At 36.9% G+C, this 57,671-nt stretch carries 58 protein-coding genes (2 of these 58 running past the window's edge); 21 read left to right on the top strand and 37 right to left on the bottom strand.

Annotated elements, in window-relative coordinates; all coding sequences use genetic code 11:
* From OQ267_RS20350 to OQ267_RS20300, 10 genes are all read right to left on the bottom strand, one after another.
* A protein-coding gene (locus tag OQ267_RS20350) for a TonB-dependent receptor (RefSeq protein WP_265837791.1) crosses the window boundary here: on the bottom strand, positions 1 to 1,042 show its start. Its footprint begins 2,228 nt before the window's first position; only the first 1,042 of its 3,270 coding nucleotides appear in the window; its start codon is at positions 1,040 to 1,042; the stop codon falls past the left edge of the window.
* Between the two features lie 54 nt (positions 1,043 to 1,096).
* A complete protein-coding gene (locus OQ267_RS20345) occupies positions 1,097 to 2,059 on the bottom strand; it encodes an MBL fold metallo-hydrolase (RefSeq protein ID WP_265837790.1) in 963 nt (320 codons plus the stop codon).
* Positions 2,060 to 2,080: 21 nt separating this feature from the next.
* The gene (nagA, locus tag OQ267_RS20340; protein ID WP_265837788.1) at positions 2,081 to 3,166 is read right to left on the bottom strand and encodes an N-acetylglucosamine-6-phosphate deacetylase; all 1,086 of its coding nucleotides are present in this window, start codon (positions 3,164 to 3,166) and stop codon (positions 2,081 to 2,083) included.
* A 146-nt stretch (positions 3,167 to 3,312) separates the two neighbouring features.
* Positions 3,313 to 4,158, bottom strand: a complete 846-nt coding sequence (tsf, locus tag OQ267_RS20335; protein WP_088302448.1) for a translation elongation factor Ts — start codon at positions 4,156 to 4,158, stop codon at positions 3,313 to 3,315.
* A gap of 128 nt (positions 4,159 to 4,286) precedes the next feature.
* The gene (rpsB, locus tag OQ267_RS20330) at positions 4,287 to 5,120 is read right to left on the bottom strand and encodes a 30S ribosomal protein S2 (protein WP_029287679.1); all 834 of its coding nucleotides are present in this window, start codon (positions 5,118 to 5,120) and stop codon (positions 4,287 to 4,289) included.
* An 18-nt stretch (positions 5,121 to 5,138) separates the two neighbouring features.
* Positions 5,139 to 5,525, bottom strand: a complete 387-nt coding sequence (gene rpsI, locus OQ267_RS20325; RefSeq protein ID WP_055913282.1) for a 30S ribosomal protein S9 — start codon at positions 5,523 to 5,525, stop codon at positions 5,139 to 5,141.
* Positions 5,526 to 5,528: 3 nt separating this feature from the next.
* Entirely contained in the window at positions 5,529 to 5,972 is a 444-nt protein-coding gene (gene rplM / locus OQ267_RS20320; protein WP_029287677.1) for a 50S ribosomal protein L13, read from the bottom strand.
* 281 nt (positions 5,973 to 6,253) lie between these two features.
* Positions 6,254 to 7,804, bottom strand: coding sequence for an Rne/Rng family ribonuclease (locus OQ267_RS20315; RefSeq protein WP_088302449.1), 1,551 nt, complete (start codon positions 7,802 to 7,804; stop codon positions 6,254 to 6,256).
* A 283-nt stretch (positions 7,805 to 8,087) separates the two neighbouring features.
* Positions 8,088 to 8,966: a tetratricopeptide repeat protein gene (locus OQ267_RS20305; protein ID WP_265837786.1), complete on the bottom strand. Its 879-nt coding sequence runs from the start codon at positions 8,964 to 8,966 to the stop codon at positions 8,088 to 8,090.
* A 10-nt stretch (positions 8,967 to 8,976) separates the two neighbouring features.
* Positions 8,977 to 9,279, bottom strand: a complete 303-nt coding sequence (locus OQ267_RS20300; RefSeq protein ID WP_010601128.1) for an HU family DNA-binding protein — start codon at positions 9,277 to 9,279, stop codon at positions 8,977 to 8,979.
* A gap of 169 nt (positions 9,280 to 9,448) precedes the next feature.
* Between OQ267_RS20300 and mutY the strand changes: the two genes are divergently transcribed.
* Positions 9,449 to 10,498 carry an A/G-specific adenine glycosylase gene (gene mutY, locus OQ267_RS20295; protein WP_265837785.1) on the top strand — a complete coding sequence of 350 codons (1,050 nt, stop codon included), beginning with the start codon at positions 9,449 to 9,451 and terminating at the stop codon, positions 10,496 to 10,498.
* 58 nt (positions 10,499 to 10,556) lie between these two features.
* Positions 10,557 to 10,997 (top strand): single-stranded DNA-binding protein, encoded by a 441-nt coding sequence (locus OQ267_RS20290; protein ID WP_088302452.1) that lies wholly within the window; start codon positions 10,557 to 10,559, stop codon positions 10,995 to 10,997.
* Positions 10,998 to 11,170: 173 nt separating this feature from the next.
* Here OQ267_RS20290 and glmS read toward each other — a convergent pair whose 3' ends face one another.
* The 3 genes from glmS to OQ267_RS20275 all read right to left on the bottom strand — a co-directional run bounded on the left by glmS (position 11,171) and on the right by OQ267_RS20275 (position 15,355).
* Positions 11,171 to 13,009 carry a glutamine--fructose-6-phosphate transaminase (isomerizing) gene (glmS, locus tag OQ267_RS20285; RefSeq protein WP_265837784.1) on the bottom strand — a complete coding sequence of 613 codons (1,839 nt, stop codon included), beginning with the start codon at positions 13,007 to 13,009 and terminating at the stop codon, positions 11,171 to 11,173.
* Positions 13,010 to 13,132: 123 nt separating this feature from the next.
* Positions 13,133 to 14,509 (bottom strand): DUF4270 domain-containing protein, encoded by a 1,377-nt coding sequence (locus OQ267_RS20280; RefSeq protein WP_265837782.1) that lies wholly within the window; start codon positions 14,507 to 14,509, stop codon positions 13,133 to 13,135.
* Positions 14,510 to 14,530: 21 nt separating this feature from the next.
* On the bottom strand, positions 14,531 to 15,355 hold the full coding sequence (locus OQ267_RS20275; RefSeq protein WP_088302599.1) for a glycogen/starch synthase: 825 nt from the start codon (positions 15,353 to 15,355) through the stop codon (positions 14,531 to 14,533).
* Between the two features lie 149 nt (positions 15,356 to 15,504).
* On the opposite strand from OQ267_RS20275, the gene panC reads away from it, so the two are divergent.
* The 4 genes from panC (at position 15,505) to OQ267_RS20255 (ending at position 19,076) form a co-directional block, all read left to right on the top strand.
* Positions 15,505 to 16,350, top strand: a complete 846-nt coding sequence (panC, locus tag OQ267_RS20270) for a pantoate--beta-alanine ligase (protein ID WP_265837781.1) — start codon at positions 15,505 to 15,507, stop codon at positions 16,348 to 16,350.
* A 119-nt stretch (positions 16,351 to 16,469) separates the two neighbouring features.
* Positions 16,470 to 16,820: an aspartate 1-decarboxylase gene (gene panD, locus OQ267_RS20265; protein WP_088302456.1), complete on the top strand. Its 351-nt coding sequence runs from the start codon at positions 16,470 to 16,472 to the stop codon at positions 16,818 to 16,820.
* Positions 16,821 to 16,863: 43 nt separating this feature from the next.
* Entirely contained in the window at positions 16,864 to 17,814 is a 951-nt protein-coding gene (locus tag OQ267_RS20260) for a lysylphosphatidylglycerol synthase transmembrane domain-containing protein (protein WP_265837780.1), read from the top strand.
* 122 nt (positions 17,815 to 17,936) lie between these two features.
* Positions 17,937 to 19,076, top strand: coding sequence for an acyl-CoA dehydrogenase (locus OQ267_RS20255; RefSeq protein WP_265837778.1), 1,140 nt, complete (start codon positions 17,937 to 17,939; stop codon positions 19,074 to 19,076).
* Between the two features lie 202 nt (positions 19,077 to 19,278).
* Here the strand turns inward: OQ267_RS20255 and OQ267_RS20250 are convergent, their stop codons facing one another.
* Positions 19,279 to 19,623, bottom strand: a complete 345-nt coding sequence (locus tag OQ267_RS20250; RefSeq protein ID WP_088302459.1) for a phage holin family protein — start codon at positions 19,621 to 19,623, stop codon at positions 19,279 to 19,281.
* A gap of 17 nt (positions 19,624 to 19,640) precedes the next feature.
* Here OQ267_RS20250 and OQ267_RS20245 point away from each other — a divergent pair, with 17 nt between their 5' ends.
* The 4 genes from OQ267_RS20245 to infB all read left to right on the top strand — a co-directional run bounded on the left by OQ267_RS20245 (position 19,641) and on the right by infB (position 25,117).
* The gene (locus tag OQ267_RS20245) at positions 19,641 to 20,072 is read left to right on the top strand and encodes a hypothetical protein (RefSeq protein ID WP_265837776.1); all 432 of its coding nucleotides are present in this window, start codon (positions 19,641 to 19,643) and stop codon (positions 20,070 to 20,072) included.
* Between the two features lie 121 nt (positions 20,073 to 20,193).
* The gene (gene rimP / locus OQ267_RS20240) at positions 20,194 to 20,658 is read left to right on the top strand and encodes a ribosome assembly cofactor RimP (RefSeq protein ID WP_265837775.1); all 465 of its coding nucleotides are present in this window, start codon (positions 20,194 to 20,196) and stop codon (positions 20,656 to 20,658) included.
* A 64-nt stretch (positions 20,659 to 20,722) separates the two neighbouring features.
* Positions 20,723 to 21,967, top strand: coding sequence for a transcription termination factor NusA (gene nusA, locus OQ267_RS20235; RefSeq protein ID WP_088302462.1), 1,245 nt, complete (start codon positions 20,723 to 20,725; stop codon positions 21,965 to 21,967).
* 60 nt (positions 21,968 to 22,027) lie between these two features.
* The gene (gene infB, locus OQ267_RS20230) at positions 22,028 to 25,117 is read left to right on the top strand and encodes a translation initiation factor IF-2 (protein WP_265837772.1); all 3,090 of its coding nucleotides are present in this window, start codon (positions 22,028 to 22,030) and stop codon (positions 25,115 to 25,117) included.
* Between the two features lie 69 nt (positions 25,118 to 25,186).
* Here the strand turns inward: infB and OQ267_RS20225 are convergent, their stop codons facing one another.
* Complete coding sequence (locus OQ267_RS20225) at positions 25,187 to 25,402, bottom strand: helix-turn-helix transcriptional regulator (RefSeq protein WP_265837771.1); 216 nt, start codon at positions 25,400 to 25,402, stop codon at positions 25,187 to 25,189.
* Positions 25,403 to 25,961: 559 nt separating this feature from the next.
* Between OQ267_RS20225 and OQ267_RS20220 the strand changes: the two genes are divergently transcribed.
* Positions 25,962 to 27,050 carry an acyltransferase family protein gene (locus OQ267_RS20220; protein WP_265837770.1) on the top strand — a complete coding sequence of 363 codons (1,089 nt, stop codon included), beginning with the start codon at positions 25,962 to 25,964 and terminating at the stop codon, positions 27,048 to 27,050.
* Here OQ267_RS20220 and OQ267_RS20215 read toward each other — a convergent pair whose 3' ends face one another.
* Genes OQ267_RS20215 through OQ267_RS20205 form a run of 3 tightly spaced genes read right to left on the bottom strand, consistent with a single transcriptional unit; the run spans position 27,051 to position 29,442 of the window.
* Positions 27,051 to 27,863, bottom strand: a complete 813-nt coding sequence (locus OQ267_RS20215; RefSeq protein ID WP_265837769.1) for a DUF4422 domain-containing protein — start codon at positions 27,861 to 27,863, stop codon at positions 27,051 to 27,053.
* Positions 27,856 to 28,974 (bottom strand): UDP-galactopyranose mutase, encoded by a 1,119-nt coding sequence (gene glf, locus OQ267_RS20210; protein ID WP_265837767.1) that lies wholly within the window; start codon positions 28,972 to 28,974, stop codon positions 27,856 to 27,858. The genes OQ267_RS20215 and glf overlap by 8 nt, the downstream gene beginning before the upstream one ends.
* Before the next feature lie 42 nt (positions 28,975 to 29,016).
* Entirely contained in the window at positions 29,017 to 29,442 is a 426-nt protein-coding gene (locus OQ267_RS20205; protein WP_265837765.1) for a glycosyl transferase family 90, read from the bottom strand.
* A gap of 503 nt (positions 29,443 to 29,945) precedes the next feature.
* On the opposite strand from OQ267_RS20205, the gene OQ267_RS20200 reads away from it, so the two are divergent.
* On the top strand, positions 29,946 to 30,815 hold the full coding sequence (locus OQ267_RS20200) for a glycosyltransferase (protein WP_265837763.1): 870 nt from the start codon (positions 29,946 to 29,948) through the stop codon (positions 30,813 to 30,815).
* On the opposite strand, the gene OQ267_RS20195 is transcribed toward OQ267_RS20200, so the two are convergent.
* From OQ267_RS20195 to OQ267_RS20170, 6 genes are all read right to left on the bottom strand, one after another.
* The gene (locus OQ267_RS20195) at positions 30,812 to 31,618 is read right to left on the bottom strand and encodes a DUF5672 family protein (RefSeq protein ID WP_265837761.1); all 807 of its coding nucleotides are present in this window, start codon (positions 31,616 to 31,618) and stop codon (positions 30,812 to 30,814) included. The genes OQ267_RS20200 and OQ267_RS20195 overlap by 4 nt on opposite strands.
* 1 nt (position 31,619) lies before the next feature.
* A complete protein-coding gene (locus OQ267_RS20190; RefSeq protein WP_265837760.1) occupies positions 31,620 to 32,444 on the bottom strand; it encodes a glycosyltransferase family 2 protein in 825 nt (274 codons plus the stop codon).
* A 142-nt stretch (positions 32,445 to 32,586) separates the two neighbouring features.
* Positions 32,587 to 33,750, bottom strand: a complete 1,164-nt coding sequence (locus OQ267_RS20185) for a glycosyltransferase (RefSeq protein WP_265837758.1) — start codon at positions 33,748 to 33,750, stop codon at positions 32,587 to 32,589.
* A gap of 11 nt (positions 33,751 to 33,761) precedes the next feature.
* Complete coding sequence (locus OQ267_RS20180; RefSeq protein ID WP_265837757.1) at positions 33,762 to 35,591, bottom strand: ABC transporter ATP-binding protein; 1,830 nt, start codon at positions 35,589 to 35,591, stop codon at positions 33,762 to 33,764.
* 215 nt (positions 35,592 to 35,806) lie between these two features.
* The gene (locus OQ267_RS20175; protein ID WP_265837756.1) at positions 35,807 to 36,865 is read right to left on the bottom strand and encodes a glycosyltransferase family 4 protein; all 1,059 of its coding nucleotides are present in this window, start codon (positions 36,863 to 36,865) and stop codon (positions 35,807 to 35,809) included.
* A 59-nt stretch (positions 36,866 to 36,924) separates the two neighbouring features.
* Positions 36,925 to 37,803 (bottom strand): glycosyltransferase family 2 protein, encoded by an 879-nt coding sequence (locus OQ267_RS20170; protein WP_265837754.1) that lies wholly within the window; start codon positions 37,801 to 37,803, stop codon positions 36,925 to 36,927.
* Between the two features lie 154 nt (positions 37,804 to 37,957).
* Here OQ267_RS20170 and meaB point away from each other — a divergent pair, with 154 nt between their 5' ends.
* The 3 genes from meaB (at position 37,958) to OQ267_RS20155 (ending at position 40,086) form a co-directional block, all read left to right on the top strand.
* Positions 37,958 to 38,860 (top strand): methylmalonyl Co-A mutase-associated GTPase MeaB, encoded by a 903-nt coding sequence (meaB, locus tag OQ267_RS20165; RefSeq protein WP_265837751.1) that lies wholly within the window; start codon positions 37,958 to 37,960, stop codon positions 38,858 to 38,860.
* 225 nt (positions 38,861 to 39,085) lie between these two features.
* Complete coding sequence (locus OQ267_RS20160) at positions 39,086 to 39,589, top strand: hypothetical protein (RefSeq protein ID WP_265837749.1); 504 nt, start codon at positions 39,086 to 39,088, stop codon at positions 39,587 to 39,589.
* Between the two features lie 305 nt (positions 39,590 to 39,894).
* Complete coding sequence (locus OQ267_RS20155) at positions 39,895 to 40,086, top strand: cold-shock protein (RefSeq protein WP_010599638.1); 192 nt, start codon at positions 39,895 to 39,897, stop codon at positions 40,084 to 40,086.
* A gap of 124 nt (positions 40,087 to 40,210) precedes the next feature.
* Here the strand turns inward: OQ267_RS20155 and OQ267_RS22600 are convergent, their stop codons facing one another.
* Positions 40,211 to 40,381: a GxxExxY protein gene (locus tag OQ267_RS22600; RefSeq protein WP_416348674.1), complete on the bottom strand. Its 171-nt coding sequence runs from the start codon at positions 40,379 to 40,381 to the stop codon at positions 40,211 to 40,213.
* Between the two features lie 493 nt (positions 40,382 to 40,874).
* Here OQ267_RS22600 and OQ267_RS20150 point away from each other — a divergent pair, with 493 nt between their 5' ends.
* The 3 genes from OQ267_RS20150 (at position 40,875) to OQ267_RS20140 (ending at position 44,451) form a co-directional block, all read left to right on the top strand.
* Positions 40,875 to 41,588 (top strand): succinate dehydrogenase cytochrome b subunit, encoded by a 714-nt coding sequence (locus OQ267_RS20150; RefSeq protein WP_253249069.1) that lies wholly within the window; start codon positions 40,875 to 40,877, stop codon positions 41,586 to 41,588.
* 19 nt (positions 41,589 to 41,607) lie between these two features.
* Positions 41,608 to 43,587 carry a fumarate reductase/succinate dehydrogenase flavoprotein subunit gene (locus OQ267_RS20145; protein WP_088302479.1) on the top strand — a complete coding sequence of 660 codons (1,980 nt, stop codon included), beginning with the start codon at positions 41,608 to 41,610 and terminating at the stop codon, positions 43,585 to 43,587.
* A gap of 93 nt (positions 43,588 to 43,680) precedes the next feature.
* A complete protein-coding gene (locus OQ267_RS20140; RefSeq protein ID WP_265820152.1) occupies positions 43,681 to 44,451 on the top strand; it encodes a succinate dehydrogenase/fumarate reductase iron-sulfur subunit in 771 nt (256 codons plus the stop codon).
* Between the two features lie 282 nt (positions 44,452 to 44,733).
* On the opposite strand, the gene OQ267_RS20135 is transcribed toward OQ267_RS20140, so the two are convergent.
* From OQ267_RS20135 to OQ267_RS20110, 6 genes are all read right to left on the bottom strand, one after another.
* Complete coding sequence (locus OQ267_RS20135; protein WP_265837747.1) at positions 44,734 to 45,456, bottom strand: energy transducer TonB; 723 nt, start codon at positions 45,454 to 45,456, stop codon at positions 44,734 to 44,736.
* 207 nt (positions 45,457 to 45,663) lie between these two features.
* Positions 45,664 to 47,685, bottom strand: coding sequence for a M56 family metallopeptidase protein (locus OQ267_RS20130; protein ID WP_265837746.1), 2,022 nt, complete (start codon positions 47,683 to 47,685; stop codon positions 45,664 to 45,666).
* Positions 47,682 to 48,059, bottom strand: a complete 378-nt coding sequence (locus OQ267_RS20125; protein ID WP_088302600.1) for a BlaI/MecI/CopY family transcriptional regulator — start codon at positions 48,057 to 48,059, stop codon at positions 47,682 to 47,684. The genes OQ267_RS20130 and OQ267_RS20125 overlap by 4 nt, the downstream gene beginning before the upstream one ends.
* A gap of 111 nt (positions 48,060 to 48,170) precedes the next feature.
* A complete protein-coding gene (locus OQ267_RS20120; RefSeq protein WP_088302484.1) occupies positions 48,171 to 48,812 on the bottom strand; it encodes a response regulator transcription factor in 642 nt (213 codons plus the stop codon).
* 3 nt (positions 48,813 to 48,815) lie between these two features.
* The gene (locus OQ267_RS20115; protein ID WP_265820147.1) at positions 48,816 to 49,544 is read right to left on the bottom strand and encodes a sensor histidine kinase; all 729 of its coding nucleotides are present in this window, start codon (positions 49,542 to 49,544) and stop codon (positions 48,816 to 48,818) included.
* 692 nt (positions 49,545 to 50,236) lie between these two features.
* Positions 50,237 to 50,626, bottom strand: a complete 390-nt coding sequence (locus tag OQ267_RS20110; RefSeq protein WP_265820146.1) for a hypothetical protein — start codon at positions 50,624 to 50,626, stop codon at positions 50,237 to 50,239.
* A gap of 293 nt (positions 50,627 to 50,919) precedes the next feature.
* Between OQ267_RS20110 and OQ267_RS20105 the strand changes: the two genes are divergently transcribed.
* Positions 50,920 to 51,150 (top strand): response regulator transcription factor, encoded by a 231-nt coding sequence (locus OQ267_RS20105; protein ID WP_088302488.1) that lies wholly within the window; start codon positions 50,920 to 50,922, stop codon positions 51,148 to 51,150.
* A gap of 198 nt (positions 51,151 to 51,348) precedes the next feature.
* Here OQ267_RS20105 and OQ267_RS20100 read toward each other — a convergent pair whose 3' ends face one another.
* Genes OQ267_RS20100 through OQ267_RS20090 form a run of 3 tightly spaced genes read right to left on the bottom strand, consistent with a single transcriptional unit; the run spans position 51,349 to position 53,317 of the window.
* Positions 51,349 to 52,146, bottom strand: a complete 798-nt coding sequence (locus tag OQ267_RS20100) for an ABC transporter permease (protein WP_265837743.1) — start codon at positions 52,144 to 52,146, stop codon at positions 51,349 to 51,351.
* 1 nt (position 52,147) lies between these two features.
* Positions 52,148 to 53,056 carry an ABC transporter ATP-binding protein gene (locus OQ267_RS20095; protein WP_265837741.1) on the bottom strand — a complete coding sequence of 303 codons (909 nt, stop codon included), beginning with the start codon at positions 53,054 to 53,056 and terminating at the stop codon, positions 52,148 to 52,150.
* A gap of 3 nt (positions 53,057 to 53,059) precedes the next feature.
* Positions 53,060 to 53,317, bottom strand: coding sequence for a hypothetical protein (locus OQ267_RS20090; protein WP_088302491.1), 258 nt, complete (start codon positions 53,315 to 53,317; stop codon positions 53,060 to 53,062).
* A gap of 247 nt (positions 53,318 to 53,564) precedes the next feature.
* On the opposite strand from OQ267_RS20090, the gene OQ267_RS20085 reads away from it, so the two are divergent.
* Together OQ267_RS20085 and OQ267_RS20080 are read left to right on the top strand one after the other, a co-directional pair.
* The gene (locus tag OQ267_RS20085; protein ID WP_265837739.1) at positions 53,565 to 54,614 is read left to right on the top strand and encodes a sensor histidine kinase; all 1,050 of its coding nucleotides are present in this window, start codon (positions 53,565 to 53,567) and stop codon (positions 54,612 to 54,614) included.
* Between the two features lie 59 nt (positions 54,615 to 54,673).
* A complete protein-coding gene (locus OQ267_RS20080) occupies positions 54,674 to 55,423 on the top strand; it encodes a LytR/AlgR family response regulator transcription factor (protein ID WP_088302493.1) in 750 nt (249 codons plus the stop codon).
* An 85-nt stretch (positions 55,424 to 55,508) separates the two neighbouring features.
* Here the strand turns inward: OQ267_RS20080 and OQ267_RS20075 are convergent, their stop codons facing one another.
* The 3 genes from OQ267_RS20075 to OQ267_RS20065 all read right to left on the bottom strand — a co-directional run.
* Positions 55,509 to 56,252, bottom strand: coding sequence for a lysophospholipid acyltransferase family protein (locus OQ267_RS20075; RefSeq protein ID WP_088302494.1), 744 nt, complete (start codon positions 56,250 to 56,252; stop codon positions 55,509 to 55,511).
* A 33-nt stretch (positions 56,253 to 56,285) separates the two neighbouring features.
* A complete protein-coding gene (locus OQ267_RS20070) occupies positions 56,286 to 56,840 on the bottom strand; it encodes an NUDIX domain-containing protein (protein ID WP_088302495.1) in 555 nt (184 codons plus the stop codon).
* Positions 56,841 to 56,920: 80 nt separating this feature from the next.
* Positions 56,921 to 57,671, bottom strand: partial view of a TonB-dependent receptor domain-containing protein gene (locus OQ267_RS20065; protein WP_088302496.1) — the 3' portion only. The gene runs 1,739 nt beyond the window's last position; the window shows 751 of its 2,490 coding nt (coding positions 1,740–2,490); its start codon lies beyond the right edge, outside the window — the gene reads right to left on this strand; the stop codon is at positions 56,921 to 56,923.

Below are 57,671 nucleotides of genomic sequence, written 5' to 3'. Positions count from 1 at the left end.
CATCATAGCCCAATGTTTTTAAAAATGTACTTAATTTATCCAGGTCTTCTCCTTTAGCCTGCGAAATATTCGGACCAGTACTTCCATTTCTTGATGCAGTAAAGCCTGTTCCAGGATCTGATCTTCTTTCCAGTTCACCACTTGCAAAGAAAAATAATTTGTTTTTAATAATCGGGCCACCAAAAGTAAATCCATAACCCTTTAAATTGAAATTGGTTACCGGCACCTTAAGGTTTGCATAGTTGTAGTCACTTACCAGGTCCTGATTTCTGTAATAAGTATTTAATGAGCCTTGAAATTCATTGGTGCCACTTCTGGTTACAGCGTTTATAGCCGCACCCGTAAAACCACTTTGGCGAATATCATATGGGGCAATATTTACTGTAATCTCTTCGAATGCATCCATGTTAATGGGTTGAGAACCCGTCTGGCTGCCAATGGTGCCTTGTAAACCAAATGCATTATTAAATAATGCACCGTCAACTGTAAAATTATTGGCAAGATTGCTTCTTCCGGCAATACTCGGGCTACCGAATTGTAAAGAGAATTGTGGTGTAAGCTTAACAAAATCAGTGAAACTCCTATTTAAGGTGGGTAAATTTTGAATTGCTGTTCTGGAAATATTTTGTGAGGCACCTGTCCGGCCAGAATTGAAAATTTTACTCTGCTTGCCAGATACCATTACCTCAGATAGATTGTTTGCATCTTCACTTAAAGTGATGTCTAAGGTAGAACTTTGCCCAAGTGCTAATTTCTCTATACGTTGTACCTGGTTTTTAAAACCGATAAAAGAAACGGTAATAGAATAGGGGCCACCAATACGCATGGCAGGTAAATTATAACGACCATCAGATCGGGTAGATGTAGCATAGCGAGACCCAGAAGGTTCGTGAATGGCAATTACCGTAGCACCGCTTATCGGTCCTTTGGTATCTGCTACGGTACCATTTATAGATGCCGTTGTTTCATTTTGAGCTACTGCATCTATCTTTAAGAAAATTAAAAATATAAATGCAGTAAATAAAAGTAAGATTTTTTTCATGAATTTTTTTTCACAAAAGTACACTCACTTTCTGTATCAAATAGGTTACTTGTGTTAATATATTGTTAATAGCTCTCCTTGGTTAGGGAATATCAACTTAAATCCAGGCGCATTAAGTACCAGTAACTGTTGTTTTATTTTAAGCATATTTTTTACCGGAGGTTTCCTATGCGTAACAATAAAAGATACTTTTTCCAGGGCTTCTGGAGTTGATATCTTCTGCAGGTTTGCAAGCTCACTAAAGAAAAGCTGGGGTGTAAGGTGGCCAAATAATTGGTTTACAGGTTGCTCATTTGGAAAGGACACTTCCATAAATATTGCCTTCAGGTTGCCCGTATTGATAAGAGGAGCCACTTCTTGCCATAATTCTGAGAGCTTATCAGATTTTTCTATTTCATCTGCACCAGTATCACCAAGATATAAAACGTAGTTATCTTTTGCCTGAATTAAAAATGCGGTACTTTTATAAGGCTTACCATGGCTGAGTTCAAAAGCACGAACTTTCATTTCAGTTTCAGCAAGTGGGTAGCTAAATTTTTCCTCTAAAGTAGTATAAGTATATTTTTTAAGTTGAGGTTTTTCGCCTTCGTTTCCAAAATTTGCCCAGGCATCCCAGGTAAAGTATTTATCTCTGAGGATATTTAAAACAGATGATATTCCATAAATATTCTTTGCCGTATCCGCAGGAGAATTTATGATGAGTCCGGCAACATGATCTAAATGCGCATGCGATATTAAATAGCCTTTAATTTGTTTGCGTTGAATGTCTTCACTAATGCCCTTTAAAGTTTTTTTGTCTATGGCTTTCTGAATTCCCGCATTAATGGTTCCTGCATCCAGGCAAATAAAATTATTGCTGCCATTTGGAGCCAGCATGTAACATGATAAATTGCTTTCGTCATCGCCACCTTTTACACCTAGTGGGATGACCTTAAAGGTATAATCCTTTTTTTGAGCCCAGGAGTTGATGGAGACCACCATTAAGAGCATTAAAATCAGTTTGCTTTTTTTTAACATCGTTATTGGTTTGAATTGATTTTATTGTAACGCTCCTTTGAAGATTACATTCTTTAGATTTAAATTTACATCTAAAATAAGCAAGTCAGCCTGACATCCTGTTTTAATCTTTCCTGTAAAATTTTCTAAGCCTATTAATTTTGCAGGGTATTGGCTTGCCATTTTTATGGCATCAGCCAGGTTGATGCCACAATGATTGATACAGTTTTTAATGGCTTGTAACATGGTTAAGGATGAGCCTGAAAGTGTTCCGTCAGGCATTACAAATTTATCATCTTTTTTAATGTGTTGATAAGGGCCTGTTGTACAAGGGGTAACTGCATCAGTGATTAAAAACAATCTGTTGCCTGCGAGTTTATGTGCCAGCTTTACAACTTCAAAATCTACATGTTTACCATCAGCAATAATGCTGGCCATGGCCTGATGATGATTAAAGAAGGCCGTTGGAATACCTGGCTCCCGATGATGAATTGGCGTCATGGCATTAAAAAGGTGCGTAGTGGTTTGGATACCTTGGTTATATGCTTCAGTTGCTTCAGCAAAGTTAGCATTGCTGTGCCCTAATGAAACCACTACATCATGATCTAAAAGATATCGAATCACTTCGTCATCATGTATTTCAGGTGCAATCGTCATCATTTTAATCACGCCGTCTCCAAAATCCAGAAGTGCTTTTATTTCATCTAAAGTCGCTTTTCTTACGAATGCAGGTACATGTGCTCCCAGTCGTTTTGGATTTAAGAAAGGTCCTTCCAAATGTAAGCCCAATAAGTTTCTGGCCGATGAACGATATTCTTTTGCGGATGCGATGCAGGCATTAAAAACTTCCGGAGAATTGGTTGCCATGCAAGCCAGGAAACCTGTTGTACCCTTTTTAAGTAAATCGTCTTCTATAATTTTGAGCGATTCTACTGTAGGTTCTGCAGAAAACAGTTTTCCTCCTGCACCATAAATCTGAAGGTCAATCAATCCTGGAAAAACCCATTCATCTGCTAAGTCAGCGGTTGATTTTTCAATTGATGTAATTTTGCCGTGATGGATACTAATGCTTTGTTTTTCTTGTAAAACATCATCAGCATAAAATTTAGCATTTGGAATGTTTAGCATAACACAATGTTGAATCGCTAAGTTACTAAGTTCAATCTATTCTGAACCTAGTAAATATTTAAATATGATAGGGTTTGGATCATAAAGGGACAAAAAAAATCCGGTTAACTTTTCAGCTAACCGGATTTTTATATTATTTCAACTGCTTATGCACCTAATTGTACACGTTTGAAAGCCGATACTGTTAAACCTTTAGAAGTATTATCTAAGAATTTACGAACATCTACAGAACTGTCTTTAACAAACTCCTGGTTTAATAAAGTGCTGTCTTTGTAAAATTTGTTCAATTTACCGGCAGCAATTTTCTCAACCATTTCTTCTGGTTTGCCTTCCTGACGGATTACGTCTTTAGCAATTTCGATTTCACGTTGAATCGTAGCAGGATCAACACCATCTTTATCAACAGCAACAGGGTTCATCGCTGCAATTTGCATGGCAACATCTTTACCAGCTTCAGTAATATCTGCACCATTAGCGCCTTCAAATACCACTAAAACACCCATCTTACCATTAGAATGGATATAAGAAACGATTTTCTCACCAGATACATTTGCGTACTCCTGAATAACGATTTTCTCTCCGATTTTACCAGTGAGTTCAGTGATGGTTTCAGCAACTGTACGTCCATCTTCCAAAGTAATTGCTGATAATTCTTCAGCAGAAGCAGGATTGTTGGCAACTGCTGCAGCTAAAACAGCCTGAGCTAAATTACGGAAATCTTCAACTTTAGAAACTGGCTCAGTTTCACAAGCTAAAGCAACTAATTTACCATTTGTGCCATCTGCTGAAACATTGATTGATACCAAACCTTCAGAAGTTGCATTACCAGAACGAGCGGCAGATACTTTCTGACCTTTTTTACGCAATAAATCAACAGCTGCTTCGAAATCGCCATTAGCTTCTACTAAAGCTTTTTTGCAATCCATCATACCTGCACCAGTTTGTTGGCGCAATTTGTTTACATCAGCGGCAGTAATTTGTACTGTAGACATTTTATTTCCTTTTTAAAGTTTAAAATCTTGTGATAACAATTACAGGTTACAAGTTACAAGTGCTAAGTTAAACTCATGTTAAGCCAACTTAAAACCTGAAACCAGTAACCTGCAATTAAAAAATATTACTATTCTTCTGTTTTAGTTTCTTCTGATGAAGATGCTTCAACTTCAGCTTCAGCAGTTTTTTTACGTCTTGGTTCTTTAACCTCTGGCGCATCAGCTGCAGCTTTAGCCGCTACTGCTTCTTTTTCTGCTTCATCATCTTTCTCACGTTTACGTTCATCTAAACCTTCTTCAATTGCTTTAATGATTACATCAGTAATTAAAGAGATTGATTTAGTGGCATCATCATTCGCTGGAATAGGGAAATCGATGTTTGAAGGATCAGAGTTCGTATCAACCATCGCAAAAGTAGGGATGTTTAATTTTAACGCTTCAGTAACTGCGATGTGTTCTTTCTTAACATCAATTAAGAATAAAGCAGCAGGTAAACGGTTTAAATCAGCAATACCACCTAAAAGTGATTCTAATTTAATACGCTCACGTTGAATCATCAAACGCTCTTTCTTAGATAAGATGGAATAGGTACCGTCTTTAGTCATTTTATCGATGTTAGACATCTTTTTGATTGACTTACGAACAGTCGCAAAGTTGGTTAACATACCACCTAACCAACGCTCGGTTACGAAAGGCATATTTACTTTCTTAGCTTGTTCAGCTACGATTCCTTTTGCTTGTTTTTTTGTTGAAACAAATAAAACTTTACGTCCTGATTTTACGATTTGTTTAATCGCAGCCGCAGCTTCTTCAGTTTTAGTTAATGTTTTATTTAAATCTATAATGTGAATTCCATTACGCTCCATGAAAATGTAAGGAGCCATTTTTGGATTCCATTTACGGGTAAGGTGACCAAAGTGTACACCTGCATCCAATAAGTCTTGATAAGTTGTTCTTGCCATTGTCTTTGCCTCCTGTGATTAACGTTTACTGAATTGGAATTTCTTACGGGCTTTTGCACGTCCTGGTTTTTTACGCTCAACCATACGCATATCACGCGTCATTAGGCCTTTAGCACGTAATGCAGGTTTTTTCTCCGCATCTAGTTCAACAATCGCTTTAGCAATAGCTAAACGAACAGCTTCTGCTTGTCCTTTTACTCCACCACCCTGAACGTTTACAGTGATATCATAACGACCTGTAAGTTCAGAAACCTCTAAACTTTGGTTTACGATATATTGCAAAGGTAAAGTTGGGAAATATACTTTGTGATCTTTACCGTTAACGGTAATTGCGCCAGCACCATCTTTTAAGTAGATACGTGCAACAGCTGTTTTTCTTCTTCCTGAAGTGTTAGTAACTGACATTTCTTAAAGTTTAATGGTTTTTGGAGATTGAGCTGAATGTGGGTGGTTTTCACCTGCATACACAAAAAGGTTTGTGTATAATTTTTTGCCCAATTTAGTTTTCGGTAACATACCACGTACCGCTTTCTCGATTACACGTTGAGGGTGTTTCGCCATTAACTCTTTTGGAGAGATAAAACGTTGACCACCTGGATAACCAGTATAAGAAACATATTGCTTTTCGCTGAATTTGTTTCCTGTCAATTTAACCTTGTCTGCATTGATAACAATTACGTTATCTCCGCAATCTACGTGTGGGGTGTACTCAGGCTTGTTTTTACCACGGATGATCATAGCGATCTTCGATGACAAGCGCCCCAAAATCTCGCCTTGCGCATCAACAACAATCCACTGTTTGTTAACAGTTTTCGCATTGGCCGAGACAGTTTTGTAACTTAACGTATTCACTTGCTTGTATTTAATTTATTAAACAATTTATTATTCCCATTAAAATTGGGACTGCAAAGATAGGTAGAATACTTTTATTATCAAATAGTTGAATAGAAAAAAAATGAAAGTTATTGGTTTAAGATTGAAAGTTTAAAGGCATTTGCAAAATTACCTCTTTAAGATGCCATTGTTTATTGCAGATCAAAGTAATTTGACTAATCGGCGGTTCTGTTTTTATTCGGCTGTAAAAAACAAAAGCCCGAAGTTTAAATTCGGGCTTTAGCTACATGTACATGGTGTTACAATTTTATTTCTTCATCTTTTGATGAGATAAAATGGAACTCATTTAAATAGTATGATGATTGTGCTTTAACTTTAATCCACTGGCCATATTTAAAAAACCAGCGGCGTTGTAAGTTGAAGATTCCTTTAGTAATATAAGCTTCAATGTAAGGATGCACACTTAATGTTACACCTTTTTCATTTTGCTCACGTAAAATATAATTAAGGTTATTCTCAATATCATCCATTAAAACAATACTTGCTTTAATTTCTCCGGTTCCACCACAAGCCGGACATTTTTCTACCGTTACAATATTCATCTCCGGACGAACGCGTTGTCTGGTGATTTGTACCAAACCAAATTTGCTTGGAGGCAAAATAGTATGTTTGGCTCTATCCAACAACATCAGCTCACGCAAATAATCGAATAGCATTTTACGGTTTGTTGGCTTGTGCATATCAATGAAATCGATAACCACAATGCCGCCCATATCACGCAAGCGCAATTGACGGGCAATTTCTTTTGCCGCCTCTTTATTTACCTGTAAAGCGTTTTCCTCCTGGGTTTCTTTACTGGCCGTGCGGTTTCCACTATTCACGTCTATCACGTGGAGTGCTTCGGTATGCTCAACTACTAAATAAGCACCACCTGGTAAGTTTACTGTTTTTCCGAAAGCATTTTTGATTTGCTTTTCTATTCCAAAATGATCAAAGATGGGTTCTTTCTGTTTGTACAGTTTCACGATTTTTTCCATTTCGGGAGAAATATCATGAACATAAGAACGGATATCATCGAACAGCTCTGGCGTGCTCACGTAAACGTTTGTAAAATCAGGATTCAGAATATCACGTATTAACGTTGAAGATCTGTCCATTTCGCCCCAAACTCTTTTCGAAGGTTCGGTAGAAGGTACCTTTTTAATAAAGTTTTCCCATTTTGCAATCAGATCCAATAAATCTTTTTGCATTTCGGCAACTCCGCGGCCTTCAGAAACGGTTCTGATAATCACCCCAAAATTTTGAGGTTTAATACTTTCGATAATCTTCTTTAAACGATTACGTTCAGTATTACTTTTAATCTTTTTTGATACAGATATGGTATTGGAGAAGGGCACCAGTACCACATACCTGCCGGCAATCGAAATGTCGGAACTCAAACGCGGTCCTTTTGTAGAAATTGGTTCTTTTGCAATTTGTACAGGCAGGAGCATGTTTTTTGTCAGCACATCAGAAATTTTGCCTGCCTTGTTAATGTCGGCTTCCAGCTTTAAATGATCTAATAATGTGCCTGTAACCGAGCCATTACGCTTGATTTTAGTTAGCTTGATTAAAGATTGCACCTGAGGGCCCAGATCAAAATAATGCAAAAAAGCATCTTTTTCATAACCAACATCCACGAAAGCAGCATTCAGGCCAGGCATAATTTTTTTAATGCGGCCTAAATAAATATCGCCTACGGCGTAGTTATTATTGATTTGTTCTTTGTGAAGCTCAACAAGTTGTTTGTCTTCAATCAATGCTATGGTAACTCCGGCAGGAGTCGAATTGATAATTAATTCTTTTACCAACAGCTACAGATTTAAGGCTTTCGCCTATTAACAAATGGATAGTAAACGAGAAAAAAACTGATATAGCCAGATATCTACGGGATAAAAAAATCATATAAATACTTTAAACCTCACAGTTTTCACTATGAGGTTTATTAGGCTTAATCAAGATAAGAATCTATTTTTTCTTATGTCTGTTTTTTCTTAAACGTTTCTTACGTTTGTGGGTAGCCATTTTATGTCTTTTTCTTTTTTTACCGCTTGGCATAGTTTTAAGTTTTAAATGTTTTTATTAATCCGTTAATTAATTTTTATTCTTTAGCTCAGCTACCTTCTTATCGATAAATGATGATAAGGTTGGATTAGCTGCTAATTTTTTGCTTGCTAAATAAGCATCAACTGCTTCTTTGTTTTTGCCTAAATTTTCAAGGGCTGTCCCTAAATAAAAATAAGCTTCAGGAGTAGGTGCAGTTGCAATTACTGTATTAAAACGAGGAATTGCTTTGTCGAACTGGCCTGATTTTATAGAGAAGATGCCTAAATTCATATTGGCTTTTACATTTTTAGGTTCTTTAGCAACAACCTCAAGCAACATTGCAATACCTTGCATCGGTGCACCTAAGCCATTTACTATGGTTACGCCTAAACCTGTTTTGGCCTCAATATTTGAAGCGTCTTTCTCTAATACTTTTTTGTAAGATGTATTCGCTTTCTGCAATAATGCAGGTTGAGCTAAACTATCTTGCGTGCTTTCAAACGCTTTCATGAACTGATTACCTGCAGCTAACCATGCTTTTGATGATGGTTCTTGCTGGGCAATTATTTCTAAATAAAGCGCTGAAGGTGTAATTTGCTCTACATCGTCCCATTTCTGAGCCAGCTGCTTCGCCAATTCAACTTTTTCTGCTCCCTTAGCACCCTTATAACTATTTTCTAATGCTGTAATGTCTTTGGCCAAATTTTGATTCAAAACATTTTTAGCAGCGGTAGATGTTGTTTCAATACTAAGGATTGCAGATGATGGTTTAGATTCTGTTGCGGACATCTGTCCACTCGCAGGCATCTTGCCATTCTCTTCTGTTGGTTTAACCAATCCTTTAATGTCTCTTGTAAATAAAAAAGCAACAAGCAATAAAACTGCTCCGATAATGATGATTTGTTTTGATCTGATGCTGCTATTCATGTAATAAGACTTAGGCTTCTACGCTGATTTTTTTGGAGTTACTTTTAACTTTATCAACAAAAACTTTTGCAGGTTTAAAGCTAGGTACAAAATGTTCTGGGATAATTATTGCAGTGTTTTTAGAGATGTTTCTAGCAGTTTTTTGTGCTCTCTTTTTAACAACAAAGCTTCCGAAGCCTCTTACGTATACATTTTCACCGCCAATCATACTTGTTTTGATAACCTTGAAAAATGCCTCAACCGTTTCCTGTACATCAACCTTCTCAATTCCGGTTTTTGTTGATATTTCTGAAATAATATCTGCCTTAGTCATATTTACTTATTTTATATATATTGTGTTTTAATATTATAACTGTTTTGGGGTTGCAAAAGTATTGCTTTTTAATGAGATAGGGAAATAAAAGATGATTTTTTTATCAGTTAAGATATCAGCTGATTGCAAGATTTTTTTTTATCCGGTAATTACCCCGTAATTTGCACCAATGACATTCCAGACTGAACTGATAAATTGGTATCAAAATAATAAAAGGGATCTGCCCTGGAGGCACACCAAAGACGCTTATACCATATGGTTATCAGAGATTATTTTACAGCAGACCAGGGTTGAACAAGGGCTGCCATATTTCAACAGGTTTTTAGAAAATTTCCCTACCGTGACCGATTTTGCCTCGGCTACGGAAACAAAGGTGCTTAAGCTTTGGCAGGGTTTGGGCTACTATTCGCGTGGCAGAAATATGCACGCAACAGCTCAATTAGTTGTAAATAATCTTAATGGAATATTTCCGGATCGACATGATGAACTGATTAAGCTGAAAGGGATAGGTGAATATACTGCTGCTGCAATATCCTCTTTTTCTTCGGGTGAGGCTAGGGCTGTGGTAGATGGAAATGTGTTCAGGGTTTTAGCCAGGTATTTTGGTATTTCTACACCAATTAATTCGCCTGCAGGCAAAAAGGAATTTTATATATTGGCTAATGAATTGCTTTACCAGGAAGATCCTGCCACCTATAACCAGGCGATCATGGAATTCGGTGCGATGCAATGTAAGCCAAAATCGCCAAATTGTGGTGTTTGTCCGTTAAATCAGACCTGCTTTGCGTTCAAGCATAATCAAGTTAGTTTATTGCCTGTTAAGCTTCGTAAGGCGGCACCAAAACACCGCTATATCAATTATTTTATCTGTGAAAATGATCATCAGGTTTTGGTTCGCGAAAGGCAGGCCGGTGATATCTGGCAGCATCTTTTTGATTTTCCTTCTATTGAAACTCCGGAAGAGGTTAACCTGAACACTTCCAGCTTTGCCGAAAAAGTCTCTGATGTTTTTGGAATGGCTGCCAGTTTTACTCTTTTAACGAGTAAAAAACACATCTTAACACACCAAATTATCCATCTGCATTTTTTTTCTCTAAAAAATTATATATTTAACTTTAGTAAACAAAAGGAACTTAAATGGGTTTCTTTAACAATATTAGATGAATTGCCGCAGCCAAAAGTTATTCATGATTTTATAACTGAATACCTTCATGAGTGATGGACTAACTAACCATCTGGCGATCATTTTAAACTGAAAAATCTAACCAATAATATTTATGTCGGGCATTAACAAAGTGATTTTAGTCGGCCATTTAGGCAAAGACCCTGAAGTGCGCCATTTAGATGGAGGCGTTACCGTGGCAAGTTTCCCCCTTGCAACATCAGAAACTTACAATAAAGATGGAAAAAGAGTAGAACAAACAGAATGGCATAATATTGTATTATGGCGTGGGCTTGCAGAGGTTGCTTCAAAGTACCTGCAAAAGGGGAAACTTGTTTACATTGAAGGTAAATTAAGGACAAGATCTTTCGAGGATAAAGAAAAAGTAAAGAAGTATGTAACTGAAATCGTAGCAGAAAACTTCACCATGTTGGGCCGTAAAAGTGATTTTGAACAAAGTCCGGCCACTACAATTCAGCAAGCACCGGCAGAGCGTAAAATTGAAGACGAGTTTACCATTGGACCTTCAGATGAAAATGGTGATTTACCTTTTTAAATCTTAATTATACAGCGGTGGTATTGAAATTATACTAATTTATTAAGGAGCTTGTCGAAACGCGATTAACTGCATTTTTACAAGTCCCTGAACAGGAAATCAGGATGACATATTTAATTTCGAGATGTCATCCTGAATTTATAATACAGCATTTTATTTAAATATATATACCATTATTCTACCGTTACCGATTTGGCCAGGTTTCGTGGCTGATCGACATTGCAGCCTCTCATTACAGCAATATGATAAGATAACAGCTGAAGTGGAATTGTTGCCAGTAAAGGTAGAAATGCTTCATTTGCATCCGGAATCTCAATGCAATAATCAGCCATTTTCTGTACTTCTGTATCACCTTCAGTAACAATAGCGATTACTTTTCCTTTTCTGGCTTTAACTTCCTGGATATTGCTAATTACTTTTTCATAAGATGAATTTTTAGTGGCAATAAAAACTACGGGCATTTCTTCATCGATGAGTGCGATAGGGCCATGCTTCATTTCGGCCGCTGGATAACCTTCTGCATGGATGTAGGAAATTTCCTTCAACTTCAATGCGCCTTCAAGGGCAACAGGGAAGCCGCTTCCCCTGCCAAGAAACAGGCAGTTTCGTGAATCTTTAATTTTTTCTGCTACCTCTTTAATGATATCGTTGGATTCAAGTGCTTTTTGAATCTTTTCAGGGATATGATCCAGCTCCGTTAAAAGTTCAATCATTTTTGAAGCCGTAATGGTGCCCTTTTGCTGTGCCATATAAAAAGCCATGAGGGTTAGCACGGTAACCTGCGCAGTAAAGGCTTTAGTAGAAGCAACACCAATTTCAGGGCCTGCATGCGTATAAACCCCTGCATGAGTTAAACGAGGAATAGATGCACCGGCAACATTGCAAATTCCAAATATGGTTGCACCACGTTCTTTAGCCATTTCAATGGCTGCCATTGTATCTGCCGTTTCTCCTGATTGAGAGATGGCTATTACCACATCTTTTTCCGTTATAATCGGGTTCCGGTACCTGAATTCAGATGCATATTCCACTTCAACCGGAATCCGGGCATATTCTTCGATCAGGTATTCGCCAACTAAACCTGCATGCCATGATGTTCCGCAGGCAACAATGATAATTCTGTCGATGTTTTTTAATTTCTCTGCAAATTCTTTTATCCCGCCCAGCTGCACTTTGCCTTCTGTGGGATATATTCGCCCACGCATACAATCTTTAATGGATCGTGGTTGTTCGTAGATTTCTTTTAGCATGAAATGCTCAAAACCGCCTTTTTCAAGCATTTCTAACTTCAGCTCAAGTTCCTGTATTAACGGTGTTTGCACAATGTTATCCAGTTGCTTTACCAGTAAATCTTCTCTGGTGACCAAAGCAATTTCGCCATCTTTTAAATAGATTACATTTTTGGTATATTCAATAATCGGCGTAGCATCTGAAGCGATAAAGTATTCGCCTTTACCAACACCAATCACCATTGGGCTGCCTTTCCTTGCTGCAATTAATTGATCCGGATGGTCTTTATTCATAATCACAATGGCATAAGCACCACTCACCTCATTTAATGCTAAACGAACGGCCTCCAGCAGATCTAAGTTTTCTATCTTTTGAATTTCCTCAATCAAATGGATGAGTACTTCAGTATCCGTATCACTTTTAAATTCATGTCCACGGCCTATCAGCTCTTCTTTCAGCGTAGCATAATTTTCAATGATACCGTTATGAATAATAGATAGTTTACCGTTGTTGGAAGTATGTGGATGCGAATTCCGGTCTGAAGGAATACCATGGGTTGCCCATCTGGTATGTCCCATGCCGATGGTTCCTGTACGATCCTGATGTTCGGCAAATTCTTCTAAAACGGCTACTTTACCAGCTTTTTTATAAATGCTTTGTCCGCTATCATTTATCAGTGCTATACCGGCACTGTCATAACCTCTGTATTCTAATCTTTTAAGTCCTTTTAAAACTATTGGCCAAGCCTCTCTGTAACCGATATAACCTACTATTCCGCACATAATTTGGGGTATTTCTAACGTCGACGAATATACTAAACAAAGATTGTTTAGCGTAAAAATAATTTATCAGGCAAAAAAAAACCTCAACATGATTTGCTGAGGTTTTCTAAAGGATTCAACCTGTTAATTTATTTTGGTATAATAAATATTCAGTTTTATTTTATTTGTGGTGTTGCCAAAAGATCCGATAACAGCTCTTCCTGCTGACGTACCTGATGGTGTAATTTCGTAAGCGGTAGTAGATGATGGCGCTAAGAAAGTTCCATAATCAGTGATGGTTTTATCAATAAGCCCTTGTACGTAAGCTGTGATATTAAATATATATCTGTTATTAAGCGATTGATAAGCACCACCGAATAATCCTGCACCAGCGCTGCCAAGGTTAGTTAAATCAGGTATGTTGGCCGGTTGTTCTGCAATATCCCAACGGTACATCGCTATTCTTTCTGCAGGCGCAAAAGGATTAGCAAAAGAACCATTACTAACATCAACCACTAATTCTGCTTTATTCACTATAACTTTTCCATGAGTACTGGCAAAATTAGCAAGATTTGGAAAAGAAAGTTTTGTTTTTACGCCTACCAGACCTTGTAAATAGGTTACATTATACTGCGTAGAAGTATTTGTCAATTGCGTTTGAATATCCGTACCCGTATAATCATGTTTAATATTTGCCGCAGCGCCGTTTGCTGTAGAAATTGGAAAATTTACGCTTGTGGTATCAATGCCGTTGCTGGTATTAGGTTTTTTATACACCAATTGAACGTATGAATTGGTTGTAGCAAGATCAATGAATGCTATGCCACCGCCAGCAATGGTAGATGATGTTTTGTTAATCTCAGCATATAAGCCCTTAAAATAATCTATAAACTTCGCATTGGTTGTAAATGTGGCAGCAGGTTGTGCTAAAATAGTGCTTTGAATAAAAGCTTTGTTTAGCGGAATTCTGATTTGTGCCTTAACCGTTCTTAAGGTATCCGCTTTACCTGCAACAATATCCGTAATTTTAATCGGCGTTTTCGGAAAGATTTTGCTGTTAAAATTTCCCAATAAGGTACTGTTATGCGCCTGTACATCAGAACTTTTGAAATTGGTAATTTTATTGGTAAGCTGATAAACATCAATACTATACTTAGAAGTTGTGGTATCTCCGTAAAACTGAGTACCAAGATTTAGCACCAGTACCGCCGAATCTAATGTGGAGTTCGTACCAAAATCCTGGGTAAGTGTAGCTGGCGGTGCTACTGTCATGGCCAGGCTGGATTCGGTTTTTCCAAAAATCGGATCAACCATATAGCCTATTGGATGTTGAGTTAATCCACCTGTAGGGATATCGTTTTCCTTAATAGTTTGAGAATTGATCTGCTCATTATTAACCAAAGTGCCTTCTAAAACTGCGCTAGGATCAACATCTAAGCCAACAGCACCTGGGTTTTTACATGATGCAAAAAGAAAAAGACCTATCAACAGGGTTAATAAGTCTTGTTTTGTAAATTTCATATTTAAAATAATAATACCTGATTAAGCAACTGAAACCAATTCATCATTTGAAATTTCTTCATAAAAATTATAGAAGTTTTCAAAATTCTCGGTTAAGTTAAATGCTAATGTTGGTTTATTGGAATCTTTAACAAATTTTAACACAGCGGCATCAAGATTTTCATCTGCTAAAACCACTGCATCAGCGTGCGTTACTGCACCAATATGCATGCTGTTGCAATCAGCTGGAACGAAAGCTTTAGTATCTTCTTCGGTCATGTTAGCCATTACTGCTTTAGATGCAAACTTATCATTCAGTTTTTCTGTGAAACCATCTTCATAAATTGAATACACTACTTTTGAATTCTTGAAAGTAGGGTCATTTTTATAAGTAGTTTTAATATAAGCAGGAACTAAAGCACTCATCCAACCATGACAATGAACAATGTCTGGAGCCCACCCTAACTTTTTAACAGTTTCCAATGCGCCTTTACAGAAGAAAATTGTGCGCTCGTCATTGTCTTCAAAGAATTTTTCACTCGCGTCTCTAAATACTTGTTTACGTTGAAAATACTCTTCGTTATCAAGGAAATAAACCTGCATACGTGCAGCTGGGATGGATGCTACTTTAATAATTAAGGGATTATCATTGTCGTCAATAATGATGTTCATTCCTGATAAGCGGATTACTTCGTGTAAACGATTTCTTCTTTCGTTGATGTTGCCGAACTTAGGCATCAAGATGCGGATTTCGAATCCTTTTTCTTGCATAGCCTGCGGTAGCTGACGGGTGATTTCAGAAATTTTAGTAAGCTCGAGGAAAGGCGACATCTCGTGTGTAACAATCAGCAGCTTCGTTTTTGCCATCTCCATATTGTAGGAAAATATTAAGTTAAATAAAAGATAATGAGCTGCAAAGGTAAGCATAATAATACTATTTATCAATATAGCAAGCATTTGTTTGGTTTCGTTTAGATTAATTTACACCTTTACCACTTTAATTTAGATAGACCAAATTGGAAATATTTAAAACCAAAGCAACGCTTAAAGCTTTCTTAAAACCGCTAAAAGAATCGGGTAAAAAAATAGCACTTGTACCTACAATGGGTGCCTTGCATCATGGCCATATTTCTTTAATCAAACTTGCACAGCAAAACGCAGACATCATTATCTGCAGCATTTTTGTAAATCCTACACAGTTTACGGATCCGAAGGACCTGGAAAAATATCCCCGCCCTATTGAACATGATTTGGCAATGCTCGAAGCTGCAGGTTGCAGTGGCGTACTCATGCCAAATGTGGAAGAAATGTATCCTTCAGATGAGCAGGAAAACTGGTCAATTGATCTTGGAAAAGCTGAGTTTTTACTCGAAGGCGAGTTTAGAAAAGGCCACTATCAGGGGGTTACGCAAATTGTGAAAAAACTTTTTGATGCAGTAGAGCCTGATATAGCCATGTTCGGACAGAAAGATTTTCAGCAGGTATTGATGATCAAAAATATGGTTAAGTATTTTAACCTTCCTATTCAGATCATTACCTGTCCTATTATAAGAGAAGATGACGGACTGGCAATGAGTAGCCGTAACATTCACTTATCTGCTGACGATAGAAAGCACTCTTTGGTGTTAAATCAATCCCTTCTGTTCGTGGTTAAACATTTCGACCAATATTCATTAACAGAACTGGAAACCAAAGCGAAAAGCCTCTACCAAAACATAGAAGGGGTAGACTTAGATTATTTCACCATTGCCAATGGAGATACTCTCGAGCCAGCCACTTCCAAAGATGAAGAAAATCTCATTGCCCTGGTGGCTGCGAAGGTAGGATCAACCAGGCTGATTGATAATATGATTATAAAATAAGGATTGAATTATAAATGAGTGTATGATTGAATGTTCTGGACGCTGGTGAAACTTCATTCTCTAATGCTATCATCCGGTAATTCTCTCATTCATTCTAACTTTATTACTAACTTTGCCAAATGGTTATTACAATATTAAAATCGAAAATACACCGTGTTAAAGTAACACAAGCTGAACTGAATTATGTTGGCAGTATTACGATTGATGAAGATTTAATGGATGCGGCCAATATTATTGCCAATGAAAAAGTGCAAATTGTGAATAATAATAATGGTGCCCGCTTCGAAACTTATGTAATTAAAGGTGAACGTGGTACCGGAACAATCTGTTTAAACGGTGCAACGGCCCGATTGGCTCAGTTAGGCGATATCCTGATCATTATGTCTTACGGAAGCCTTCCAATTGAAGAGGCAAAGCAATATAATCCTATCCTTGTTTTTCCGGATGACAACAATCATTTACTAAAATAGCATTGTGACGCTCGACCTTAAAACGGCAGTAAAATACCTTATCATGCTTTTGATAGGAGTAGGTATTTTATACTTGGCGTTTCGGGGTCAGGATCTGCAAAAGATCTGGCTGGAAATTAAAACAGCCAATTTGTTTTACGTCATTATCTCTGCATTATCGGTGTTGATTGCCTATGTGCTAAGAGCATTGCGCTGGCAGATGCTTTATCGATCTATTCATTATCAGGTTAGTTTCCTGAATGTTTATCACGGTGTAATTATTGGTTACTTCGCAAATTTAGCCTTACCCCGCTTAGGTGAAGTAGTTCGCTGTTCTGTAATGCACAAAACAGAAAACGTTCCGGTTTTTTCTTCGCTCGGTACGGTGATTACAGAAAGACTTTTCGATGTCTTGGTGCTTTTTATAACCGGTTTAGCAATGCTCGTCTTTCAATATGATGTAGTAATTGATTTTCTTTATCACCGCATTTATCAGAATATTGCAAACCACCTGATGCGGGTAAACTATGTTTGGTTGGTCGCATTTGGAATCATAATGATTTTATTCTTTGGTGTTTTATTCTATCTTCTGCGCAGAAGAGTAGGCAAAAAGTTCCTGAGAATTTTTGTAAGCCTAAGACAGGGATTTGGTTCTTATAGCAAAATGAAAAACAAGTGGTTATTCCTGCTTTGCACATTTGCAATCTGGAGTTTTTACCTGATCTCCATGTATTGCTGTCTTTATGCTATTCCATCAACAAGTAATCTTCATTTTAATGCTGCATTTACGGCACTTGTATTTTCAGGTTTTGCCATGGCCGCGCCCGTGCAGGGTGGTATAGGTGTTTTTCACTGGATGGTGGCACAATCTCTGGTTTTATACGCCATATCCTTTAAAGATGGATTGGCATATGCCACAATTATCCATTCTTCGCAAATTTTACTTATTCTCGTTTTGGGGTGTTTTAGTGCTTTCTTAATATTAATGAAACCTGATTCCAAACCTACAAGATGAGAAATTCGCTATGGTAAGCTAAAGGCAGAATACAAATATTTCAATAAAATTACTATGCAGCCATAGTAATTTTAGATTTGAAATGCTACATTTGATTTACTAACCCTTTATACTTAAATGTTATGCATTTTGAATTAAGTGAAGAGCAGATAATGATCCAGCAGGCCGCAAGAGATTTTGCACAGCAAGAGCTTAAGCCAGGTGTAATTGAGCGGGACGAGCATCAGAAATTTCCGGCAGAACAGGTGAAAAAACTCGGTGAACTTGGTTTCCTGGGCATGATGGTCAGCGATAAATATAATGGCAGCGGTCTTGATGCCATTTCTTATGTATTGGTGATGGAAGAGCTTTCTAAAATCGATGCTTCTGCATCAGTGGTGGTTTCAGTAAATAATTCCCTGGTTTGCTATGGCTTGGAGGCTTATGGAAATGAAGCACAGAAAGAGAAATACCTTAAACCCCTGGCATCCGGAGAAAAGATTGGGGCATTTTGCTTATCAGAACCGGAGGCCGGATCGGATGCGACATCTCAACAGACTACCGCCGAGGATAAAGGCGATTATTACCTGTTAAACGGAACGAAAAACTGGATTACCAACGGGAATTCGGCCTCAACATATTTAGTTATCGCGCAAACTCACCCGGAGTTAAGACATAAAGGAATTAATGCCTTTATCGTGGAAAAAGGAATGGAAGGCTTTACTATTGGGCCAAAGGAAAATAAATTGGGGATTCGTGGATCTGATACCCACTCTTTAATGTTTAATGATGTGAAGGTGCCAAAAGAGAATAGGATAGGGGAAGATGGTTTCGGTTTTAAATTCGCGATGAAAACATTGGAAGGTGGCCGGATCGGGATTGCCGCACAGGCGCTGGGTATTGCCCAGGGTGCTTTTGAATTGGCAACACAGTATGCCAAAGCGCGTAAATCTTTTGGGAAGCCCATTTCAGAACATCAGGCGATTGCTTTTAAGCTTGCAGACATGGCCACACAGATTGAAGCCGCCAGGTTATTGGTCTATAAAGCTGCATGGTTAAAAGATCAGGGACTACCTTATACCCAGGCAGGGTCGATGGCTAAATTATTTGCTTCTAAAGTAGCCATGGATGTAACTATTGAAGCTGTTCAGGTTCACGGCGGATATGGATTCGTTAAAGAATATCATGTGGAACGCTTAATGCGCGATGCAAAAATTACCCAAATCTATGAAGGAACTTCGGAGATTCAGAAAATGGTAATATCAAGAGAAGTTATACGCTGAGTTAAGTCGTGAGTCATTAGTCGGGAGTCTCTTATTTAGCGTATCATAACTCCTGCTATTTAGCTTGAGTATTAATTTAAAAGCCTGCGAATTTAAGTGCTTCGACTTAATTTCACAGGCTATTCTTATGATGCCGCTTTATTTGTTTTTAATTAGTAAACCTTAGACTCAAGACTTAGGCCTACGGACTTAAGACTCCAAACTACTCCTTCTCTCCTGCAACAGCGCCAAAAACGGCTTTGATCAACGCTACGATAATGGCTAAAAATGCTGCAGCGAAGAAACCAGACGTATTAAAAGAGGTCATCATGCTGTCTACCAGAAGAATCATTAAAACAGTGATGATAAAGGATACCAAACCCAGTGTTAAAAAGTTAATCGGGAAGGTTAACAATCTTAAAATAAAGCCAATAGTAGCATTTGCAAGTGCGATTAAAACGGCTGCAATAAGTGCACTCATAAATCCTGTTACTTCTACTCCGGGAACCAGTTTAGCCCCGATAAAAAATGCAAGTCCCATCAAAAGAACTTCAATAATTAATCTCATAATGTTTAAATTTGTTAATGTTTAAAAGCCTGTGTAAATTTTCAGCAGTTGCCATAATAGCAGCCACTTTAATTTCTTGTTCTGGTACAAACAAAAAACCTGTGATTAAGTTTGCAGCGGATAGTACAGTGATCGTAGTTAAAAATATTGATGAAGCAAGTTTATTGCAGGTTAAAAATCATTATCAGGCAAATACAGATTCCGTAGCCTTGATTTCGGTTATACTGAAACCAGGAGACCTGGATAGTTTGCAGGATGATATTGAAGTGCCTGGAAAAGTTAAGATAGCGGGCGATTCTGTTATTTTCGTACCTGAACAACCTTTTCAGAAAAATAAAAGTTACCTGGTAGAAAATTATATCGGAGTTAATTTTGCAGGCATGGATAACTTACTTAATGGTAGTGCCAGGCACAATTTACAGCCGCAAAAACAAATACTTAAACGGTAATAATCAGCACAATAATTACGCTAAGTGTTTGATTTTAAAGAAATGTTTACTACATTTGCATCGTAATCGAAGAAAAGAGAAGGGGACAATGTCCCCTTTTTCTATGAAATCAGGGTAAAATATGCAGGTAGAAAAGAGAGTTGCAGCCCTCGTTGAGGAAAAAATTGCAGACAGACCAGAACTTTTTCTGGTCGAAGTGAAAATGTTACCAAACCATAAATTGATTATTCATGTTGATGGTGACGAAGGAATTAGCATACAGGATTGCGTGGCAATCAGCAGGCATGTAGGTTTTCATCTGGAAGAGGAAAATGTAATTGAACAGGCCTATAATTTAGAAGTTTCTTCACCCGGTGTTGGTGAACCACTGAAGTTAAACCGCCAGTACATTAAAAATATTGGACGAACTTTAAGTGTAAAGCTGAAGGATGGACTTAAAAAGGAGGGTAAGCTTTTAGAGGTTGCGGAAGACAACTTGTTGTTGGAAGAGTCAGTTAAAGAAAAAGGGAAAAAAGCGGTAAATGTTGAAACAACAATACCGTTTAATGATATATTAGAAACAAGTGTATTAATAAGTTTTAAGTAATACGATTAATGAGCAAAAACGAGATTTCTTGTAATCTTACTAATCTATTTAATCATGGTAAAAAATGAGTACTACAACAATTAATTTAATCGACTCTTTTCAGGAGTTTAAAGATTTCAAAAATATAGATCGCCCCACGGTGATCAGTGTGCTGGAAGAAGTTTTTCGTAGCATGTTGCGTAAAAAATACGGAACAGACGAAAATTGTGATGTAATTGTGAATCCGGATAACGGAGATTTAGAGATCTGGAGAACCCGGAAAGTAATGGAGGATGGTTTCTCTGAAGATGATGATCTGGAAATTGAATTGGCTGATGTACATCAAATTGACCCAAGTTTAGAGGTTGGTGATGATTATATAGAGCAGATTACGTTGGAAAGTTTTGGCCGCAGGGCAATTTTAGCTGCACGCCAGACACTGGTTTCTAAAGTATTGGAATTAGAGAAAGATGAAATTTTCAAAAAATATAAAGATCGTGTAGGTGAGATTATCACTGGCGAGGTTTATCAGGTTTGGAAAAAGGAAACTTTGGTTTTAGATGATGAGGGCAATGAGCTTTTAATGCCTAAAACAGAACAAATTCCTGCTGATTATTTCAAAAAAGGCGATTCTGTAAGAGCAGTAATCTCTAAAGTAGAAATGATCAACGCGAATCCGAAAATTATCATTTCGAGAACGGCACCGGAGTTTTTACAACGTTTGTTCGAACTGGAAGTTCCCGAAATTTTTGATGGTTTGATTACGGTGAAGAAAATTGTTCGTGAACCAGGAGAGCGCGCTAAAGTAGCCGTAGAGTCTTACGATGATCGTATTGATCCGGTAGGTGCTTGTGTGGGCATGAAAGGATCTCGTATTCATGGTATCGTTCGCGAATTGAAAAACGAAAATATTGATGTGATTAACTTCACAAATAACATCTCATTATATATCACACGTGCTTTAAGCCCGGCAAAAATCACTTCTATTAAATTAGATGATGAAACCAAACATGCATCGGTTTACTTAAAACCAGATCAGGTTTCATTAGCCATCGGGCGTGGCGGACATAATATTAAACTGGCTGGTAAATTAACCGGTTATGAAATTGATGTATACCGTGAAGCCGGAGAAGAAAGCGACGAAGATGTGGATTTGGAAGAATTCTCAGATGAGATTGATAGCTGGATCATTGATGAATTAAAGGCTATCGGGTGCGATACTGCTAAGAGTGTTTTAGCACTTACAGTAGAAGATTTGGTGAAACGCACAGACTTAGAAGAAGAAACCATTAAAGAAGTGGTTCAGATTTTACAGTCAGAATTTGAATAAGTGGTGTAATTGCCAAATAAACACTACTTTTGTATTATATTAAAAAATAACAGGAGCTAAATGTCAGACGACAAACCAATCATTTTAATTAAAGCTATTAAGGAACTTAATATAGGCATGGGTACGGCCGTTGAGTTTTTAAACAAAAAGGGATTCTCTGCCGAGAAGAGCCCGATGTTTAAACTTACGGGAGACATGTATAGTGCCTTATTGAAAGAGTATCAGGGAGATAAGATCGTAAGAGAAGAAGCCAAACAAATAGTGATTGGTAAAATACGTCGTGACGAGCCTGAGACTGAAAAGCCAGTAGAAGCGCCAAAGAAAAATACCGATTTTGAGAAAAATGAAGAGGTTCTGATTAAGAATACTCAAACATCAACTCCTCCGGTAGAAAAACCTAAAGTTGTTGAAACGCCAAAGGTAGAAACTCCGGCACCAACAACTCCTGCGGCAGCAGCGCCAGTTGTACCTGCCAAGGCAGAAGATAAAGCGGAAGAAAGCGGATTACCAGGTGTGAAAATTGTTGGAAAGATTGATTTAAACGATCTGAACTCCAAAACTCGTCCGGCTAAGAAAGAGGAAACTCCTGCTGCTCCGGCACCTGCGCCTGCACCAGTTGCAAAAGCACCAGAGCCAGTGAAGCCTGTAGAACAACCTAAAGTTGAAGAAAAATCAGCAGAGGTTAAGAAAGAGGAAACGCCTGCTGCCCAGATATCTACACCTGCATCACAACCAGTTGCAAAAGCACCTGAACCAGTAAAACCTGCAGAACAGCCAAAAACGGAAGAAAAGCCAGCAGAAGTGAAACCTGCCGAAGTAAAACCGGTAAGTAATGAGCCTGAAGTAATTAAAGCACGTACGGTTAAATTAACTGGTCCGAATATCATTGGTAAGATTGTTTTACCAACTACTCCGGATAGAAGAAACGGTCCTGTAGCATCATCTAGTGATAGTGAGGCTGCTAAACGCAAACGTAAACGTAAGAAAACTCCGGGAGCACCAGGTCAGCATGGTGGTCAGGGTCAGCAAGGACAAAATCCTGCAGGTCAGGGTCAGCCAGGCGCATCAGGTACACCACGTACACCTTATCAAGGTAATCGTCCAGGTGGTGGTACGCCATACCAGGGCAATAGACCGGCCGGACAAGGTGGTACACCTTATCAGGGAAATAGAAATAACAACAGACCAGGTTTCCAAAACAGGAATGCTACACCAAGCGGTCCTAAAGAGGAGCCTACTGAGAAAGAAATTCAAGATCAGATTAAGGCAACACTTGCCCGTTTAAGTGGAGCTGGTAAATCTGGTAAATTTGCTCAACGTGCCAAATTGCGTCGTCAGAAACGAGATGATGTTGCATTTAATGCTGAAGAGGCTGCAAATGAACTTGAATCTCAATCAAGAATATTAAAAGTAACAGAATTTGTTACGGCTAATGAACTGGCCAGCATGATGGATGTACCGGTAACTAAAATTATTGGTACCTGTATGAGTTTGGGCATGTTTGTTTCCATCAACCAGCGTTTGGATGCTGAAACTTTAACGATTGTTGCTGATGAGTTTGGTTACGAAATTCAGTTCGTTAAACCGGATGAAGATGAGGAAAATGTAATTGAAGAGGAAGATAACGAGGCAGATTTAATCGAAAGGGCTCCGGTTGTTACGATTATGGGTCACGTCGATCACGGTAAAACTTCCTTACTAGATTATATTCGTAAAGCAAATGTGGTAGCTGGAGAGGCTGGTGGTATTACACAGCACATTGGTGCGTATATGGTAACCACACCAACCGGTAAAAAAGTAACCTTCTTAGATACGCCTGGTCACGAAGCTTTTACAGCGATGCGTGCCCGTGGTGCGAAAGTTGCCGATATTGCAATTATTGTAATTGCTGCGGATGATGCAGTGATGCCACAAACAAAAGAGGCTATCAATCATGCACAAGCTGCAGGTGTTCCTTTGGTATTTGCTTTTACGAAGGTGGATAAGCCTGGTGCAAATGCAGATAAAGTTCGTGAGCAGTTATCCGTAATGAACATTTTGGTTGAAGATTGGGGTGGTAAATATCAATCACAGGAAATCTCAAGTAAAAGCGGTTTAAATGTTGATTTACTTTTAGATAAAGTATTATTAGAGGCTGAGTTATTAGAACTTAAAGCCAATCCAAATAAAAGAGCTACAGGTTCAGTTATTGAATCCGCATTGGATAAGGGGCGTGGTATTGTGACTACAGTATTGGTTCAGGCGGGTACATTAAGAGTTGGTGATCCGATCTTAGCCGGTAGTTTTAGCGGACGTGTTAAAGCATTAACCAATGAGCGTGGCGCTAAAGTAGATTCAGCAGGTCCATCACAACCCGTACAGGTTTTAGGTATGCAGGGCGCACCAACAGCGGGTGACCGTTTCAATGCGCTTGAAAGTGAAACTGAAGCACGTGATATTGCAAACAAACGGATGCAGTTACAACGCGAGCAGGGATTGCGTACGCAGAAACATATTACCCTGGATGAGATTGGTCGTCGTTTGGCTATCGGTAACTTTAAAGAACTTAATATCATTGTTAAAGGTGACGTGGATGGTTCAATTGAGGCACTGGCCGATTCATTGTTGAAACTATCAACTGAGCAAATCCAGATCAATATCATCAGTAAAGGTGTTGGACAGATTTCAGAATCTGATGTATTGTTGGCTTCTGCTTCTGATGCAATCATCATTGGTTTCCAGGTTCGTCCATCAACAGGTGCACGTAAATTAGCTGAAGCTGAGCAAATCGATATCCGTTTATATTCTATCATTTATGATGCAATCAATGAGATTAAATCAGCGATGGAAGGTATGTTGGATCCTGAATTTGAAGAGAAAATTGTGGCTAACGTTGAAATTCGCGAAACTTTCAAAATTACCAAAGTGGGTACTATTGCAGGTTGTATGGTATTGGATGGTAAGATTACCCGTAACAGCAAGATCCGTATCGTTAGAGATGGCGTTGTCGTTTACACCGGAGAATTAGCCTCATTAAAACGCTTTAAAGATGATGTGAAGGAAGTGGTTAAAGGTTATGAATGTGGTCTGAACATCCAGAATTTTAACAACATCGAAGTAGGTGATATCGTTGAAGCATACGAACAGGTAGAAGTAGCGAGGAAATTGTAAGTAGCTATTAAAACAGAAATACCAAGGGCATCAATAATATTGATGCCCTTTTTGTTGTATAGGAAATATTTAATTGCTATTGAATTTTGAATGCAGAATGATTTCATGAATGGAAATCTCGTAAAAGTCGGCTATTTTTTTTAGTTGGGAGAGTGCAAAATCAATTTCATTATTTTCCCATTTTCTGTAAGCTACCCTGCTTATTCCTATGATATTGGCTACGTATTGCTGAGTATACTGGTGTTCATCTCGATACTTTCTTAAGGTATTTCCTATATCTAACATACTGAGAACTGATAATACAACTACTAATGGTAGTTATCCGGGCTATCACTTAGAAGGAGTTGAGGGTTATATATATAAATCTGAATTTCCAGGGACAGTACCTTTGTACAGGTATTATAATTGGACAGAACATTATTATACAACAGTTTCTGGCAGTTATCCTGGCTATCACTCTGAAGAAATTGAAGGATATCTTTATAAAACAAAGCCGTAAAATTTTAATCTTGTAAACAAAAAAGTTTTGCCAGCATATTCAACAAACCTATGCCTGAATATTTCTATTTATCAGAATTTTTAAGCTAGCACACTATAACATCAAATAGGAATAGAAAAAATATGCTGGGTAATTATAGTAAGCAAATAATTAGCAATATAAAGCCCCGAATTTTTAGGAAATAGTGGTTGTTGAGAAACTGTATATAATTATGGCATATTCAGATTTTAATAATCTTATTTATTATTGTAATATTTCTCTATACATAAATGTTAAAAAAGTCATGAATTAATTCATGACTCTTTTTTTTATAGATATTTGCCCATCAACTATCAAAAGCATTTAATGGATACTGAATCAACACATAAGGCCGCACCAGAAAAAAAGAATTTCAATTTCGTTGATACTATCAGGTGCATCTCTATGTTCGGCATAGTCTTCGAACACTCCGCAGTATTGTGGGGAATAAAATATTCGGCCACTTGCGATACTTGGCTACAAGTAGTTACCATGCAGTTTTGGAAATTTGCAACCATTGCCTTTTTTCTGATCGGTGGCTTTCTGATCAATTATAAGTTTACAGAATATACACCAGGGCAGTACTTAGTTCGTAGGTTTAAAAATACGATTAAACCCTGGCTTTTCTGGATATTGTTCCTTGTAATTGCAACCTTAATACAGCGGATTATAATTGCATCAAGGGGTGGTGATGCCGTTTTTGTGATAAGCCCACTCGCTTATTTTACAGAAGAGTTTAGGTACATTCTATTTGAAAGTAGCTTTTGGTTTATCCTAAACTTTCTCATCTGTATAAGCATTCTGTTGATTTTTAAAAGGCATTTATATAAGCTTTGGTTTGGATTGATATGGGCTGCAGTTTCGCTTATATACAGTGTTAACCTCTATTTCGAATGGTTTGTAACACATCATTCAGCAGCCTTGTTCGGTTTTGTATTCTATTTGTGGCTAGGCGTATACCTCAACAGATATTATGAGGCGGTAATGAACTATATCAAAAGAATAAAATGGTCGTACATTGGTGTTGTCAATGCGCTGTTCTTTTTCTTATCCTGCTTGGAGGTGATTTACCTTGCTAAACATGGGTCGAAGGATGAGTATAATACGCTGCGGATCTCAAATATCCTTTATTCTCTAAGCATGTTCGTGCTGCTATTAAAGATGGGCAGCGTGAAATTTATTGATAAAAAACTTGAGCCACGCAAAACCACATTTGGTATTTATCTATTGCATCAAATCTTGATTATCAGGCTAATACCTGAAATTTTTAAGTGGGATAAATGGAATATCACCACTTTTACGGTAACTGAGAATATTTTATACTCCATGTTGCGTTTTGCATTGGTTTATGGACTAAGTTTCTTTTTAACAAAACTTTTGTTAAAAACAAAGTTAAAATGGACCGTTGGCGGATAATTATATTAAGTATATCGACGGAAACTCTACTAATTCTGCTTTTTTCTGATAAAGGTAAAAATTTAACAAACGTTCTGAAAAGAAACCGAAAATTCGGCGTTGATATGGGTATTCGCTTAATTTAACCACTTTTTCCAGTTCTGACAGGATGGGGAATAGCCATGCACAATAATCTGAGAATGTGTTTTTATCTGCAATAAACATATTACAGCAGTACATCGTGTCTGTACTATTAAAAAAGTCGTCGAAAGACCGCGTTTGATTGGGGTACATCTGCGTAACCACATCCCTCATTAAATACCAGTCTTCTTTAATGTGATAAAAGATATAGTGATTTTTGATTGAGCATCTGCATGTCATGTCAATACTCAGTGGTAATGCTGTAGGCACAATTATTTTGTTGGCTATCAATTTTTCCAATAATGCATCTTTTACCTTATCTGAAGCAATAAAATCCAGCGTTTCCTGGCTAAATTCTTTCTCATAAAGTGGTCGCTCATCAGTTATTATCTTGGTCTGGAACAGTTTCTTCTTAGTGATGATTTCGGGAACAATAAAATACCTGCGATAATGGCTCAATCCAACCCATTTACAGTCAAAGCTGTTAAGATTTTGCCATATCCAGTACAAAGCAGTAAGCTCACTGTAAGTGCTATTCTTATCCGCTATATGGTGTCCAGTATTGTCGGCTATAAAGCCAAGGTCAATGCCCGAATCATCTTTACCTACCTGTATGGGCACAATATAATCGCATACAGGCACAGGGTATTCCTTGTGGAAAACAGAGAATATTTTTAGTTCGGAACTACTCATTTTTTAATTCATTTTTCGACTTTACCAGAGCCGATGCAATTACTTGGTGCATATCATAATAGCGGTATTCGGCCAATCTGCCACCAAAAACCACTCTTTCTTCTTTTGAAGCCAAATCCTGGTATTTTCTTAAAGTATGCATATTTTTCTCATCGTTCACTGGGTAATAGGGCTCTGCATTTTTGGCATCGTTAACCGGATATTCTTTTGTAATTACCGTTTTAGGCTGTGCGCCAAATTCAAAATGTTTATGCTCATAAACACGGGTATAAGGGGTTTCTGCATCTGTAAAATTCATCACGGCGTTGCCTTGGTAGTTTTCAGAATTATGTACTTCCAGCTCGTATCTTAAACTTCTATACTCAAGCTCGCCAAAACGGTAATCGAAATAGGCATCTATCTTTCCTGTGTATACAATTTTTTTTGCCAAATTTATCCATTCGGATTTATTATCAAAAAAATCGGTATTTAATCTTATCTCAGAGCCAGTTAATAAACCATCTATTATCTTGTTGAATCCACCAATGGGGATTCCCTGGTACTTGTCGTTAAAATAATTATTGTCGTAGGTAAACCTTACAGGAAGACGCTTAATAATAAAAGCTGGGAGAGCTATTGCTTTTTTCCCCCATTGTTTTTCTGTATAATGTTTAATCAGCTTCTCATAAATATCTGTACCCACAAGTTTTAAGGCCTGTTCTTCCAGGTTTTGTGGCTCTCCTATATTCAAATGTTCAATCTGTCTGGCAATTTCTTCCTTCGCCTCTTTCGGGGTTTTTGTTCCCCAGAGCGAATAAAAGGTGTTCATGTTGAAAGGCAGGTTATATAGTTCTCCCTTATAATTGGCTATGGGTGAATTAGTGTAGCGGTTAAAATCAGCAAACTGGTTTACATAGTCCCATAAAAACTTATCATTCGTATGAAAAATATGGGCACCATACCAGTGCACATTTATATCTTCAATTTTTTTACAATGAATATTTCCCCCTGTGTGATCCCTTTTATCGATAATGAGGCATTTTTTGCCAGCATTGGTCATCTCATGTGCGAAAGTGGCACCAAAAAGTCCAGAACCAACAATTAAATAATCATATTTTTCTTCACTTTTCATTTATTATTATGGCTTATTGATTCTTTTTTAAATAATTAGATTTCATCTTAGCAACCGCACACTGGTAGGTGAGCTTCTCTTGGCAAATTTTAATGCGTTATCCTTAATCTGTTTGTAAAGCATAGAATCTTTCTTGATCAGGTAGTATTGTTTTGCCAGATCACTTAGGTCATTCTTTACAGGAATATAATGCTCATTGGCCTTAAATCGTAATGGAATTATTCTTTCCATTTCCTGTAAAAATACAATCCTTTGGCTGTAAAAAAGAAATTTTAATTGAGCAGAGTAGTTATTGCCTTCCGCGTAGATTAAATCTCTGTAACGGGTATCTTGGGTCATGGTAAAATATGGAGCATCCTTTTTATAATCATCCACATAAGTATTCTTAAAGTCAAAAATCTTTGAGGCCTGATTTCCGTTTCTTTCGGTTTCTCTATGATTATATTGGTTTTGACATTTCCGGCCCAAAATATGCATGGGTTGGCCCAGGTTTCTATTCCTTTGGCATCAATTTCTGCCACTGTCTCCGAAAAACTGTTGATCCCTGCTTCTTTCCAGCTTTCAGAGGCAAAATCAGGGATCAGAAAATACTGCTTTTAAACATCGTCTATGCAATAATAAAAGAATCGTCTTCATAATTGCCGGCAGGTTTATCAATGATAAAAGATTTAAAGCGCAGGATCTTATCGATAACCAGTTCTTTAAGGAAGTCGATCATGATCTTTGCCGTGGCCTGTTCCCTGGTCTGGATCTTGCCTACTAGGTTAACCGCCGTAAAACCGTTTCTTTTTTACGAGCTTTTAGATGTGGCCATAAGTTCCTGTGTTTTTTCTAGAAACTTATGGGTAATGCTTGTTTTATTGATCTTCTTTATAAAGAAATGAGGTTAAACCCATGCCAAATTATAAATTTGGATGCAAAGGTATATGATTTTCTATAATAGGTACTGTTTTTATTTTACTTTTGAAGAGATGATATCAATAATTATAGCCTCCATAAATAAAGATCAGCTTTCTGATGTTAAGGAGAATATTGCCGCAACCATAGGATTAGAACATGAAATTATCAGTTTTGATAATGCTGATGGAAAACGTGGATTATGCGAAATTTACAATGAAGGGGCAAAGCGGGCCAAATATAAGCTACTTTGCTATATGCATGAGGATATCAGTATTAAAACTAAAGACTGGGGTATTATTGTAGTAGATATTTTTAATGAAGATCAGAAAATAGGATTGATTGGCATAGCCGGAAGTAGTTATAAAACTAAAGTTCCGTCTGGATGGTTTTGTAGCGCTGGTGAAAAAAAAATCAATTATGTTAATATTCTTCAACGCTATAAATTTAGTGAAGAGAAAACAAAACACATTTCTCAAAACGTAAAAAATGAAAAATATTCAAGTGTTGTTGTTGTTGATGGAGTTTGGTTCTGTACCAAAAAAGAGATAGTTGAAGCTAATAATTTTGATGAGGAAACATTTAAGAAGTTTCATTGTTATGATCTAGATTTTTCACTTCAAGTCTATAAAACACATCGTGCTGTTGTAACTTTTCAAGTATTATTAGAACATTTCTCAGAAGGAAATTATTGTAAGACCTGGATAGAGGAAACATTAAAATTACATAGAAAATGGGCAACTGATTTACCGATAGACCTAGAAGGGTTATCAAAAAAAGAAATTTTCTTTGCTGAAAAATATTCATTCAAATTCTTTCTAAAGCAGATGAAAATATTTGGATATAAAAAGATAGAAATATTCAAAATATTTTGGCGAAGTAAACTAAGAAATAACAACTTTAGTCTATTTTTAATGTTAAATAAAGAAATTTGGCGCAGTTAAATCTGATAACCTGCTTCTTTAAAGTAAGGTTTCCAAAAACGGATGTTTTTATCCCATGCGTGGCAACCAAAAGGCACATTTCCTTTAATTAAAGTCATTGCCCTTTGTGGAGCTGTTTCAATGGAAAAGTTCAATGCCTCTTTGTAAGTAGGAATCTTTATTCTTTTCTTCTTTCGATTTACTTCTATGGTCCAAAACATGTCTTCGTTATAATCGCTGCTGTTCTGGCCAACATAATTTTCTACGAGTTCTTTTTCTTGAATACAGACATTATAAAAAGATTTAACTTTTCTCAACGAAAAGCCTCCATTGCCGACATAATTGTACAATTGTCGCTCTATATCAGGCTGACCTTGTTTATCAAGTAAATTATATCTTCTGTGTAAGTAGGATCTAAGCTTCTCTTTCGTCTGTTTAAATAAAGTTGGAAATTCTTTTTCTCTTAACCATGGAGCCCCTATATAATCATAACCTAAGCTGCACCAATATTTTAATTCATTTTTAAATACGAAAGCATCCAATTGATAGATAAGTAGATAGCTATAGTTCAAGAATTTTCCATAAAAGAATTCCGAAAGCATTAAATTGTTGTAACTAAACACGCTCTTAAAATAAAAACTTGGGAAAGACACCTCGTTATAAGAGAATCCTATCTGTATATTCGATATTTCTAAATCATCTGGTTTAAGTATTACAATATCATAATCAGACAATAACTTTCCGCATTGAGTCAAAGCTATCTTTTCATAGGTTGAAAGCTCGGGCTTATAAATTGGTATTACAATTACGCAAGAACTATTCATCTTAATTTCTATTAAATTTTGGTAAAAATAAAAGTATAATATTCATAAAGCCTTTCAAAATTTTATAGGCTATCGGATGCTTTTTTATATACAGAAATTGTTCTGCCTTTTTAAACTTTATCTCTTTCAAATATTCATAATCCTTAACAAATTCAGGAAAATATCTATTTAAAGAAGCATCTCTTTCTTTATTGATTTCTGGATGATTCTCTGAATTTGCGGATATTCCAGTTCCATCATAATTTACAATGACACAATCTAAGTGTTTATATGAAGCATCTCGTTTACAGATTGCATAAGTGAAAAATTCCCAATCAGATACAATTTTAAAATTTTCGTTATATAAAAAAATATCTTTAAACAGTTTTGCCTTAATAAAACTTGCTTGATGGGAGATATTTTGTTCATAAAAAAAAGCGAATTTTAATATTTTAGGAAAAGTTCGAATCTCTTTTTTTATTCCATCAATATGTAGGATATCTCCATAGTAAATATCATATTCACCATTTAATTCAGCATTCAATTTCTCTAAAATAGTATTATCAATTAAAGAATCCCCACTATTTAAAAACATTAGATAATCACCTGTTGAAATCTTAATGCCCTTATTCATTGCATTATATATGCCACTATCAGGTTCAGATATAAAATAGCTGAAAAGTGAAGAATATGTAATAAGGATATCTTTACTTCCATCCGAACTATTTCCATCAATAACGATAAACTCAAAATCTTGCCAAGTTTGCCTTGCCACGCTTTGAATTGTTTTTTGTAACCCTGTCTTATTGTTGTAATTAATCGTTATAATCGATAATTTTTTACTCATAATAAAAACTTTGAAAAAATATACTTTTACCCACTATTAATGATTGTATTACAATACTTAAAATATCTTGATAGAAAAGGCCTTCCATCACACTTGCTTACGACAAAAAGATTATTAAACGCTCTCGTTTTATTTTGAATGATTAAACTATTTCAAAAACAGTATCGAGATTTCTATAACAGCGTTCCCTTTCGTAATTCATACTAAAGGCAGTTAATGCATTTTCTGCCTGGTTTTGATATTCTGATTCGTCTGTTAATAATTTCATGATATTATTTCGGAATGCAACTGGATCATCACTTACCAAACAACCATTATTGGTTTTGTTTATCAACCCATCGATTCCTCTGGTATTACAAACTATAGGTAAGCCATAAGATAGGGCCTCTACTACTTTTATTTTTGTTCCGGTACCTGTTAACATCGGGCATAGCGCTACTTTAGCATTTTGGTAATAGGTTGATAAGTCTTCGGCAAAGTTTACAGAAATAATATTAGGTGCCTTTATTGAAAGATGCTCGTTTATCTGTCCAATAACGCATATCTGTATATTGCCTGGTAACAATGGGTATACATCCTTAAAAAACCAATTGGCAGCCCTTTGATTATGTATATTATCGCTTGCTACATATATCAGATCTAATGATTTTTCTTTAACAGCATGAAGATTTTCTGGTTTATCCAACATCATTGGAGCTAAAACCACTTTATTTTTGCAGAATTGACTAAAGATATACTGTTCTTCAACAGAAATAGCTAAAGCAACATCAAATAAAGAAATTCTCCTGATTTCTTCTTTAAAAGATTGCCCAATATTATTTTTATTTTGAAGTTGAGCCGTTATAAAATCGTGTGTATCAATTACTTTTATCGATTTTTTTACAAAAGGGTTATCTTCTACTAATTTAGCCCAACTGGCATAGTTGATATAGATGTAATCGTAATCATTTTTCTTTAAGATTTTTTTGAACGCACGCTTAAACCTTAAGGTTACCAATTCAGGGAATTGAAGTGGAAAAAACCAAGCCTTATTTTGATAGAAAAAATTCGGAAGTTTATAAAAAAGAAGATAATATAGTATATTTTTTTTAGAAGGCTTTTTTTTAATTACGTAAGTATTATCAGCCAGTCCCGATTGCTCAAATGCTATAATATCTGTCTCGTCCCAACGTCCGGTATAATACTCGCTTACAAAATCAATTTCAAAGTTTCTTGATTTAAAGTAGCTTAACATACTTAACGCCCTGGTTCTATTTCCCGCATTTTTTTTAAGCGGATTATCAGGCATAAAAAATAGCACTTTCATGATCTAAATGTTTAGTCGTTAAAGGCCTGCATGTCAATTAACCTTCTGTATAATCCGTTTTTCAACATTAATTCATTATGACTTCCGCTCTCCACTACTTCCCCTTTATCTATTACCACAATTATATCGGCGTGTTGTATGGTACTTAAGCGGTGGGCAATTACAATCGAAGTACGGTTTTTCATTAAATTATTTAATGCATCCTGAACTAATTTTTCAGATTCAGTGTCTAATGCCGAAGTTGCTTCATCCAATAACATAATTGGCGGATTTGCTAACACAGCCCTGGCGATACAAACACGCTGCCTTTGCCCACCTGATAACCTATTTCCCCTGTCGCCGACCGAAGATTGATAGCCGTTTTCCGTATTTAAAATAAATTCATGCGCATTGGCTATTTTCGCAGCCTCGATGACTTCTTCTTCGGTTGCATGTGGTTTTGCAAAGGCGATATTATTAAAAATGGTATCGTTAAATAAAAATGAATCTTGATTAACCGTTCCCATCTGCGCCCTAATACTTTCTACCGTAAGTTCTCTGTAATCATGTCCGTCAATTTTAATTGTACCTGATTCTGGATCATGAAAACGGGGGATTAAATCCATTAACGTGCTTTTTCCACCACCTGAAGGGCCAACCAAGGCCACCGTTTTTCCTTTTTCAATGTTGATATTTATCGAATTTAGAATCTTTTTTTCTCCATAGCTAAATGAAACATCATGAAAGCTGATTGCACTGTTAAAGCCATTAAGTACTTTCGCATCGGGCTTATTAATTAATATTGGCTTGGTGTCAATCAACTCTAAAACCCTTTCACCTGCCGCAATACCAGAGTGGATTCCGCTAAATGAATCTGTTAAGGCTTTTGCTGGTCGCATTACCTGTGAAAAAAAAGCAATATATGCGATAAATTGACTTGTAGTTAAAGCACCTGGCTGGTTACTTATGATCAGATTTCCTCCATACCAAACGATTAAAGAAACCATCAAAACACCTAGAAATTCAGAGACTGGCGAGCCTAATTGCTGTCTTCGAACCATTTTTCTATTTAGATTTGAATAAAATTCATTTTCTTTCTGGAATTTTTCTTTAACTCTATCAGTTGAATTAAATGCTTTGATAATCTTGATTCCACTTAATGATTCATCCAAAAAACCAATCATCTTTGCAAATGATTCGTGAGATTCCTTCGCCTGCTGCTTAATTCTCTTAACTATTTTGCTAATAATAAAAGCAGATATTGGAATTACTAATAGTGAAAATAATGTCAGTTTAACAGAAATACTCAAAAGAACTATGATGTAGAAAATTAAGGTTAGAGGTTCTTTAAAAACAACTTGTAAAGTATTTGTAACCGTAAATTGTACAACCTGTACATCGGATGCAACTTTTGAAATAATATCGCCTTTACGTTCATTATTAAAATAACCAACGTGTAAATTCATGACGTTATTAAAAACTGACTTACGAAGATTTAGCAAAGTATGTACTCTTAAATCTTCCATAAAACGTTGAGAGAAATATCTAAAGAAATTTGATAGTAGAACAGAAGCAACAATAATGATACAGACATAATTTAAAGTTTCTGCCCTGCCATTAACAACAAGCGAGTGTGAAACAAAATCAGAAAACTTACCAGTAATATCAAAAGCAGAACTTGCTGAAGATACTACACTAACGTTTCCAGGCGATTTTGAAGGAAGCAATGTGTCAAAGAGTGGTACAAGTAGGGTAAGGTTTAACGTTCCAAAAAGAACAGCTAATAATGTGACGATTACATATGGTATTGCAAACTTTTCTATGGGCTTGGCAAAGGATAATAAACGAAAATAAGTTTTCATTGAGTATTGTATATATAGCGGACCTTAGGAAAGTACTAGCCGTAAAAAAAATATAATAAAGTTCAGGCAAATGTACGTTTTTTCACAAATATCGATAAGAATATGGTTCCTTACCTAATGAAGATTGTAATGTTTGAATTTTAGAATGTGAAAATGAGTATTTTATTGTTGTGGATACATTTTAAGAATTGAACAATAAAATTTATTTTTCATTCTTACTTTTTTAAGGTTTCTTCATATAAATTCAAATACTGATTGGCTGCTCTTTCCCATGAAAATTTTTCTGCCTGCAAAATCATTTCTTGATTGCGATTTCTTTCTTCGAAATCTTTCATACCATTATAAAATACTTTCTGCATACTTTCTGGTTCAAAGCTATCAAAGTAATATGCAGCATCTCCACCCACTTCTGGCAAAGACGTAAATTTGGAAAGAAATGCAGGCTTACCAAAATGCATCGCCTCAATTACCGGAAGACCAAAACCTTCAGCTACAGAAGGAAATAGGAAGGCACTACAGTTTTTATAATACCATGCCTTATCATCATCACTTATAGGGCCGGTAATATGTACTCTAGTTAAGCAATTGTATTTTTGGGCCTCCTCAATTATACGCTCCTTATGAGGTGTTTCTCTTCCACAGATTACCAGTTCAAAATCATTATCTTTTAATATTGCTGGCAATAAATGGAATCCTTTTTGTACTGATAGCAAGCCAATAGTAAACAAAAATTTGCCTGTTGGTTTAAATGCGGGCTGATGGTTATCATTAGCAATTAGCTTATCAGCACCATTATATATCACACTGATCTTATCTTCAGCTTCAGGGAAATAGTGTTTGACATCGTTTGCAACGAACTGAGAGATGCAAACTACTTTATCACATTGGGAGATAAGTTTACCTAGTTTTTTTAGATAAACTTTAATTCTATGTGGTCGGCTAAACTTTAAATGAACCTTATTCATATCATGAATGGTCATTATCTTTTTTGCATTTACCTTACTAGGTCTTAACCTGCAAGTTTGATCAGATAGGTGAACAACTTCAAACTCATTTTTTTTCCTGAAAAATAACCGATCGAGTTTGGAAAGATAGATGATATCAACGAGGCCATTAAAAAGGTATTGCGTTTGTTTAAATAAGTAAAATTTTAATTTAAATTTCCCTTTATTTTGTTGAATTAATGCGTCCCCTAGTCCCTTTCCAAAAGAAAAGTAGCCACAGTTGGCATCCTTCATTGAATCAAAAGTTACTAAAACAGCAGGCTTTTTCATTAATAATATCCTTTTTTTTAAATAAAAAATTCAGCAAATATAAGTAGTTATATTATTTACTACTTCACAATTTTATAGTTACGGTATTCAAAGAGACGCAATCCTGTTAAATCCTCAATTTTTTGCAACAACCTTCTTCTGAAATTCATTTTTGTGGTTTCTTTAGTTAAATCCTGCTCATATTTCCAGTTTGCTGCGGCAATTCGCTGTTTCATTACTTGTGGATGAGCCCCTTTAAAATGTACCAGGCGATCTGCATTGTGCATATCAAACGTTTGCTGGGCAGGATAATTCTCTTCAATCCATTCTTCTGTTTGATAAAACTGGTTAAAATTCCTGACTTTTCCTTGTAAACCTTGGGGTGGTTTTACCCAACCATAATGATAAATATAGGCATCTATTAATTTAACTTTCAATTTTCTGTTGTCAATTCTAAAACCTTGTGCATCGCGATAAGAATGAATGCCGGGTAGGTTTTTTAGAATCCGGACTTCCCGCCGATACCAGCGTCTTGATTCTGCCAGGTAATCATAAGAAGCATAAAAATGTTTATATTTTAGCAGAAGTGCTTCAATATGATCGTGATGGAGTTCCAGTTCCATCTCTTTTCTGATTAAAGGAAGATCATCTTCATGAATGGCTTCATCACCCTGAATGTAGATCATCCAGTCCGTATCTTTTGAAATTGCAGCAAGCGCTTTATTGGTTTCATCGGCAAAAACACGGCCGCCTTCGCGAATGGATTCTTTCCAGATGGTATCAATAATTCTGATTTTTTCAGAATCTATACTTTTAATCAGTTCTGCCGTTTCATCCGTTGAGTTTCCCAGGGCAATAATAAACTCATCACATAATGGAAGAACAGAAAGTATGGCTTCCTTTGCCGGATAATCATTTACAACTGCATTTCTTAAAAAGGTAAAGCCGGTAACTTTCATCTGTTTAAATGTGTTTTAGCAGTAATGAAGCTATGGTGATTTGTTGATAAATTCCCAGTGGATTTTGGTAAATCATGATGCTTTCGTTCAATGTTGATTGTTTTATGCCTGGTGCCGTATTATTTTGTTAATTTGTACAAAGATAGTTTTATTGATGAATAATACCCCTCTATCCATTTTAAGCGAAGTGAAACAAGGTAATTACCGGGTTTTGGCCAGGGCATTAACACTTGTTGAAAATGATCTTTCGCCGGCAGATTCCATTCTGAAAAATTTAGATAGTCGGTATGGTGCGCCTGTTATTGGTATCACTGGTCCTCCCGGTGCCGGAAAAAGTACCTTAGTTAACGCCATCACTGATTTTTTTACGCTGGAAAATAAAAGAATAGCCGTTTTAGCCATTGATCCAACCTCGCCATTTAATCTGGGTTCATTGCTGGGTGATCGGATCAGAATGGCCAGGCAGTTTAATAAGCCCAATGTCTTTATCCGCTCTTTAGCAACCAGAGGGGCATTAGGGGGCATTTCTGCTAAAACAATTGAAATGGTTGATGTATTGAAGGCTTCAAATTTTGATCTTATTCTCATCGAAACAGTAGGGGTCGGGCAATCGGAAGTTGAAATTGCGGGTTTAGCAGATAAAACGATTGTGGTTCTGGTGCCTGAATCAGGCGATGAGGTTCAGCATATCAAGTCAGGTTTAATGGAAATTGCAGATTGTTTTGTCGTTAATAAGGCCGATCGGGAAGGTGCTGGTACCTTTGCCAATAACTTAAAAAAAATGGTTCACGAGGGGACAAAATCAATTCCGGTTTTGCAAACAGTCGCTGATAAGAATATAGGTATTGATAAATTAATGGACTGGATTACGGCACCGGTTACAGAGGCCAGCCAGCGAAAAGAATTTCTGTTTGCCGAAAAAGCCTGGAAAATTATTCAGCACCATAAGATGCAGTTGGTTGATAAAAAAAAGCTTAATGAAGCGCTTCATTTGGCGTTACAGCAGGAAGATTTTAATGTATATCGTTTTGCTGATGATTTCATTTCTGGTACCTAAATGTTTTTAATATACTGCCTGAAGAGGAAATAGGCAGACTGTATTTTATTTTCTGTAACTGAAGCGAAAGACAAAGTTGTTTCGTTTGATTTAAAAACTGGTATTTTCCTGAGATGCAATATGCCGATTATTTTATCGTTTATCGATTGATAATCAGTATTTGCCAAATGCTTTACATTTTTAAGCCTGGGAAATCCTCACACTCAAATAGCAATTATTAAGCATATGGCTTTAGCTTATATCAACCTCAGCTTAAAACAGTATATCAATTTCATGTGCAGAACGGATTTTGAACGCTATGTTTTTCATCAAACTTATCGTGAATTTCAAAAGCAATCCAAGCCATATGCCCAGAACCAACTTTTCCATACCTTCTCTCAAATGGTGCAGGAAAATGAGAAAGCTTATTCCTTAAATCAAAAACTGGAATCTTCAGTGATGGATATGATGGACGCTTTAAAGCATAAAATACCCGGTTTAAATGATTCACAAGGGCAGTCAGTCCTTTTCGATTGGGCTGAGCTTCATATCCTGTCTTCTGATTTATTAAATAAGGCAGCTCATGTTGTATCGATTACCTATACCAGTCCGAAATTGATTTTGCATAAAATTGTAGATGACTATCTGATGCTCAGTTATTGTGCTAAAGATAATTTTGGCGATATTTTTATGGTTAAACGGAATGATGAATTGGTTATTTCTTATGATCAAAATTTACAGTTGGCTTAATTATGTGAATGACATGAGCTGTATGTTTGATTAGTAGTTCGTATATCAAATATTGATTGATAAAGAATTAAACAAGTCTCTATAGATGCTATTTCTGGAAAAGGATTGGGACTTCAATTGTGATTTTTTACTCATTCATGATTAAAATTGCTAATATTGAAGATGTTTCTAAATTAATTTAAATCAAAAAACAGCGTCTAACAGGCAATCAGGTAGTATTTTCAGGGGTTTTTATTATTATTAAAATAAAAAATTGGTTTATAGGTATTTAAGCCTATCTTTGGTACAAATTAAAATACAATATAATGCAACAAGGAACAGTAAAATTTTTTAATGAAACTAAAGGTTTCGGATTTATCACTCCATCTAATGGCGATGCCGAAATTTTTGTTCATGCTTCAGGCTTAATTGACAACATTCGCGAGAATGATACCGTAAACTACGATGTAGAAGAAGGTAGAAAAGGCCTTAACGCGGTAAATGTAAAAGTAGCTTAAGAAAACTCGAACACATAAATCGTTGAAAGTCCCGATGCAAATCGGGACTTTTTTTATGAAAAAGATTTTGAATACCAGGTATGGTAATCCTGTAAGTTGCGGTAAAGTTCATTCACAAAAGGTTTCAATGATCGTGTAATGTTATCTTGAAGAAGTTAATCAGCAGTCCTTGTGGTACATTTAATAATTTCTTATATGTTAAAATCTGTGCTTCATGAATTGGTAAAAGTTGTTCAAGCGTTTTGAGCTCCGCAACAATGCAATCATCTGCCAGTAAATCAACTCTTGACGCTATATCAATTATTCAACCAGAACCATTGCCTGTTTAATGCCCTGATATCCATTCTTTTCTAATTCATAAGTCAGACATCGCTCCTAAACACTTTCTAATAGCCCAGGGCCAAGATATTTATGCACGCGAATAGCGTAGCCAATGATGTCATAAGACAATTGTTTAACTACTTTTTTATCATCGCTTTTAGGCGATTAAGCATGACTTATTGAAATAATAAGAGATGATTTCAGGGATGATCTTGATCTTACTGTGCTTAATGTTTAAATTTTCAGTTTGGTGACTATTTTCATCTTTGTTTTTTAAAAAATAAGATATTGGCAAAGAAGTTTTTATTTTACTGTATAAATAGTTCAGATCTGAATTGGCCATTTCCAAAAGTAAAATTCCAAATTCTTTCCATTTCTTTCGTTTCCGACTTAGAATGTTTCTAAATAAATGTTTTATCGCCGTTTTGTCATAATCGTTTATAAATTAAACTCATAATTAGATACTTTTGCAAGAAATTTTAGATATAAATCCTAATCAAATGAGTGGTTTCGGAAATGCGCTTTCTTCATCAATAGGAAAGAAATTCATTATGGGTGTTACAGGAATATTCCTGATACTCTTTTTAATTGTACACTGCGGCATAAACGCATTAATTTTTATTAATGATGGTGGTTTAACCTTCAATGTTGGTGCTCATTTTATGGCCACTAACTGGATCATCAGGGCTGGTGAAATTGTTTTATTCATTGGTTTACTTGCACATATTTTTCAGGCGGCAAGGCTGACTTTTGAAAATCAAAAGGCAAGACCAGTTAAGTATGCAGAGTATAATGGTAAAGCAAACAGTAAATGGTATAGCCGTTCGATGGGGTTATTGGGTACGCTATTGCTTATTTTTTTAGTTGTTCATTTAAAAGACTTCTGGGTAGTATCCCGTTTCACCGGCATTCCAACTGTGGATGCTAACGGACATGAAGATTTATATGCGGTAATGAAAGAAAAGTTTCAGGATCCTGTAAGAGTAGCTGTTTATATTTTAGCTATGTTTTCTCTGTGCTACCACTTATTACATGGTTTTGCTTCGGCTTTTCAAACCATGGGCTGGAATCACTCTAAATATAATGGAATAATTAAGGGCGCTAGTGTTTGGTATTCAGTGATCATTTCGATCCTATTTGCATTGATGCCAATTGCAGTTTATACCGGTTTAATTAATTAGTTTTTAGCACAAAAGAGATATGTCAGATATTAATTCAAATATTCCAGAAGGCGAATTAACCAGTAAATGGACTAAATATAAGTCTTCTGTGCCTTTGGTAAACCCATCGAACAAAAGAACTATTGAAGTAATTATTGTAGGTTCAGGTTTGGCGGGGGCTTCTGCAGCAGCAACCCTGGCTGAAATGGGTTATAAAGTAAAATGTTTTTGTTTCCAGGATTCGCCTCGCAGAGCACACTCTATTGCTGCTCAAGGTGGTATTAATGCAGCCAAAAACTATCAGAATGATGGTGACAGTGTTTACCGTCTTTTTTATGATACCATTAAAGGTGGCGATTACCGTGCCCGCGAAGCCAATGTGCATCGTTTAGCCGAGGTGAGTGCTAATATCATAGATCAGTGTGTGGCTCAGGGAGTGCCTTTAGCACGTGAATATGGTGGCTTGTTAGATAACCGTTCATTTGGTGGTACGCAAGTGCAACGTACATTCTATGCTGCAGGACAAACTGGTCAGCAATTGTTATTGGGTGCTTATTCTGCATTAGAACGCCAGATTGGTATGGGTAAGGTAGAAATGTATACCCGCCATGAAATGCTTGAAGTAGTAAAAATCGACGGTAAAGCACGCGGTATTATCGCCCGTAACTTAATTACCGGCGAAATTGAACGTCACTTTGGCCATGCGGTGGTATTAGGAACAGGTGGTTACGGAAACGTATTTTACCTTTCTACCAATGCCATGGGAAGTAATGTTACAGCAGCATGGAAAGCACATAAACAAGGTGCTTACTTTGCAAATCCTTGTTATACGCAAATTCACCCGACATGTATTCCGGTTTCCGGAGATCACCAGTCGAAATTAACCCTGATGTCTGAATCGTTGCGTAACGATGGACGAATCTGGGTTCCTAAAAAGAAAGATGATAACCGTAAGGCTTCAGAAATTCCTGAAGAGGAAAGAGATTATTATTTAGAGCGTCGTTATCCTGCTTTTGGTAACCTGGTTCCCCGTGATGTGGCTTCACGCGCAGCTAAGGAACGTTGTGACGCCGGTTATGGTGTTGGTGCTTCAAAACTGGCCGTATACCTGGATTTCAAAGCCAATACAGAACGTTACGGTAGAATCGAAGCTTCTAAATCGGGTATTCACAATCCGGATAAAGAAACCTGTATGCGTTTAGGCACCGAGGTGATTAAAGCCAAATATGGTAACCTGTTTGATATGTATGCGCAAATCACGGGTGAAAATCCTTACGAAACGCCAATGCGTATTTATCCGGCAGTTCACTATACTATGGGCGGACTTTGGGTGGATTATAACTTAATGACATCTGTTCCTGGTTTATATTGCACTGGTGAAGCAAACTTCTCTGATCACGGTGCTAACCGTTTGGGTGCATCTGCTTTGATGCAAGGTTTGGCAGATGGTTATTTTGTCCTTCCTTATACCATTGGTGCTTATTTATCAAAAGAGATTTCGGTAAAAGCCATTCCAACGGATCACCCTGCATTTGTAGAGGCAGAAGAACGAGCGAAAGGCATTTTAAATACTTTAATCAATATAAAGGGTACAAAATCTGTAGATCATTTCCATAAGCGTTTAGGTCACATCATGTGGGAGAAATGTGGGATGGCCCGTAACGAGAAAGGCTTAAACGAAGCCATTCAGGACATCAGGGCGCTACGTGCTGAATTCTGGAGTAATGTTCGTGTACCAGGATCAGCTGATGAATTAAATACTGAACTGGAGAAGGCCGGTCGTGTTGCTGATTTTATTGAATTAGGGGAGTTAATGTGTATTGATGCATTAAACCGTAATGAAAGTTGTGGTGGCCACTTCCGTGAAGAATACCAGACTGAAGAGGGAGAGGCTTTACGTGATGATGAAAACTACGCATACGTTGCAGCCTGGGAATTTAAAGAAGGCGTAAACTTCGAACTTCACAAGGAAGAATTGAAGTTTGAAAATATTAAAGTAGCACAAAGAAGTTATAAATAGATGTGAGATGTGAGATGTAAGATATGAGAAGGGCAATAATGTCTCAAATCTCAAATCTAATTTCTCCTGTCTAATGTCCAAAATCTCAATATCATGAGTACAGGAAATATGAACTTAACGCTAAAAGTTTGGCGTCAAAAAAATAACAATACCAAAGGTGCTTTGGTAGATTATAAATTAGCTGGTATTTCTCCGGATATGTCATTCCTGGAGATGTTCGATGTGTTAAACGAAGATCTGATCACTAAAGGCGAAGAGCCGGTTGTATTTGATCACGATTGCCGTGAAGGTATTTGTGGGATGTGCTCCATGTTCATTAATGGTCGTCCGCACGGTCCGAAAGACCTGGTTACAACCTGCCAGTTGCACATGCGCTCTTTTAAAGATGGCGATACTATTGTTGTAGAGCCATGGAGAGCAGCAGCTTTTCCGGTTGTAAAAGATTTAACTGTTGATCGTTCAGCCTTTGATCGGGTAATTGCAGCAGGTGGTTTTATTTCTGTTAACACGGGTAATGCACAGGATGCCAATAGTCTTCCGATTCCAAAAATGCAGGCTGATGCTGCTTTCGAAGCTGCTGCCTGTATTGGTTGTGGTGCTTGTGTGGCTACCTGTAAAAATGCATCTGCCATGTTATTCGTATCGGCTAAAATTTCTCAGCTGGCATTATTACCACAAGGTCAGCCAGAGCGTTATCGTCGCGTACAAAGTATGGTGGCGCAAATGGATGCCGAAGGTTTTGGTAACTGTACCAATACGGGTGCCTGTGAAGCGGAGTGCCCTAAAGGAATCTCTTTAGAGAACATTGCGCGAATGAACCGTGACTTTGCCAGTGCGAAATTTGTTTCAGAAGAAACAGTTTAAAAATATACTGTGCATTCAGCTGCAAAGTTGAATCTTAAGCCTCAAACCTGGTTTGGGGCTTTTTAATTCCAAGTGAAATCAAAGTGAACAAAATATAAGTTTGTGAAACATAAATATTTCTATGTCAGCATATTAAAAATATTGTTATTTGAAATTATATTCTGTAAAATTTGTATATACATTAAATAATTTATAGATTTAAACTTCCGAGACAGGAGAGAAAACACAAAACCCCGGCTATTTTTAAGCAGGGGTTTTGTGTTTGATGTTTAATAAACTGCCTTAGCTCATTATAAAGTTAATGGCCATTTGATATTTAACTTTAACCGGGTGTCCGTTTGCATCAATAGCCGGGTTCCATTTCGGTGCAGATTTCATTACCCTAAGTGCTTCGGCATCAGTTTCTCTGGATAGCCCTTTAGTAACCCGTACATCTGATAATGTACCATCTTGCTCCACATTAAAAGCCAAGAATACTTTTCCTTCCACTTTATCTTTTTTAGCCTGTGCGGGATATTTTATGTTTTTTGCCAGGTAGCGATATAGTTTAGTTGTGCCACCCGGATATTCGGGTTGGATTCCAGACTTAGATGCTGCCTTTTTTTCGGTATTAGCAGCTGTTAAACTGAAATTAACATTCATATTATACTTCACCCTGACTGGCTTACTATCCAAGGTGCCAGGAGTCCAGTCTGGTGAGTTTCTTATCACCCTGAGGGCTTCTTTGTCTGTTTCTGTTGATAGGCCTTTAGTGACTCTTACATTGCCTAATTTTCCATTTTTTTCAACAGTAAAGCTTACAAATACCTTTCCCTGTATTTTGTTGTTTTTGGCTGCCTCAGGATATTTAATTTCCTTACCAAGGTATTCATAAAACTTTGCTATGCCACCCGGATAGGAGGGTTGTTTTTCTACAGATGTAAAATCATAAACTTTTTGTGCTTTTATGGCATTAATAAACATGGCGATGCCCATTAGGGCTAAAATTATTAGCTTTCTCATCATTAAATATTATTAAGGTTTTTTTATTTAGTTTTTCTTTTCAGACTTTTTTTTTCGCTTTTATTGTTGTTCCTTGCTGTCTGGTTTAGACCATCCTGGAAATGATATGTTGGATTGGACTTTAATCGTGTCTGTCTGTTGCGCGCAAACATGGAAACCCAAAGCCAGTACAGTAATCAAAATTGATGCTTTTTTCATAAATTGATTCCGTTAAAATTTTTCACGTAAATAGTCAACAGTTATGTTCTTATCAATAGTGCTTTCCTTTTGATTCAAATCTCTGAATAGATTTTTTTCACTATTTTTAGTCGTAATCAGCATTGCGCCTTCTTTGGCTTCTAAACCATATAAACTTGTAGCAGCCTGATTTTTTAATATGCTTACTGATTCAATATTGGCAGGGTTTATCTTATTTAAAAGCTTATTATCTGCCAGCTTAATGCCATCAACTATTATAAGACCATTAAATATACCATCAATAAATTTGGTGTCGTTGTTATTTCCTGTTGATCTTAATGATAATTTTTGTGTTCTGGCCGGCGTTGGGTTTTCTGATGGCTCGTTACTTTTTGCTAAGTTGAAATTCACAGTAATATTATACTTTACTCTTACGGGCTTGTCATTTGCAATGCCTGGATTCCATTTAGGTGATTGCGAAATGACCCTAATGGCTTCCTCATCGGTCCCGCTGCCTAATCCTCTGGTAATCTGAACATCTGAAAGGTCTCCACTCTTCTCTACGATAAAGCTTAAGAATACTTTACCGCTTACATGATTATCCACTGCCATTTTAGGATATTTAATATTTTTGCCTAGGTATTGGTAAAATTTTTCAATACCACCGGGAAACTCAGGCTGCTGATCTATAGATACAAAATCAAATACTTTATCTTTAGACTGATAATTCTGATCAGTTAAATTCTGATTTGCAAAAGCCTTAACCTGAAGGCTTGGCAATAGGGTATAGGCCACTGCAGGTACTGAATTTAGGTTTTTTATCTTTGAATTACCTTCATCTAACCTGAATTCAACTTTGATGGCATAATTTCCATCAATTGCGTTTTTAAAACCAGTATAAGATGACACGGCATTCATCACTTCTTCATCACAACCGGAACCTAAATTTACCAGTGAAGCAACGCGGACTATCTTATGGTTTTTTAACTGAAATCTGATCTGGGTATTTCCCTGTAAACCTTGTGACCTGGCTGCTGTTGGATACTTTATCGTTCTGGATAAATAAGCATAAAAATCTTTCCAGGATTTATCCATCTTTCCTGCTTCCGGCGCAATTGATTTCTCGGCAGCTAAAGTTTCAGCGGATGGATTATCGGATATTACGATATCTTTCACCATTTCAATAGGTTTATCTAAAGGAATCTGATCAGACAGTTCCAATAAATTTTTGTTTTTACGTACGGTAGCCGAAGAGAAAATGATTAAAAGGGCAAAAAGCGGGATAAAAAAGCCATACTTCAAGATGGCGGCCTTTTTTGATTTTTCTTTTTGGAGCATAAAAATTCTCTTTTTGATGAGGGATTGATCAAAGAATCCGTTAGTTAAGCTATTAGGCATAATGCCAAAAGACTGGCTCAGAATCAGCATGGCATATTCTGCCTTATCACCCTGAAATGCCGCGGCATGCTGATCGGCCAGAAACTCATGTATATTTTTAATTGATTTTTTATAGAAATAAATAACCGGGTTTATCCAGGTCAGAATGCCTAAAAGCTCAAAAAATAAAATATCTAAGGTATGCCATTGCTTTACATGTGCATCTTCATGTGCGTGTATAACATTTGATAAGGGTAGTTGCTGATCTATCACTTTTTTATTGAAAAAAGAAAAAGCTGAACCCGATTTTGCGGAATGAATCAGTTTTTTAACCGTTAATAAATTGAGCACCAGCCTAAACAGAAAAAACAATATCCCGGTAAAATAGATCAGCACAAAGATGTTTGACCAGCTAAAACTATTTTCATGATCCGGAACTATTATAGCCTGTTCTAAAACAGCATCCCAGTTTATACTGGTATAAACTTTTTGAGCAACATCCTGCCGGGTAATCCATTCCATGCGTATAAAAGGGATAGATAAAGATAAAACTCCCGATGCCACTAAATAGATGCGATTAAGCAGGAAATAGGTCTCCTTATCTAACAGCAGTTTGTAAAAGCCGTAGAAAACAAACAGGTAGAGGTTAACCTGTAGCAAGTAGTGGGCGAAACTCATTTTGGATTGCGTTTAATTTTGTTAATCATTTTCAAAATTTCATCTACATCACCTAAATCAAGCTTTTCTTCTTTAACAAAAAATGAAAACATACTTTCTACAGAGTTTTCAAAATAATTTCCCAGAAGTTTTTCTGTCGCATGGCGTTTATAATCTTCTCTGCTGATCAGCGGATAATATTGGTGTGCCTTTCCAAATGCCTCGTGCCCGATAAAACCTTTGGTTTCCAGAATTCTGATAATGGTAGAGACTGTGTTATAAGCAGGCTTTGGAATAGGTAGTTCGTCAATAACTTCTTTAACAAATGCTTTTTCCAACTGCCACAAAACCTGCATAATTTGTTCTTCGGCTTTGGTTAAATCTTTAATTTCCATCATAATGCATAACAATAAGGATGATCAACAAATGTTGTCATTATTAAAGTTAAAACTAATTAATTAGTTATCCAAATGATATGGGAAAAAATATCCGGCGATAAAAGATAATTATATCTTAATCAGATTATTTTTAATGGCGTAAACCACTAGTCCGGTGCGGGATTTGATGTTGAGTTTTGCAAACAGCGACTCGCGGTAATTGTCTACCGTTCGCGGGCTCACATTCATAAGGTCTGCAATTTCTCGATAAGTAAGTTCGCTGCTGCAATGTTGAAGGAAGGTTAATTCGCGTGCGCTGAAGATTGGTTTGGTATCACCATCTTTGAGTGCCACCAGCAAGCGGCCAGAAACAAGGTCATTAACATAAAAGCCTTTTTCGTTGATGGCCTTGATAGCGGTAAGCAGTTCGTTTGGAGTAGATTCTTTCAGCATATAGCCGCCTGCACCAGCCTTTAACATACCAATAATTGCTTTTTCGTCTTCCAGCATGCTCAAGGCGAGTATATTAACGTTCGGGTAATTTTCTTTAACCCATTTGGTAGCGGTATAACCATCCATTACGGGCATATTAATATCCATCAAAATAAGCTGTAAATCCGGATGGTTTTTAATTTTATGCTGAAGATCCTGGCCATTGATGCCTTCGAACAGCACTTTAATTTCATCAAACTCATCTAATAAACTGGCCAGTCCGGAGCGGAAAAGTGTATGATCATCAACGATGGCAATGGAGATAGATGGAGCAGACATGTTTTAAGGATAGGGAATTTCAATTAAAATATTAGTACCATGATTAGGTGACGAATTTAATACTAATTTTCCATTGATCATTTCTATTCTTTTATAGATGGAATTTAAACCCATTCCGGAGGAGGCTGCTGCTGCCTGTTCATAATTAAACCCTATTCCATTCTCTTTAACCTGTAAATGAAGGGTTTTATCTTCGTAGTAAGCATTAAAGGTAATGGCCGTTGCATTGGCATGTTTAATAATGTTGTTGATGATTTCCTGTAGTAAACGTAAAATGATCAGGTCTTTATCCGGTGATTTTTCAATTAAATCAACAAGACTGTTGTTAACCTCTATTTCGTAGGCTCCGGTTTTGCTTAACCAGTTTACTTCCTGATCCAGTGCATAGCCTATTCCATTTTCGACAACCTGTTCGCCATGCAGCAGTTTTGCCAGTTCTCTTAGTTCTCTGATTGATTTATTAATAAAGGAAAGGGAGTCGCCAATTTTTTTCTCTGCTTTTTCACTGTCGTTGATGTTTACAGAATTAAGTGTCAATGTAGTAAGGCTCAGGAGCTGGCCAATATTATCATGCAATTCTGTGGCAATGGTTTGCATGGTTTGATCCTGCACTTCAATCCGCGCCTGTAAAATTTCGGCTTCAAATTTTTGCTGCATATGCTGTTTCTCCAGCAAATGATTTTTTTTATGCCTGTTATATGATCTGATATAAATAATCAGAAATAAAGGCATGAGCAGGAATATAAATGTTGTAATCGAAATTAATATAGCAATTTGCGTTGTTTGGCTCTGCATATGTAACTGTATATCCAATTACTATAAAGGATAATGTTGATAATATAGTAAATAAATAATCGAAGCTTAATATGTTCAAATATGAGGATATTAAACAGCCCATAAAAGAGGTTAATAGCTGTGCCGCCAAAGTAATAGAATAAAACCCCGTTTACCCACCAAAACTCTGGATGATGCTTAAGATCAAGGACTTCATCGTCATTTAAAAGTTTATAATAATAATACAGGCAATAAAGCACAAATATTAAAGACATTACACTTACCGTGTTATCATTGAATACATCATTATAGACGTGTATTCCATTTTTGAATGTAAAAAAGATAAAAATCGAGTAACAGATACCAAGGCCAGTAAATATTACAGGCCTTGGATTCGTGTATTTTTTCAAACAATAATACATGCCATAAGAAATAAATGCAATTTCAAACAGGACGAATGTATTGAATAACCCTACGTTATGGCGATGGTGAGCCGAAAGATAGGATCCCCTTGCTTCTGCAGACAATGCTATGATTAGATAGGCTATATTAACTTTCCAGAATGAAATGTTATCCTTAAATAGAAAAGTTAGCGCTATAATCAGAGAAATTAGTTCTGCAATAACGATAGGGGTAAAAAAATTCATAAATTACAGTTCTGTTCCGTCACACATAGTAGGACAAAGATCACCTCTGTTTTCAATATTGGCGGTATCATCTTCATGTGCATTCGTTTTTTCCCCACGCGCATTGGTTTGGCCGGCGGCATAAGTAGGTACCAATAATACTGTATTTCTTCCTCTATGATCTTCAGGTAAGTCTTTTAATGATTCTTCGATGTACTGCGCAAAGTAAATCCGCAAACCATCATGTTTACCTTCACTGATTTTTTTTGCCATTGCCAGAATCTGCTCTGCAGGAAACCATACTGCCTTTGTATATGATCCGGAGTTTAGTCTGGTAGCCTCTTCGCTATAAGCATTAACCATTTTTATCGCTGTATTTTTATCAATAGGCTGCGATTCGTTTACTTTTTCCATATTAGTATTTATAAATGATTTAGATCCCTAAATTCGTAAATTAGATCATGGCAGGCAATAGCGATTGGTTTTTTTTATACCGTAAAAACACCTTTTTATTTAGGGTAATTTCTACTACTCATAAATCAGTAGCGGCCCGTACTTTTGATTATTGAAACAAACAAAATATTGATTTAACTATTAAAGCCGCCCTAACCAGATCCAATTGCTTAAAATGTAACTTAGAAGTACACTATCCTTCATTTATTATTTAATGGTTAATACGGCTGATGTGATTCGCTTAAATTTATAAAATGATAAACAAAGTCTTAATTCAGGAAAGTACCAGTTTGATAACTGAGCGGGAAATAGACATTGTACGTCTTTTATCAAATGGTTATAATAGTAAAGAAATTGGCGATATGCTTTTTATCAGTGAGCATACGGTTAATACACATAGAAGAAATATGGTGAGAAAACTTGATTTACGCAATTCTTACCAGCTCATTGTTTGGGCATTTAAACAAAGAATTTTGTCCTTTTGATAAGGAATAACGCTCTGCATTTAACGCATCTCTCTCTCTAAACAACAAAGCCTGCCTTTTGATCAGCAATGATCAGAAAAGCAGGCTTTTGTAATTAAAAAGAATTTTACACACGCAATAGCAAAGGGCTTATTCCTGACTGCTCCTGGGTGAAAATAACATCTGCTGAATCAAAAAAATGATGCTGGCTTTTCTAGCTTATTTGATGCTTTTTCTGGTTACTATAAAATAACCAACAATGAAAAGAATAGCTGCATAAATTAAACTTGTCCATATTTCCTGTGTAAAAACCGGAAATTCCAATGGATTAGCCCCTTTCTTTACTTTCGTTATTCTCAAAGCCAGGGTGGGTAGAGAGTAAGGGATGAAATAGGCATATTTCCATCCAACATTTACGATAATTATTCCCATGATGGCACCAATAAAGCCTATGCCCATGGGTTTAAGGAAATCGCTCCAAAATAAACTCATGATAAACTGAAGTGATAAAATGCCTAAAGAAGAGAGAAAAAGTTTAGCATAAGAGTTGATCAGGATATGTAGAGGATTATACTGACTAAAATTATATTTTGGCACCAAAACCTGTAATAAATGGCCAAAGGCGAAGGTTAATGATGTGAACAGCAGTAAACAGATGAATATCATAAATACAGCATACAGGTATTTTGCTGCATAAATGGAAAATTTATTCAGGGGCTGTGCAAACAGCATTTTCCAGGTATCATTTTTGTGTTCAATATTGTTGACCGAAAAAGCCATAAATATGACGTAGAAAGGCATAATTAGAAACCCCATTACGCCAAGTGCCGCACCACTATAATTTGCCCACAATATCATCGGTGGATAATGAAAGGCAATAATTCTTTCAGAACTGGAATAAAAACCAAAAGTGATTAATCCACATATGATTACCGGCAACAATATTGCTGCCCAAAATGCCAGTGTTTTTCTTGATTTATAAAATTCGGATATTAATGATATGTAGAGCGTACGCATATTAGTCGGGTTTGGTAATATCCAGGAATAAATTTTCAAGGTCCTTTTTTTGCATGGAGAGACTGGTTACCGTAAAACCATTTTTTATTAACAAGGTATTGACGATTCCGCTTTCTGCCGCAGAGGCATAAGGTATACTGATTTTGGATTTTGTTTGTGCCATGATTTCATATCCATTCTCCAGGATTAAAGCACCAGCACTTTCTACCTGATCAACTTCAATTTCAAGTAAGGGTTTGTTCAATAGCTGAAGTTCCTGAATGGTTCCCTGAAAAAGCAATTGTCCATGATTGATAATGCCAACATGGGTTGCCGTTCTTTCTATTTCAGACAAAAGGTGACTCGATACCAGGATGGTTTTGTTGTATTTTGCAGTAAGCTCCATCATCAGATTCCTGATTTCGATGATGCCATTTGGATCCAGGCCATTTGTGGGCTCATCTAAAAGCAGCAGTTCAGGGTCTGAAATCATCGCCAGTGCAATGCCGAGGCGTTGCTTCATTCCCAGCGAGTATTGGCTTGATTTTTTATTTGCGGCATCTGTTAAGCCAACCAGCGCCAGCAGCTCATCAGCCTTGCTTTTGTGAATGCGTAAAAGCAAACACCGGTTAATTAAGTTTTCTTTTCCGGAAAGATGCCCATAAATGGCGGGTTGCTCTACCAGTGCGCCTACCTGTTTTAAAATGTCGATGCGGTTACTGTTGATTTCTTTACCGAAGATAAAAACCTGATCGGAGGGAGATTTCAAGAGGTTCAGCAGGATTTTTATTGTAGTGGTTTTGCCTGCTCCATTCGGGCCAAGAAAGCCATATATACTGCCCTTCGGAACCTGTAGCGACAAGTTTTTTAAAATAACCTGCTGTCCGAAATTGAAATTTAATCCAACGGTTTCAATGGTAAAGCTGGGCATATGTTATTTGAAAATAGCCGTAGCTTGTTTCACCACTGAGGTAGATGCCTTGGCTGGTTTTACTACAATTTCAGCTTCATTTGGATTGGTATTAACCGTAAGCGTTAATATCATCATCATAAAAACCGGTAATAATAAAAGTAAAAATGGCGAGGTATTGGCTAATTTTTTCATAACTGATAATTTAAGTGGAGCGATGTTGAAAGTAGCATCAGTAAATACTGTTTGATTATTGAAGTGAATGGCTGATGCGTGTTTCATAATTGTTTCGTTTTGATGATTCAAAGAAACTGAAGAAAACCAAGCTGCTAAAATGTATTATACCAAGCGTTAAAGATTCTAGATCAACAGGCCATTTCGGCGTTTATCGATAAAAATTGGTGTTGGTCGATAATTTAGGCCGTTTAGCCTGTTCGTAGAAAAAAAAAGGCAGTTGGTAGATTGTATTATCTAAAAATAGAAACTTTATTTATTTTGGATGCGCTCATCGAAAGTATAAACACAATTGATGAATAAGCGAAAAATAATGACGAAAAGTAAGGGACCTATCATATTGCATGCACTGTATTGGGCAGCTATCTTAATCATAATTGCACTAAGCATATTTTTTGATTCTGAAACTAAAAATATAAAGCACTTTATATTATCGCTTGTACTATTCGGAATTATTAATGTTTCACTTTTTTACATCAATTACCTGATCCTCATCCCGCAATTCATTAAAAAGAAAAAGAGATACTTTCTTTATATCTTCATTTTTATTATTCTGCTGGGTGTAACGGCATTTGTCAAAACGGCAATTGCAGTGTTAAATCCGAGGGAGATGATGGAGTATATGAATGAAGGCAGGCGAAAAGCGATCACTGCAGATCAATACTTCTTCGCGCAGTTGTTTTTGTGTGGCTTCTTTCTGGTTTCCAGTTGCCTGATCAAATTTGCGGCAGACTGGTTTGCAAATGAACGCATTCAGCGAAACCTGGAAAGTGAACGCCGCGAAATGGAGCTGCAGTTTTTAAAGTCGCAGTTAAACCCTCATTTTTTATTCAACTCACTGAACAATATTTACTCGCTGGCCTATCAGAAATCTGATAAAACAGCTGATGCGATCATGAAGCTCTCTGAAATTATGCGTTACATGATCTATGAAAGCAATACGCCTACGGTATCTTTAAGTAAAGAAGTTGATTACTTAACCAACTATATTGATTTGCAGAAAATCAGGTTTAAGGATGGGGCATATATTGAGATGGTTTTAAACGGGGAAATTGATGATCAGAAAATTGTGCCGCTAATGCTGATTTCTTTTGTGGAGAATGCCTTTAAACATGGCGTAGTCAATGATCCCGGGCACCCGGTAAAAATTAACATCATCGCCAACCAGAAAATTCTTCATTTCAGTGTGGTGAATAAAAAAAATAATCAGAATAAAGATGCGCAGGGCGGAGTGGGTTTAACCAATGTAGAAAGAAGATTACAATTGGTTTATCCTGACAGATATAAATTAAATGTTGTAAATTCGGCTACTCATTATACCTGCGAACTGATGATTGATATTTAATCCGGAAGCCACACCAGCGGATTTTATAAAAAATCATGAATTAAAACGATAAACTTAAAATGAATTTAAACTGCATTGTTGTTGATGATGAGCCTTTGGCACTGGATATCCTTCAGGATTATATTTCAAAGGTGCCCTTTTTAAATTTTGTTAAAAGGTGCGAAAATCCCATAGAAGCTTTGCAAATTGTTCAGGCAGGGGGGATTGACCTGGTTTTTCTCGATATTCAGATGCCGGAACTTACCGGAATTCAATTCCTGAAAATTGCCGGGAACAAATGCCATTATATTTTAACTACAGCTTATCCGCAGTATGCCCTGGAAAGTTATGATCTTAACGTATCAGACTATCTTTTGAAGCCTATTGCATTTGATCGTTTTTACAAAGCAGTAGAGAAGGTTCACAAACAATTTAAACCGGCTGAAGCACCTGTAAGCGTAGCGCAACCTATTGTTACACCGGCACCATTTTCTGCACCTGCAAATCCTGTTCAGGATTATATTTTTGTGAAAACAGAACATAAAATTCAGAAAATTTACCTTCATGACATCCTTTTCATTGAAGGTTTGAAAGATTATATTTCTATTTTCACTAAAACGGAGCGGGTAATTACGCTTCAGAGTATGAAGAAAATGGAGGAGGCCTTACCGCAAAGTCAGTTTATCCGCGTACACAAATCGTACATTATAGCGGTAGATAAAATAGAAAGTATTGAACGAAGCAGAATTACGATTAATCAGAAAATCATTCCGGTTGGAGATACCTACCGTGACGAGTTTTTCAAAGTAATTGGAAATAAGAATATTTAGCTTTTAGTCTGGAGTCTTTAATCCGGAGTCAATAGTTCTGATACCTGATACTAACATCTTGAGACCCCATACCAAGGTTTCGATACTAAGTCATTTCTTGTCCTAACACCTTCCTGATTTCTGTTTCTGCTTCCAGTGTAATCTCGTTTGCTGTTTTTCCTTCTGGGTCTATGGGGTTTAGAACGGTCCAGCGTAACGCATTTCCGGTAGTTAAGGGAAACATGCCGAAGCGAACAATTTTCCAGGAATTTTCAATGGCAACAGGCACCACCAGTGCATTTGGAACTGCTTTCAAAAGGGTGGCAATGCCGCCAAACTGGAAGGTTTTAACCTGTCCGTCTTTTGCGCGGGTGCCTTCAGGAAAAATAACTGTACTCCAGTTATTTTGCTGCATCCTGCGGCCAAGTTTGATAATTTCAGAGATGGCCTGCTTATTGTCTTTCCTGTTGATGTTTGCACCACCACCTACTCTGAGGTTGATGGAAATGGACGGAATGCCTTTGGTCAGTTCTATTTTAGAAATAAACTTGGCGCTGTATCTTCTCAGGAACCAGATGAGTGTGGGAATATCATACATACTCTGGTGGTTTGCCACAAAAATTATGGGCCGATGGGTTGGCAGGCTGTAATCGTTTTTAAAAATAACCGAATTCAATAAAAACACCTGGCAATAGGTGAGAAAAAAGTTCAGGATATCAACAGAAACTTTATGCGCCTTGTATCCGAAAAACCGATGGCAAATCCACTGGATGGGGTGAAAAATGCAAAGCGTTAAGCCAAAGAAGAAATAGAAAACAGGGCTTAAGATATAGCCGAAAAGCTTACTCATTTGATTAAAAAATTAATGCGGCAAAGGTAATCATTAGATTTCGCCGTTTAAAATCATCAGCTTTACTTTCATAATGGCAGCAACACTCATCGAATCAGTTATTGTCCCATTTAAAACCATTTGACAGGCTTCTTCAAAGGCAATTTTCTTTACCACTAACTGCTCCGTTTCTTCGGGCATGGCGATTCCCTGGATCAGACCGGTGGCCAGATAGATGATGGCCAGTTCATCACTTACTGAATTGGAAAGGTGCATGCGCTGAATTTCCCGCCAGTTTTTAGCACTTAATCCGGTTTCCTCCAGAAGTTCGCGCCGGGCACTTTCCAGCGGCTCTTCATTCAAAGGACCGCCGCCTTCCGGAATTTCCCAGCTATAGGCTTTAAGCGGAAAGCGATATTGCCCCACCAGCCAGGTATTGTTTTCTTCATCCAGTGCTAAGATGCCAATGGCAAAGTTTTTAAAATGGACTTCGCCATAAATACCGGCGCCACCAGATGGATTAATCACCTGATGTTCGGTAACCCTGATCCAGTTATTATCGTATTTTACTTCACTGTCAAGTGTCTTCCAAGGGTTTTGATCTTCCATAGCGCAAGATAATGAATATCATTTTTACACGATGTAATTAAACAAAAGGTGTTCCGATAGTCGAAACGCCTTACTATTATTTAGAATGAACCTTCATCAGGTCGGTTATCCTGTTGCTCATCTTTTTTCTGTTTTTTTACATTGCTAAATGTCGTTTTTCCGAAACGGTAAGAGAAGGTTAAATTTCCCATTGTTCCCTGCATCTGGCGTTCAAAATCCACAATTGTAAATTTATCTTCAGTAGTCATGCTCCATCTTCTGGTGTTAAATACATCTCTCACGTTGAAGCTTAATGAAGCTTTTTTATTCGGGAAGTCGTATTTGGCACCGCCATCAATGCCATACATGGCATTACGCTTTCCCTGTGCCATTACCTCAGGGGCGCGGTAATCACCACGAACCTGTACCGATAAATTCTTCACTACCGTTAAGTTCGCAGTTAAGTTGGCATTCCAGCTAAAACCACTGCTGGTGGGGATGTCAAATCTGGTATCACCAGCAAATTTTGCCTGGTAAAGGTTTACATTGGTGGTAAAATTTAAGGCTTTTACCAAATCAAAACGGCCGATCAGTTCCAGACCGCTGTTGATCTGGCGAGATAAGTTTTGCGGTGTGGTGGTGATGATTCCATTAACAGGTGAGCTTCTTACCCTTTGAATCACATCATTGGTTTGGCGGAAATACAAGCTGGAAGTTAAGGTTACTTTTTTCCAGTATTTGCTGTAGCCCAACTCAAATGAGTGTACATCTTCTGGCAATAGATTGGGGTTACCACCTCTGTAGTTAAATGGATCAGAAACATCCAGAAATGGATTGGTATCCCATGGCCGC

This window comes from Pedobacter sp. MR22-3 (assembly GCF_026240075.1).
Lineage (GTDB): Bacteria > Bacteroidota > Bacteroidia > Sphingobacteriales > Sphingobacteriaceae > Pedobacter.
This window is presented reverse-complemented; position numbering and strand designations above follow the sequence as displayed.

Excerpts from the sequence above, each read along its gene's own strand:
- OQ267_RS20345 (WP_265837790.1), bottom strand. The coding sequence starts at position 2,059 with ATGTTAAAAAAAAGCAAACTGATTTTAATGCTCTTAATGGTGGTCTCC.
- nagA (WP_265837788.1), bottom strand. The coding sequence starts at position 3,166 with ATGCTAAACATTCCAAATGCTAAATTTTATGCTGATGATGTTTTACAA.
- tsf (WP_088302448.1), bottom strand. The coding sequence starts at position 4,158 with ATGTCTACAGTACAAATTACTGCCGCTGATGTAAACAAATTGCGCCAA.
- rpsB (WP_029287679.1), bottom strand. The coding sequence starts at position 5,120 with ATGGCAAGAACAACTTATCAAGACTTATTGGATGCAGGTGTACACTTT.
- rpsI (WP_055913282.1), bottom strand. The coding sequence starts at position 5,525 with ATGTCAGTTACTAACACTTCAGGAAGAAGAAAAACAGCTGTTGCACGT.
- OQ267_RS20305 (WP_265837786.1), bottom strand. The coding sequence starts at position 8,966 with ATGAATAGCAGCATCAGATCAAAACAAATCATCATTATCGGAGCAGTT.
- OQ267_RS20300 (WP_010601128.1), bottom strand. The coding sequence starts at position 9,279 with ATGACTAAGGCAGATATTATTTCAGAAATATCAACAAAAACCGGAATT.
- mutY (WP_265837785.1), top strand. The coding sequence starts at position 9,449 with ATGACATTCCAGACTGAACTGATAAATTGGTATCAAAATAATAAAAGG.
- OQ267_RS20290 (WP_088302452.1), top strand. The coding sequence starts at position 10,557 with ATGTCGGGCATTAACAAAGTGATTTTAGTCGGCCATTTAGGCAAAGAC.
- glmS (WP_265837784.1), bottom strand. The coding sequence starts at position 13,009 with ATGTGCGGAATAGTAGGTTATATCGGTTACAGAGAGGCTTGGCCAATA.
- OQ267_RS20280 (WP_265837782.1), bottom strand. The coding sequence starts at position 14,509 with ATGAAATTTACAAAACAAGACTTATTAACCCTGTTGATAGGTCTTTTT.
- OQ267_RS20275 (WP_088302599.1), bottom strand. The coding sequence starts at position 15,355 with ATGGCAAAAACGAAGCTGCTGATTGTTACACACGAGATGTCGCCTTTC.
- panD (WP_088302456.1), top strand. The coding sequence starts at position 16,470 with ATGGTTATTACAATATTAAAATCGAAAATACACCGTGTTAAAGTAACA.
- OQ267_RS20260 (WP_265837780.1), top strand. The coding sequence starts at position 16,864 with ATGCTTTTGATAGGAGTAGGTATTTTATACTTGGCGTTTCGGGGTCAG.
- OQ267_RS20255 (WP_265837778.1), top strand. The coding sequence starts at position 17,937 with ATGCATTTTGAATTAAGTGAAGAGCAGATAATGATCCAGCAGGCCGCA.
- OQ267_RS20250 (WP_088302459.1), bottom strand. The coding sequence starts at position 19,623 with ATGAGATTAATTATTGAAGTTCTTTTGATGGGACTTGCATTTTTTATC.
- OQ267_RS20245 (WP_265837776.1), top strand. The coding sequence starts at position 19,641 with ATGTTTAAAAGCCTGTGTAAATTTTCAGCAGTTGCCATAATAGCAGCC.
- rimP (WP_265837775.1), top strand. The coding sequence starts at position 20,194 with ATGCAGGTAGAAAAGAGAGTTGCAGCCCTCGTTGAGGAAAAAATTGCA.
- nusA (WP_088302462.1), top strand. The coding sequence starts at position 20,723 with ATGAGTACTACAACAATTAATTTAATCGACTCTTTTCAGGAGTTTAAA.
- infB (WP_265837772.1), top strand. The coding sequence starts at position 22,028 with ATGTCAGACGACAAACCAATCATTTTAATTAAAGCTATTAAGGAACTT.
- OQ267_RS20225 (WP_265837771.1), bottom strand. The coding sequence starts at position 25,402 with ATGTTAGATATAGGAAATACCTTAAGAAAGTATCGAGATGAACACCAG.
- OQ267_RS20220 (WP_265837770.1), top strand. The coding sequence starts at position 25,962 with ATGGATACTGAATCAACACATAAGGCCGCACCAGAAAAAAAGAATTTC.
- OQ267_RS20215 (WP_265837769.1), bottom strand. The coding sequence starts at position 27,863 with ATGAGTAGTTCCGAACTAAAAATATTCTCTGTTTTCCACAAGGAATAC.
- glf (WP_265837767.1), bottom strand. The coding sequence starts at position 28,974 with ATGAAAAGTGAAGAAAAATATGATTATTTAATTGTTGGTTCTGGACTT.
- OQ267_RS20200 (WP_265837763.1), top strand. The coding sequence starts at position 29,946 with ATGATATCAATAATTATAGCCTCCATAAATAAAGATCAGCTTTCTGAT.
- OQ267_RS20195 (WP_265837761.1), bottom strand. The coding sequence starts at position 31,618 with ATGAATAGTTCTTGCGTAATTGTAATACCAATTTATAAGCCCGAGCTT.
- OQ267_RS20190 (WP_265837760.1), bottom strand. The coding sequence starts at position 32,444 with ATGAGTAAAAAATTATCGATTATAACGATTAATTACAACAATAAGACA.
- OQ267_RS20185 (WP_265837758.1), bottom strand. The coding sequence starts at position 33,750 with ATGAAAGTGCTATTTTTTATGCCTGATAATCCGCTTAAAAAAAATGCG.
- OQ267_RS20180 (WP_265837757.1), bottom strand. The coding sequence starts at position 35,591 with ATGAAAACTTATTTTCGTTTATTATCCTTTGCCAAGCCCATAGAAAAG.
- OQ267_RS20175 (WP_265837756.1), bottom strand. The coding sequence starts at position 36,865 with ATGAAAAAGCCTGCTGTTTTAGTAACTTTTGATTCAATGAAGGATGCC.
- OQ267_RS20170 (WP_265837754.1), bottom strand. The coding sequence starts at position 37,803 with ATGAAAGTTACCGGCTTTACCTTTTTAAGAAATGCAGTTGTAAATGAT.
- meaB (WP_265837751.1), top strand. The coding sequence starts at position 37,958 with ATGAATAATACCCCTCTATCCATTTTAAGCGAAGTGAAACAAGGTAAT.
- OQ267_RS20160 (WP_265837749.1), top strand. The coding sequence starts at position 39,086 with ATGGCTTTAGCTTATATCAACCTCAGCTTAAAACAGTATATCAATTTC.
- OQ267_RS20155 (WP_010599638.1), top strand. The coding sequence starts at position 39,895 with ATGCAACAAGGAACAGTAAAATTTTTTAATGAAACTAAAGGTTTCGGA.
- OQ267_RS20145 (WP_088302479.1), top strand. The coding sequence starts at position 41,608 with ATGTCAGATATTAATTCAAATATTCCAGAAGGCGAATTAACCAGTAAA.
- OQ267_RS20140 (WP_265820152.1), top strand. The coding sequence starts at position 43,681 with ATGAGTACAGGAAATATGAACTTAACGCTAAAAGTTTGGCGTCAAAAA.
- OQ267_RS20135 (WP_265837747.1), bottom strand. The coding sequence starts at position 45,456 with ATGATGAGAAAGCTAATAATTTTAGCCCTAATGGGCATCGCCATGTTT.
- OQ267_RS20130 (WP_265837746.1), bottom strand. The coding sequence starts at position 47,685 with ATGAGTTTCGCCCACTACTTGCTACAGGTTAACCTCTACCTGTTTGTT.
- OQ267_RS20125 (WP_088302600.1), bottom strand. The coding sequence starts at position 48,059 with ATGGAAATTAAAGATTTAACCAAAGCCGAAGAACAAATTATGCAGGTT.
- OQ267_RS20120 (WP_088302484.1), bottom strand. The coding sequence starts at position 48,812 with ATGTCTGCTCCATCTATCTCCATTGCCATCGTTGATGATCATACACTT.
- OQ267_RS20115 (WP_265820147.1), bottom strand. The coding sequence starts at position 49,544 with ATGCCTTTATTTCTGATTATTTATATCAGATCATATAACAGGCATAAA.
- OQ267_RS20110 (WP_265820146.1), bottom strand. The coding sequence starts at position 50,626 with ATGGAAAAAGTAAACGAATCGCAGCCTATTGATAAAAATACAGCGATA.
- OQ267_RS20105 (WP_088302488.1), top strand. The coding sequence starts at position 50,920 with ATGATAAACAAAGTCTTAATTCAGGAAAGTACCAGTTTGATAACTGAG.
- OQ267_RS20100 (WP_265837743.1), bottom strand. The coding sequence starts at position 52,146 with ATGCGTACGCTCTACATATCATTAATATCCGAATTTTATAAATCAAGA.
- OQ267_RS20095 (WP_265837741.1), bottom strand. The coding sequence starts at position 53,056 with ATGCCCAGCTTTACCATTGAAACCGTTGGATTAAATTTCAATTTCGGA.
- OQ267_RS20090 (WP_088302491.1), bottom strand. The coding sequence starts at position 53,317 with ATGAAACACGCATCAGCCATTCACTTCAATAATCAAACAGTATTTACT.
- OQ267_RS20085 (WP_265837739.1), top strand. The coding sequence starts at position 53,565 with ATGAATAAGCGAAAAATAATGACGAAAAGTAAGGGACCTATCATATTG.
- OQ267_RS20080 (WP_088302493.1), top strand. The coding sequence starts at position 54,674 with ATGAATTTAAACTGCATTGTTGTTGATGATGAGCCTTTGGCACTGGAT.
- OQ267_RS20075 (WP_088302494.1), bottom strand. The coding sequence starts at position 56,252 with ATGAGTAAGCTTTTCGGCTATATCTTAAGCCCTGTTTTCTATTTCTTC.
- OQ267_RS20070 (WP_088302495.1), bottom strand. The coding sequence starts at position 56,840 with ATGGAAGATCAAAACCCTTGGAAGACACTTGACAGTGAAGTAAAATAC.